Annotated in this window: 46 protein-coding genes; 22 read left to right on the top strand and 24 right to left on the bottom strand. The window is 67.1% G+C overall.

Going from position 1 to position 57,671, the window contains the following annotated elements:
• The first annotated feature begins 323 nt into the window (after positions 1-323).
• The 3 genes from FFS49_RS33800 (at position 324) to FFS49_RS33790 (ending at position 3,961) form a co-directional block, all read left to right on the top strand.
• Positions 324-1,625, top strand: a complete 1,302-nt coding sequence (locus FFS49_RS33800) for a hypothetical protein (protein ID WP_137910191.1) — start codon at positions 324-326, stop codon at positions 1,623-1,625.
• A gap of 160 nt (positions 1,626-1,785) precedes the next feature.
• Positions 1,786-2,898, top strand: coding sequence for a porin (locus tag FFS49_RS33795; protein ID WP_137910183.1), 1,113 nt, complete (start codon positions 1,786-1,788; stop codon positions 2,896-2,898).
• Positions 2,899-2,908: 10 nt separating this feature from the next.
• The gene (locus FFS49_RS33790; RefSeq protein WP_137910182.1) at positions 2,909-3,961 is read left to right on the top strand and encodes a nucleoside hydrolase; all 1,053 of its coding nucleotides are present in this window, start codon (positions 2,909-2,911) and stop codon (positions 3,959-3,961) included.
• Between the two features lie 6 nt (positions 3,962-3,967).
• Here the strand turns inward: FFS49_RS33790 and FFS49_RS33785 are convergent, their stop codons facing one another.
• Positions 3,968-4,879, bottom strand: coding sequence for a LysR family transcriptional regulator (locus FFS49_RS33785; protein ID WP_137910181.1), 912 nt, complete (start codon positions 4,877-4,879; stop codon positions 3,968-3,970).
• 94 nt (positions 4,880-4,973) lie between these two features.
• Here FFS49_RS33785 and FFS49_RS33780 point away from each other — a divergent pair, with 94 nt between their 5' ends.
• Positions 4,974-6,323: an NCS2 family permease gene (locus FFS49_RS33780; RefSeq protein WP_137910180.1), complete on the top strand. Its 1,350-nt coding sequence runs from the start codon at positions 4,974-4,976 to the stop codon at positions 6,321-6,323.
• Positions 6,324-6,369: 46 nt separating this feature from the next.
• Positions 6,370-7,470, top strand: a complete 1,101-nt coding sequence (gene add / locus FFS49_RS33775; RefSeq protein ID WP_039339674.1) for an adenosine deaminase — start codon at positions 6,370-6,372, stop codon at positions 7,468-7,470.
• 164 nt (positions 7,471-7,634) lie between these two features.
• Here add and FFS49_RS33770 read toward each other — a convergent pair whose 3' ends face one another.
• Both FFS49_RS33770 and FFS49_RS33765 read right to left on the bottom strand, forming a co-directional pair.
• Positions 7,635-9,866 carry a transglycosylase domain-containing protein gene (locus tag FFS49_RS33770; RefSeq protein WP_137910179.1) on the bottom strand — a complete coding sequence of 744 codons (2,232 nt, stop codon included), beginning with the start codon at positions 9,864-9,866 and terminating at the stop codon, positions 7,635-7,637.
• 193 nt (positions 9,867-10,059) lie between these two features.
• Positions 10,060-11,574: a PLP-dependent aminotransferase family protein gene (locus FFS49_RS33765; RefSeq protein ID WP_137910178.1), complete on the bottom strand. Its 1,515-nt coding sequence runs from the start codon at positions 11,572-11,574 to the stop codon at positions 10,060-10,062.
• A gap of 124 nt (positions 11,575-11,698) precedes the next feature.
• Between FFS49_RS33765 and FFS49_RS33760 the strand changes: the two genes are divergently transcribed.
• Positions 11,699-12,337 (top strand): FMN-binding negative transcriptional regulator, encoded by a 639-nt coding sequence (locus FFS49_RS33760; protein ID WP_039339668.1) that lies wholly within the window; start codon positions 11,699-11,701, stop codon positions 12,335-12,337.
• Between the two features lie 55 nt (positions 12,338-12,392).
• On the opposite strand, the gene FFS49_RS33755 is transcribed toward FFS49_RS33760, so the two are convergent.
• On the bottom strand, positions 12,393-12,974 hold the full coding sequence (locus FFS49_RS33755) for a thioredoxin family protein (protein ID WP_137910177.1): 582 nt from the start codon (positions 12,972-12,974) through the stop codon (positions 12,393-12,395).
• A 221-nt stretch (positions 12,975-13,195) separates the two neighbouring features.
• Here FFS49_RS33755 and FFS49_RS33745 point away from each other — a divergent pair, with 221 nt between their 5' ends.
• Together FFS49_RS33745 and FFS49_RS33740 are read left to right on the top strand one after the other, a co-directional pair.
• Complete coding sequence (locus FFS49_RS33745; protein WP_034190595.1) at positions 13,196-13,936, top strand: response regulator; 741 nt, start codon at positions 13,196-13,198, stop codon at positions 13,934-13,936.
• Complete coding sequence (locus FFS49_RS33740; protein ID WP_137910176.1) at positions 13,933-15,255, top strand: ATP-binding protein; 1,323 nt, start codon at positions 13,933-13,935, stop codon at positions 15,253-15,255. The genes FFS49_RS33745 and FFS49_RS33740 overlap by 4 nt, the downstream gene beginning before the upstream one ends.
• A 90-nt stretch (positions 15,256-15,345) precedes the next feature.
• On the opposite strand, the gene FFS49_RS33735 is transcribed toward FFS49_RS33740, so the two are convergent.
• From FFS49_RS33735 to FFS49_RS33720, 4 genes are all read right to left on the bottom strand, one after another.
• Positions 15,346-15,957 (bottom strand): alpha/beta fold hydrolase, encoded by a 612-nt coding sequence (locus FFS49_RS33735; RefSeq protein WP_137910175.1) that lies wholly within the window; start codon positions 15,955-15,957, stop codon positions 15,346-15,348.
• Between the two features lie 53 nt (positions 15,958-16,010).
• The gene (locus tag FFS49_RS33730; RefSeq protein WP_137910174.1) at positions 16,011-16,745 is read right to left on the bottom strand and encodes a metallophosphoesterase family protein; all 735 of its coding nucleotides are present in this window, start codon (positions 16,743-16,745) and stop codon (positions 16,011-16,013) included.
• Positions 16,746-16,869: 124 nt separating this feature from the next.
• The gene (locus FFS49_RS33725; RefSeq protein ID WP_039339765.1) at positions 16,870-17,406 is read right to left on the bottom strand and encodes a GNAT family protein; all 537 of its coding nucleotides are present in this window, start codon (positions 17,404-17,406) and stop codon (positions 16,870-16,872) included.
• A gap of 12 nt (positions 17,407-17,418) precedes the next feature.
• Entirely contained in the window at positions 17,419-18,051 is a 633-nt protein-coding gene (locus FFS49_RS33720) for a LysE family translocator (RefSeq protein WP_137910173.1), read from the bottom strand.
• 305 nt (positions 18,052-18,356) lie between these two features.
• Between FFS49_RS33720 and FFS49_RS33710 the strand changes: the two genes are divergently transcribed.
• From FFS49_RS33710 to FFS49_RS33700, 3 genes are all read left to right on the top strand, one after another.
• On the top strand, positions 18,357-19,550 hold the full coding sequence (locus FFS49_RS33710; RefSeq protein ID WP_137910172.1) for a porin: 1,194 nt from the start codon (positions 18,357-18,359) through the stop codon (positions 19,548-19,550).
• Between the two features lie 100 nt (positions 19,551-19,650).
• Positions 19,651-20,082 (top strand): GFA family protein, encoded by a 432-nt coding sequence (locus FFS49_RS33705; protein ID WP_039339652.1) that lies wholly within the window; start codon positions 19,651-19,653, stop codon positions 20,080-20,082.
• A gap of 463 nt (positions 20,083-20,545) precedes the next feature.
• Positions 20,546-22,468 carry an SMP-30/gluconolactonase/LRE family protein gene (locus tag FFS49_RS33700; protein ID WP_137910171.1) on the top strand — a complete coding sequence of 641 codons (1,923 nt, stop codon included), beginning with the start codon at positions 20,546-20,548 and terminating at the stop codon, positions 22,466-22,468.
• A gap of 263 nt (positions 22,469-22,731) precedes the next feature.
• Here FFS49_RS33700 and FFS49_RS33695 read toward each other — a convergent pair whose 3' ends face one another.
• Entirely contained in the window at positions 22,732-24,915 is a 2,184-nt protein-coding gene (locus tag FFS49_RS33695) for a TonB-dependent siderophore receptor (RefSeq protein WP_137910170.1), read from the bottom strand.
• Positions 24,916-25,312: 397 nt separating this feature from the next.
• Between FFS49_RS33695 and FFS49_RS33690 the strand changes: the two genes are divergently transcribed.
• Positions 25,313-25,759, top strand: coding sequence for a hypothetical protein (locus FFS49_RS33690; RefSeq protein ID WP_039339646.1), 447 nt, complete (start codon positions 25,313-25,315; stop codon positions 25,757-25,759).
• A 26-nt stretch (positions 25,760-25,785) separates the two neighbouring features.
• Here FFS49_RS33690 and FFS49_RS33685 read toward each other — a convergent pair whose 3' ends face one another.
• From FFS49_RS33685 to FFS49_RS33665, 5 genes are all read right to left on the bottom strand, one after another.
• Positions 25,786-26,880 carry a porin gene (locus FFS49_RS33685; protein ID WP_137910169.1) on the bottom strand — a complete coding sequence of 365 codons (1,095 nt, stop codon included), beginning with the start codon at positions 26,878-26,880 and terminating at the stop codon, positions 25,786-25,788.
• A gap of 102 nt (positions 26,881-26,982) precedes the next feature.
• Complete coding sequence (locus FFS49_RS33680) at positions 26,983-28,326, bottom strand: MFS transporter (RefSeq protein ID WP_137910168.1); 1,344 nt, start codon at positions 28,324-28,326, stop codon at positions 26,983-26,985.
• A 156-nt stretch (positions 28,327-28,482) separates the two neighbouring features.
• The gene (locus FFS49_RS33675) at positions 28,483-29,544 is read right to left on the bottom strand and encodes an aromatic ring-hydroxylating dioxygenase subunit alpha (RefSeq protein WP_137910167.1); all 1,062 of its coding nucleotides are present in this window, start codon (positions 29,542-29,544) and stop codon (positions 28,483-28,485) included.
• A gap of 49 nt (positions 29,545-29,593) precedes the next feature.
• On the bottom strand, positions 29,594-30,559 hold the full coding sequence (locus tag FFS49_RS33670) for a PDR/VanB family oxidoreductase (RefSeq protein ID WP_137910166.1): 966 nt from the start codon (positions 30,557-30,559) through the stop codon (positions 29,594-29,596).
• Positions 30,556-31,635: an aromatic ring-hydroxylating dioxygenase subunit alpha gene (locus FFS49_RS33665; RefSeq protein WP_137910190.1), complete on the bottom strand. Its 1,080-nt coding sequence runs from the start codon at positions 31,633-31,635 to the stop codon at positions 30,556-30,558. Before FFS49_RS33665 ends, FFS49_RS33670 begins: the two co-directional genes overlap by 4 nt.
• Positions 31,636-31,834: 199 nt before the next feature.
• Here FFS49_RS33665 and FFS49_RS33660 point away from each other — a divergent pair, with 199 nt between their 5' ends.
• The gene (locus FFS49_RS33660; protein WP_039339640.1) at positions 31,835-32,323 is read left to right on the top strand and encodes a MarR family winged helix-turn-helix transcriptional regulator; all 489 of its coding nucleotides are present in this window, start codon (positions 31,835-31,837) and stop codon (positions 32,321-32,323) included.
• Between the two features lie 54 nt (positions 32,324-32,377).
• On the opposite strand, the gene FFS49_RS33655 is transcribed toward FFS49_RS33660, so the two are convergent.
• The gene (locus FFS49_RS33655) at positions 32,378-33,124 is read right to left on the bottom strand and encodes a TetR/AcrR family transcriptional regulator (protein WP_039339639.1); all 747 of its coding nucleotides are present in this window, start codon (positions 33,122-33,124) and stop codon (positions 32,378-32,380) included.
• Between the two features lie 170 nt (positions 33,125-33,294).
• Here FFS49_RS33655 and FFS49_RS33650 point away from each other — a divergent pair, with 170 nt between their 5' ends.
• The 6 genes from FFS49_RS33650 (at position 33,295) to FFS49_RS33625 (ending at position 41,639) form a co-directional block, all read left to right on the top strand.
• On the top strand, positions 33,295-34,476 hold the full coding sequence (locus tag FFS49_RS33650; protein WP_039339638.1) for an isovaleryl-CoA dehydrogenase: 1,182 nt from the start codon (positions 33,295-33,297) through the stop codon (positions 34,474-34,476).
• Between the two features lie 31 nt (positions 34,477-34,507).
• The gene (locus tag FFS49_RS33645; RefSeq protein WP_137910165.1) at positions 34,508-36,115 is read left to right on the top strand and encodes a carboxyl transferase domain-containing protein; all 1,608 of its coding nucleotides are present in this window, start codon (positions 34,508-34,510) and stop codon (positions 36,113-36,115) included.
• A 19-nt stretch (positions 36,116-36,134) separates the two neighbouring features.
• On the top strand, positions 36,135-36,920 hold the full coding sequence (locus tag FFS49_RS33640) for an enoyl-CoA hydratase/isomerase family protein (protein WP_137910164.1): 786 nt from the start codon (positions 36,135-36,137) through the stop codon (positions 36,918-36,920).
• Between the two features lie 45 nt (positions 36,921-36,965).
• The gene (locus FFS49_RS33635) at positions 36,966-38,963 is read left to right on the top strand and encodes an acetyl/propionyl/methylcrotonyl-CoA carboxylase subunit alpha (protein ID WP_137910163.1); all 1,998 of its coding nucleotides are present in this window, start codon (positions 36,966-36,968) and stop codon (positions 38,961-38,963) included.
• A 315-nt stretch (positions 38,964-39,278) separates the two neighbouring features.
• Positions 39,279-39,482: a hypothetical protein gene (locus FFS49_RS33630; protein ID WP_039339629.1), complete on the top strand. Its 204-nt coding sequence runs from the start codon at positions 39,279-39,281 to the stop codon at positions 39,480-39,482.
• Between the two features lie 42 nt (positions 39,483-39,524).
• Complete coding sequence (locus tag FFS49_RS33625) at positions 39,525-41,639, top strand: phosphocholine-specific phospholipase C (RefSeq protein ID WP_137910162.1); 2,115 nt, start codon at positions 39,525-39,527, stop codon at positions 41,637-41,639.
• 761 nt (positions 41,640-42,400) lie between these two features.
• Here the strand turns inward: FFS49_RS33625 and FFS49_RS33620 are convergent.
• Entirely contained in the window at positions 42,401-43,735 is a 1,335-nt protein-coding gene (locus FFS49_RS33620) for a galactosyl transferase GMA12/MNN10 domain protein (RefSeq protein WP_137910161.1), read from the bottom strand.
• Entirely contained in the window at positions 43,732-44,517 is a 786-nt protein-coding gene (locus tag FFS49_RS33615) for a class I SAM-dependent methyltransferase (protein ID WP_171026875.1), read from the bottom strand. The genes FFS49_RS33620 and FFS49_RS33615 overlap by 4 nt, the downstream gene beginning before the upstream one ends.
• Before the next feature lie 184 nt (positions 44,518-44,701).
• On the opposite strand from FFS49_RS33615, the gene FFS49_RS33605 reads away from it, so the two are divergent.
• The 3 genes from FFS49_RS33605 to FFS49_RS33595 all read left to right on the top strand — a co-directional run bounded on the left by FFS49_RS33605 (position 44,702) and on the right by FFS49_RS33595 (position 47,944).
• Positions 44,702-45,844, top strand: coding sequence for a DUF2827 domain-containing protein (locus FFS49_RS33605; RefSeq protein ID WP_137910158.1), 1,143 nt, complete (start codon positions 44,702-44,704; stop codon positions 45,842-45,844).
• A gap of 787 nt (positions 45,845-46,631) precedes the next feature.
• A complete protein-coding gene (locus FFS49_RS33600) occupies positions 46,632-47,435 on the top strand; it encodes an EAL domain-containing protein (protein ID WP_137910189.1) in 804 nt (267 codons plus the stop codon).
• 92 nt (positions 47,436-47,527) lie between these two features.
• Positions 47,528-47,944 (top strand): hypothetical protein, encoded by a 417-nt coding sequence (locus FFS49_RS33595; RefSeq protein WP_071331983.1) that lies wholly within the window; start codon positions 47,528-47,530, stop codon positions 47,942-47,944.
• A 93-nt stretch (positions 47,945-48,037) separates the two neighbouring features.
• On the opposite strand, the gene FFS49_RS33590 is transcribed toward FFS49_RS33595, so the two are convergent.
• From FFS49_RS33590 to FFS49_RS33560, 7 genes are all read right to left on the bottom strand, one after another.
• Complete coding sequence (locus FFS49_RS33590) at positions 48,038-50,011, bottom strand: FkbM family methyltransferase (RefSeq protein ID WP_137910157.1); 1,974 nt, start codon at positions 50,009-50,011, stop codon at positions 48,038-48,040.
• A gap of 28 nt (positions 50,012-50,039) precedes the next feature.
• Complete coding sequence (locus FFS49_RS33585) at positions 50,040-51,176, bottom strand: DUF2827 family protein (RefSeq protein ID WP_039339615.1); 1,137 nt, start codon at positions 51,174-51,176, stop codon at positions 50,040-50,042.
• 34 nt (positions 51,177-51,210) lie between these two features.
• Entirely contained in the window at positions 51,211-51,678 is a 468-nt protein-coding gene (locus tag FFS49_RS33580; RefSeq protein WP_137910156.1) for a DUF4019 domain-containing protein, read from the bottom strand.
• Between the two features lie 25 nt (positions 51,679-51,703).
• Entirely contained in the window at positions 51,704-52,858 is a 1,155-nt protein-coding gene (locus FFS49_RS33575) for a DUF2827 domain-containing protein (protein WP_137910155.1), read from the bottom strand.
• 14 nt (positions 52,859-52,872) lie between these two features.
• Entirely contained in the window at positions 52,873-54,018 is a 1,146-nt protein-coding gene (locus tag FFS49_RS33570; protein ID WP_137910154.1) for a DUF2827 domain-containing protein, read from the bottom strand.
• A gap of 388 nt (positions 54,019-54,406) precedes the next feature.
• Positions 54,407-55,075, bottom strand: coding sequence for an OmpA family protein (locus tag FFS49_RS33565; RefSeq protein ID WP_071331988.1), 669 nt, complete (start codon positions 55,073-55,075; stop codon positions 54,407-54,409).
• A gap of 124 nt (positions 55,076-55,199) precedes the next feature.
• The coding region (locus FFS49_RS33560; protein ID WP_212746060.1) for a YadA-like family protein at positions 55,200-57,671 on the bottom strand (2,472 nt) is incomplete at its 5' end.

Here is a 57,671-nt window from a genome sequence, read left to right as displayed (position 1 = left end):
TGCGTACTGCGTGTGGCGAGTGATTTGGCATCCGAATCGATTTGTAGATCCAGTCGTGCCTTCACGAAGCACTCCGCTTCCTGTATCGATCGCTAACGCACAGCGAATCAGACTGCCACGTAACGAAAAAGCAAGCGGCAACGAGTTGAAACAAAGTTGAAACAAAGCGTGACGAAGCGCAAAACCGCGACGCTCGCCCCTGCCGATTCTTGCATGGACGCGTAGAATGAAGGGCCTGACGACTCATTAGCCGCCATCGGACCGACCGCGTTGCAACAGCGAACGGCTCCGACGCGAAGAGGCGTCGGCGCCGGGCGCACATGATGCGCCGGACGTGTCGATGGCTCGCGCGGAAGATGCGCCGCCCGCAACAGCAGCATGCGGCGGCCGGATCGGCCGATGGCTTCGAACGTATGATGCCTTTCAGCTTCACGCGGCGATTTGCGAAGCCGCGTTGCCTTGCCCGTGTCGCCGCTGCGTGTATTGGGATCGCTGCGGCACTGCCGATCTCCGTGCTTGTCGAGCGGCCTGCCTTTGCGGCCTCCGACGCATCGGCACCCATCGCTACGCCATCCTCATCAATCGAGACACCCGCATCGGCAGCTTCTCGAGTGCATCCCGCTTCGGCGGCGCATGCATCGTCGGGAGCGTCGGCGGCGAAGCCCGCGCCTGCCGCATCACACGCGCATCCCGCAGAGCCTGCCAGCCCGGCGTCGGGTGCTTCGGGCGCATCCACCGCATCCACCGCCGCACCTGCATCCGCCGCTTCCGCTACGCCTGCCAGCGAGGCCGAGCCACCTGCACCGACACCGCCGCGCCAGCATCCGCCCCTGTCGGCCGAAGAGGCAAAAGATGCGACGGCGCGCGCGATCGACATGCGCAAGCGCTTCACACAGGAAGTCACGCGGCGCCTGAACGTACCGGCAAGCGAGCAACGCGCGTACGGCGAGCGTCTCCAGAAAGCGCTCGACGAAGCTGACCTCGGCAACCTGGCCGGCGAATACATCGCGATGGTCGACCGCGCACCGAACGTCCAGGCGCTGTTCATCTACTTCCGCGCGACGCCGGCCAACGCGTGGATGATGATCGGCGCATCGCCGGTCGGCACCGGGCTGCCGGGCACGTACGACCATTTCCTGACGCCGCTCGGCGTGTTCCATCACTCGCCGGACAACATGGATTTCCGCGCGGAAGGCACGACGAACGAGAACGGCATTCGCGGCTATGGGCACCGCGACATGCGCATCTACGACTTCGGCTGGGTGGACGGCGAGCGCGGGTGGGGCAAGGGCGGCGTGTCGCCGATGCGGTTCCAGATGCATGCGACCGACCCCGATCGCCTCGAAGCGCTGCTGGGCATCCGGCACTCGAAAGGGTGCGTGCGCATTCCCGCCTCGCTGAACACGTTCTTCGACCGGCACGGCCTGCTCGACGACGACTACCAGGCGCGCGTCGAGGCCGGCAAGTCGCTGTGGGTGCTGCGCCGCGATCGCGACATCACGCCGATCGCGGGCCGCTACCTGGTCGTGATCGACAGCGCACGCAAGACGCGGCCGGCGTGGTCGCCGTTGCCGGGGCGCAAGGCGTGGTCGCAGCTGCCGAAGGGCGGCGACACGGCGGACTGAAGGCCGGTGCGGCGGGCACGGGAGCGATCATGATGAGAATAAATCCGTTTTATTGAACCATAATAAAAGCAAACTTTTATTATCCGATCCGGGTTCGTATAGTCGAGGCCAGTTTCGCGGAACCCTGCCGCGCCTGGACCACCACCGATCACACGACCCGATGAAAACTCTCTACAAGCTCGCCCCGCTCGCGATGCTCGGCGCCTTCGCGACGCATGCCTGTGCGCAAAGCAGCATCACGCTGTACGGTCTCATCTCGGCCGGTGTCGGGTTCGCGACCAACCAGGGCGGCAAGAACGCCTGGCAGGCGTTGTCCGGCACGAACCAGAACCCGCGCTGGGGGCTGAAGGGCAAGGAGGATCTCGGGCAGGGGCTGTCCGCGATCTTCCAGCTGGAGAACGGCTTCAACGTGATGACGGGCACGGCCGCGCAGAACGGCCGCGAGTTCGGTCGGATGGCCTACGTCGGCCTGGCCGACCGCACCTACGGCTCGCTGACGTTCGGCCGCCAGTACGACGCGATCCACGACTACATCGGGCCGGTGATCATCGCGAGCAACGGCGTGAACATCGGCGACAACGACAACGGCTACAACGACATCCGCGTGCAGAACTCGGTGAAGTACGTGAGCCCCGTCTACTACGGCCTGAAATTCACCGCACTGTACGGCTTCAGCAACGTGACCGGCTTCGCGAACAACAGCGCATACAGCTTCGGGCTCGGCTACGAGGAGGGCCCGCTGCGCTGGAGCGCGGTCTACGCGCAGTACAACCATCCGTACAGCGCGACGAACCAGGACGGCGCAATCGCGAACGACTATGCGTCGCCGCTGCTGATCTTCAGCAAGAGCGCGATGTCGCCCGCGGCCTACGCGAGCCGGCAGCGGATCGCGGGCACGGGCGGCTTCTACACGATCGGCCGCGCGCAGTTCGCGGCGATGTTTACCGACGTGCGCTACGATTACCTCGACAACACGCACCTGCACCTGCAGAACCTCGGCGTGAACGTCGTCTACACGATGACGCCGCAGCTCTTCCTCGGCGCCGCGTATGCGTTCACGAACGGCAAGTACGACGTGATCGACAAGCGGCCGAAATGGCACCAGGTGAACCTGCAGGCCGATTACTTCCTGTCGAAACGCACCGATGTCGCGCTGACGGTGATCGCGCAGCAGGCGGCCGGCGACGCCGACCATGCGCAGATCTTCGCGTACGCCCGGTCGACCGGCACGCGCCAGATGATGGCGACGGTCGGCGTCCGGCACGTTTTCTGAGCGCCCGACCATGACCCATCCGATCGCATCCCGCCGCACCTTCCTGAAACTGTCCGCCGCGCTGGCCGGCACCGCGCTGCTGCCCGAAACGGGCGCATTCGCGGCCGGCGGCGAGGCCGCGCGCCGCACGGTGATCATCGATACCGACCCGGGGCAGGACGACGCCATCGCGATCCTGTTCGCGCTGGGCGCGCAGGACCGGCTCGACGTGCGCGCGTTGACCGCCGTCGCGGGCAACGTGCCGCTCGACCTGACCGAACGCAATGCGCGGATCATCCGCGACTGGGCCGGCCGCACGAAGACGCTGCCCGTCTACGCAGGCTGCCCGCGTCCGCTCGTGCGCGATCTCGTGACGGCCGCGAACGTGCACGGCAAGACGGGGCTCGAAGGCGTCGAACTTCATGAGCCGCGGGCGCCGCTTGCCGCCGGTCACGCGGTGTCGTATCTCGTCGATGCGCTGAGCCGTGCAGCGCAGGGTAGCGTGACGCTGTGCGCGCTGGGCCCGCTGACGAACCTCGCGACCGCGTTGGTCGAAGCGCCTCAGATTCGCGGCGCGCTGCGCGAAATCGTGCTGATGGGCGGCGCGTTCTTCGAGCGCGGCAACATCACGCCGGCCGCCGAATTCAACATCTACGTCGACCCGCAGGCGGCCGAAGTCGTATTCGGCAGCGGCGTGCCGATCGTCGTGCTGCCGCGCGATGTCGCCGTGAAAGCGCCGATCACGCCGGCGCGCGTCGCGCCGTTCCGCGCACTCGGCAACCGCTGCGGCGCGATCGTCGCGGACATCATGGATGCCGAGCTCGCGTACAACAAGAAGCGGCGCGGTGTCGAAGACGCGCCGATGTACGACCCGACCGCGGTCGGCTATCTCGTCGATCCGACGCTGTTCGGCGGGCGCAAGGTGAACGTGATGGTCGAGACGACCGGGCAGTGGACGCTCGGCGAGACCGTCGTCGACTGGAGCGGACGCAGCGGCCGTACGGCGAACGCGACGTGGATCAACGAGGTCGACGCGGACCGCTTCTACGCAGCGCTCGTCGAGCGCATCGCGAAGCTGCCCTGAAGGTAATCAGATGTGCTTCGCAATCCACTCGCGGCACGTACGCACGTGCGGGCCGCGATCGTCGCCGGCGAGCGAGATCAGCGAGATCGCACGCGTGACGCGCGGCTTGTCGACGCGCAGCGCGACGAGTTCGGGATCGTGCAGATGCATCGTGTAGAGGCTCGGCAGCACGGCGGTGGCGAGGCCGTTGCGCGCAAGCGCGTAGAGCGGCTCGGTGTATTCCATCCGGTACGTGACGTTCAGGCGCAGCTTCTCGGCGCCGCCGGTGCGATGCAGCGATTCGCTGACGCTGCCGCGCACGAACACCGCGAGCTCGCGATCGACGAGCCTGGCCCACGTGACGCTCTTCGCGCGGGCGAGCGGATCGTCATGCCGCACGACGATCACGATCTCGTCCTCGAAGAGCTGCTGGTAGCGCAGCGTGCCGTCGTCGCTGTCCGGTTCGCGCACGCCGATGCCGAGATCCGCGACGCTGTCGCGCACGGCTTCGACGAGCGCGCTGTTCGGCAGGTCGGTGAGGGTGAAGCGCAGCGTCGGGTGCGCGTCGCGCAGTGCATTGAGCGCGGGCAGCAGGCGGCCCGCGACCGACGGGATGAACGCGATGCGCACGGTCTGGATGCGTTCGCCGATGAGCCGCGTCATGTCGTCGAAGGTGCCGCGCGCCTGGTTGAGCAGGCGTTCGGCGAGCGGCAGCACGGCTTCGCCCGCTGAGGTGAGCGTGAGCCGGTGCGCGGAGCGCGCGAACAGACGCCCGCCGAGCAGGAATTCGATCTGGCGGATCGACGCGGTGAGCGCGGGCTGCGTGAGCGAGAGCGCCTGCGCGGCCTGCGTGAAGCTGCGTGCGTGGGCGAGTACCACGAAGTGCTGGACCTGCCGCAGCGTGAGCGCGGGCAGCAGCGACGAGCGGTCGGACGACATCGGGCAATAACGGTCGGGATGCGGTACGCGGCAGTATAAGACCGCGCTGCGTGAATCGGCACAGGACAATATTCGGAATCACAGGAGAACCACCATGTCAGCGACTGACACGATGCCGGCGCGAGCGCCGGCCAGCTGGCTCGAACGCCGCTTCGCGCTCGCCGCGCGCGGCACGAGCGTGCGCACGGAGACGATCGCGGGCGTCACGTCGTTTCTCGCGGCCGCGTACCTGCTCGTCGTGATCCCGTCGCTGCTCGCGACGGGCGGGATGGAGCGCGGCGCGGCGACGACCGCGACGATCATCGTGTTCGTGCTGTTTACCACGCTGATGGGGCTCTACGCGAACCTGCCGTTCCTCGTCGGCCCCGGCATCGGCGGCTCGGTGATCATCGGCGTGACGCTCGCGACGACGGAACACGTCGGATGGCAGACGGGCCTCGGCATCGCCTGCGTATCGGGCGTGCTGTTCTTCCTGCTGACGATACTCGGCGCGCGCGGCGTCGTGGTGCGGCTGATTCCCGTGCAGATCAAGCTCGGGCTCGGCGCGTCGATCGGCCTGTTCGTCACGATGCTCGGGCTGCGCAACGCGGGGATGGTCGTCGCGAACGCGAAGACCAACGCGTTCGCGCTCGGCGACTTCTCGCGGCCGGGCGCGCTCGTCGCACTGATCGGCCTCGCGGTCGCGATCGTGCTGCAGGCGCGCAAGGTGCCCGGCGCGATCCTGATCGCGATCCTCGTCGCGGCCGCGGCCGGCGTGCCGCTCGGCGTCACGCACCTGCCCGCGTCGTTCGTGTCGCTGCCGCACAGCATCGCGCCGATCGCGTTCAAGCTCGACATCGGCAGCGCGTTGAGCCTCGCGGCCGCGCCGTACCTGTTCGCGTTCTTCGCGGCGGAATTCTTCTCGACGCTCGGCACCGCGCTCGCGGTCGGTGCGAAGGCGAACCTGCTCGACGAACAGGGCAACCTGCCGAACATCAACCGGCCGTTCCTCGTCGATTCGCTCGCGGCGACGCTTGGGCCCGTGTTCGGCATTCCCGCGCTGACCGCGCTGATCGAATCGGCGGCGGGTGTTGAGGCCGGCGGGCGCAGCGGGCTGTCGTCGCTGGCCGCGGCCGTGCTGTTCGCCGCGATGCTGCTGTTCGTGCCGGTCGCGCTCGCGATCCCGAAAGAGGCGACCGCGCCGGCGCTGATCCTGATCGGGCTGTCGATGTTCGCGACGATCCGCCACACGCACTTCGACGACTTCACCGATACGTTGCCCGTGATGTCGATGGTGCTGCTCACGCTGATGTCGAACAGTTTCGGCACCGGCATCGCGGGCGGCCTGCTGTGCTACGTGCTCGTCAAGCTGCTGGCGGGCCGCTGGCGCGACGTGTCGTGGGGGCTCGTCGTGCTCGCGCTTCCGCTCGGCTATTACTTCTGGACCGTCGTGAAGCCGCACTGAGAGACGGCATTCGCGACGCATCGGTACTACCAAGAAAGAGACTGCAATGAAGGGAACACCAGGCAACGTCCCGGCCGCGCGCACGGGCATCGAGATCACGCCGGCCCATCGGGCCTTCTTCCACGCGCTGCCGAAGATCGAGCTGCATTGCCACCTGCTCGGCGCGGTGCGGCACGACACGTTCGTCGCACTCGCGGAGCGCAGCGGTGCGCCGATCGAGCGCGCGGAAATCGACGCGTTCTATGCGCGCGGCGAGAAGCCGGTCGGCGTGCTGCATGTGCTGCGCGCGCTCGACCGGTATCTGCTCACGCAGCCCGACGACCTGCGGCGGATCGCCTACGAGTATCTGGAGGATGCCGCCGCGTACAACGTGCGGCATGCGGAATTCTTCTGGAATCCGACGGGTACGGTGCATGTGTCGGGTATAGCGTATGCGGATGCGCAGGCCGCGATCGTGACGGGTATTCGCGACGCCGCACGCGACTTCGGGATCGGCGCGCGCCTGATCCCGAGCATCGACCGCGAGCAGGATCCCGACGAAGCGGTGGCGATCGTCGAATGGATGAAGGCGAACCGCGCGGACGAAGTCGCGGGGCTCGGGATCGACTATCGCGAGAACGACCGGCCGCCGGAGCTGTTCTGGAAGGCTTACCGCAATGCACGCGCGGCGGGCTTTCGCACGACCGCGCACGCGGGCGAGTTCGGGATGCCGTGGCGCAACGTCGAGACGGCCGTCGATCTGTTGCAGGTCGATCGCGTCGATCATGGTTATACGATCGTCGACAACCCGGAGCTGTGCGCCCGCTATGCGGAGCGCGGGATCGTGTTCACCGTCGTGCCGACGAATTCGTACTACCTGCGCACGCTGCCGCCGGAGCAATGGGCGGAACGGCACCCGATGCGCAAGATGCCGGGCCTAGGGCTGAAGATCCATCCGAACACCGACGATCCGACGCTGCACAAGGTCAATCCGTCGGAGGCGTGGGAGCTGATGTTCAGCCATTTCGGCTTCACCGTGGCCGAGCTGAAGCAGTTCATGCTGAACGGGATCGACGGCGCGTGGGTGGACGACACGACGAAGGCTGCGTGGCGTGCGGCGTGGGCGCCGGAATTCGACGTGCTGGCAGCCACGCTCGCGGCGGGCTGAGCACGGTGGCGTTGTAAGCCGGCCGGTGCTTCAACCGTGTGATGCCCTGGCATGTCCGCCGTGTCGCGGTCGCGCAAAACTGGAGCACTGTCCCCCGGTTGCGGCATTGCGCGACGACGACGCGCCAGTCGAACGGACGGCCGTCGTACTCGCCGGCACTCCAGTCAGCGGAAGAACCTCAGCCAGTCGAACAGACCCGAATGCTGCGGCGTGCGCCGCCGCGGCGCCGGCGCGCTGCGCGGCCGGAAGTCGGGTGAGAACTGCGCGTGCGGATCGATCGCCCGCGCGCGCAGCGCCGCATCGTAGAACGTGCCGACGATCGGCAGCGCGCTGTGCGCGCCCGCGCCCCAGTAGTCGCTGCGCAGCGTCACGCTGCCGTCGTCGAAGCCGACCCACGCACCGGCCACGAGCTGCGGATGCATCAGGATGAACCAGCCGTCCGCGTTGTCCTGCGTCGTGCCCGTCTTGCCGGCGACGTCGACCCGAATTCCGTAGCGCGAACGAATGTCGGCGCCGGTGCCGCGATCGACGACGTCGCGCATCACGTCGACCAGCGTCTGCGCGGCGGGCTCAGGCAACGCACGTTCGGGCGGCGCGCTGCCGAAGACGGCGAGCACCTTGCCGTCGCGATCCTCGATGCGCGTGATCATCTGCGGCGCGACGTATACGCCGCGGTTCGCGATCGTGCCGTACGCGGACACCATCTCCTTCAGCGTGACGGGGCTCGTGCCGAGCGCCAGCGACGGCACCGCATCGAGCGGGCTCTCGCGCACGCCCATCGCGCGGGCGAGCTGCGCGACCTTCGCGGCGCCTTCGTGCTGCATCACCTGTGCGGTGATGCGGTTGCGCGACAGCGCGAGCGCATCGCGCAGCGTCATCGGCTCATCGGTCGGCGGCTCGGCATCGGTCGGGCGCCAGATCGCGCGCCCGTCGATCGGGATCGCCACGGGGCGGTCGACGAACGTATCGCCCGGCCGCATGCCGTCCGCGAACGCGGCGCCATAGACGAACGGCTTGAACGTCGAGCCGGGCTGGCGCCGCGCCTGCGACACGTGATCGAACGGCTCGCTGCCGAAATCGGGGCTGCCGACCCACGCGCGGATCGCGCCGTTGCGCGGATCGATCGCGACGAAGCCGGCCTGCACCTGCGTCTTGCGCTCGCACAGCGCGCGCATGAAATCCCGATTGGCGCCGAGCCGCTTCAGCGCCGCGACATCGGTCAGCCCCGTGTCGCGCGCCTGCCGATAGTCGGGCGTCTGGCGGATGAAGCCGCGGAACAGGTCGTTGCGCAGCCCGCAGCCGGACGGGCCGCGCCATGCGCCGTCGGCGATCGCCTGCAGCCGTTCGGTCTGCCGCGTCAGCGCCTGCGTCGCCATGTCCTGCAGCCGCGCGTCGAGCGTTGTGCGCACGACGAGGCCGTCCGAGTAGAGGTCGTAGTTGTTGCGATCGGCCCACGCGATCAGCCATTTGCGCAACTGCACCGCGAAGTGCGGGGCGAGGCCGGGCTGCCCGGACTGCGGCTCGAAGTCGACGCGCAGCGGCTGGCGCTGCAGTTTCGCGAGCTGCTGCGGCGTGAGCATGTGCATCTGCGCCATCCGGTCGAGCACGATGTTGCGCCGCTGCACCGCGCGCTCCGGGTTCAGCACCGGATTGTAGTAGCTGTTGCCCTTCAGCATCCCGACGAGCGTCGCGCTTTCGACGATGTCGAGCTGGTCGGCCGACTTGCCGAAGTAGGTGCGCGCGGCCATTTCGACGCCGTACGCGTTGTACAGGAACGGCACGGTGTTCAGGTAGGTCTCGAGAATCTCGTCCTTGCTGTACACCGACTCGATCTTGAACGCGGTGATCAGCTCCTTCACCTTGCGCGTGAGCGTCGGCGCGCGGCCGACCTCATCCGGATACAGGTTGCGCGCGAGCTGCTGCGTGATCGTCGAGCCGCCCTGGCGGTCGCCCGAGAATGTGTGCAGCCCGGCTGCGATCGTGCGGCGCAAGTCGATGCCGTGATGCGCGTAGAACCGGTGGTCCTCGGTCGCGATCAGCGCGTCGACCATGTGCGGCGAGATCTGCTTGAGCGGCACCCATTCGCGGTTGACGGGCCGGAATTCGGCGATCAGCTGGCCGTCGGCCGACAGCACGCGCGCGGGGCGGTCGATGCGCGCCTTGCGGATGTCGCCGATGCTCGGCGTGAACGGGACGAACGCGAGCAGCACCAGCAGGCCCAGCACCGGGATCGCGGCGAGCGTCAGCGCGACGCCGCGGCGCGTCGGATGACGCAGGCGATGCAGCGCGCCGGCGCCCAGCGCGCGGAAGCGCGCGCCGCAGGCGGCGGCGAACGGCACGACGCGGGCGCGGCAACGGAGCCACGCGTCTCGGAGAAGCGGCACGAAGCGATTCAAGGCGGCAGGAGCGCGGATGGAAGAGGCGCGATCCTAGCAAACGGCACCCATGCGACGCCGGCCAAAATGGCCGTTTGCTTGCAGGATTTACAGACGATTACGTTTGTTGCCCGCCGACAACCTTTTACGGCGCGGCCCGGCGCGATTCTCCCGACGAATCGTGGCCGGCCCGCCAGCGTTCGACGCCGTCCGGTCAGCGCGGCACGGCGTCGTCGGCAGCCATTGCGACCACATCCGCCAACCGCTGCGCGGCCGCTTCCATCTGCGCGCGGCCGAACCCGCCGAAGCCCAGCACGAGCCCCGGGCGGGCCGTGCCCGGCGCGAACATCGGCGACACGGCACGCACCGCGACGCCGGCTTGCGCGGCGCGCTCGACTACGTCGAGATCGTCAATCCCTTCCGCGAGCCACAGCACGACGTGCATCCCCTGGTCGCCCTGCTGCACCCACGCGCGCTCGCGCGGCAGCCGCGCACCGAGCGTGTCGATCAGCAGCGCGCGCTGTTCCGCATACACGCCGCGCATGCGGCGGATGTGGCGGTCGAGGTGGCCGTCCGCGATGAACGCGGCCAGCACGTGCTGGTCGGCAGTCGGCGCATGGCGATCCATCAGCACGCGGGCGCCGCAGAACGCGGGCACGAGATCGTCGGGCGCGATCACGTAGCCGAGCCGCAGCGACGGAAACAGGATCTTGCTGAACGTGCCGAGGTAGATCACGCGGTCGGGGTCGAGCCCCTGCAGCGACGGGAACGGATGGCCTTCGTAGCGCAGCTCGCTGTCGTAGTCGTCCTCGACCACCCACGCGCGCTGCCCACGCGCCCAGGCGAGCAGCGCATTGCGCCGCGCCATGCTGAGCGGCATGCCGAGCGGGTACTGGTGCGACGGCGTGACGAATGCGACCCGCGCATGCGGCGCGAGACGGATGCCGGCGTCGACGTCGAGGCCGTCGGCGTCGACCGGCACCCGCACCATCGCGTCGCGCTGCCCGGTGCTGTCGAGCAGTGCGGTGATGCCGCGATAGGCCGGATTCTCGACCCATGCCTGATCGCCCGCGCCGAGCAGCACGTGACTCGCGAGATGCAGCCCTTGCTGCGTGCCGCTCGTGATCACGACCTGGTCGGCATGGCAGCGCACCGAGCGCGAGCGGCGCACGTAGTCGGCGATCGCTTCGCGCAGCGGCAACGCGCCTTGCGGATCGGCATAGCCGGACGGTGCACCGGCGCCGCGTGCGCGCAGGCGGTTGCCGAGCCGGCGCCAGATGTCGTCGGGCGCGGTGTGGCCGATCGGCACCGAGATCGCGAACGGCATGGCCGGCAGCGGGCGGAATTCACCGGCGATCCTCGCGAAGGTGGCGGCCGGCTCGGGGAGGCCGGTATGCGCCGGCGGGGGGCGCCGCGCAGGCGGTTCGGGAGCGTCGACGGGCGGCGGCTCGGCGAGCGCGAGCGCATTTGCGACGCGCGTGCCCGCGCCGCCGCGCGATTCGAGAAAGCCTTCGGCGACGAGCTGCGCGTACGCATCGACGACGGTGCCGCGCGCCACCTGCAGCGACGTGGCAAGCAGCCGCGTGGACGGCAGCGCGTCGCCCGGATGGACGTCGCCGCGCCGCACGGCCTCGCGCAGCGCCTGCGCGAGCTGGCGGCTCAGGTCGCCGGCCGCGCGATCGAGCGCGCCGAGCGACGGGATATCGGCGTTCCGTGCTGTTCTTGCCATGATTCTGGTCTGCTGAATTTGTTCAAAACCGGCTCTACAGAATAAACCAGTTTGGCGCGACAATCGGCGCATGACGGGCCAGCGCCCGATCCATTCCCACCCCCTGCACGACCGTGGAGCCGACATGTACGTCCCCGCCGATTTCAACGAACCCAACCCCGACGCGCTGCGCGAGCTGATCGTGCAGCATCCGTTCGGCAGCCTGATCACGCACGGCACCAACGGGCTCGACGCGAACCACATCCCGTTCGAACTGCTGCCCGGCGACGGCGGCCTCGGCGAACTGCATGCGCACGTCTCGCGCGCGAATCCGGTCTGGCAGGACGTTGCGAACGGCGACGAGGTGCTCGTGATCTTCCGCGCGGGCGACGCGTATATCTCGCCGACCTGGTATCCGAGCAAGCATGTCGCGCACCGGCAGGTGCCGACGTGGAACTACGTGGTCGTGCATGCGCACGGCCGCATCACGGTGCGCGACGACGCGAAGTTCGTGCGCGGCGTGGTCGCCCGGCTGACGCGCACGCACGAGGCGTCGCAGCCGGTGCCTTGGAAGATGGGCGACGCGCCGGCGGATTATCTCGACGCGATGCTGCAGGCGATCGTCGGGCTGCAGATCGAGATCACGCGGCTCGTCGGCAAACGCAAGCTCGGGCAGAACAAGGACGTGGCCGATATCCGCGGCGCGGGCGACGCGCTGGTCGCGAACGGCAACCTCGCGATCGGGGAAGCGATGATCGCGGCGGCCGACGCGAAGCGCGGGTGAGCGCCCGTGACGGGCAGGCATGTGCGGGCAAGCGCCACGCCCGCGCACCGGCCCGTCACTGCGTGCGCGTCGTGCCCTTCGCGCCTTCACCGGCCTGCGCGAGCGCGGTGCGAATCGCGGCTTCGGTCTTGTCGTACCCGCCTTCGCCATAGCGCGTATAGACGACCTTCCCGTTCGCGTCGATCAGGTACAGCGCGGGCCAGTACTCGTTGCCGTAAGCGCGCCACGTATCGTAGCGGTTGTCCTGCGCGACCGGATAGCGGATATCGAAGCGCTTGATCGCATCGGCGACGTTCTTCGCGTCGCGCTCGAACGGATACTCGGGCGTATGCACGCCGACCACGACGAGCCCCTGGTCGCGATACTTCCGGTCCCACTCCTTCACGTACGGAATCGTATGAATGCAGTTGATGCACGAGTACGTCCAGAAATCGACGAGCACGACCTTGCCGCGCAACTGGCCGAGCGTCAGCGGCGGGCTGTTGTGCCAGCGGTCGATGCCCGTGAAATCGGGCGCGGCCGTGCCGGCCTGCGAAGCCGGCATGCCCGCGTCGTCGCGGGTGCCCGCGAAGGCGGCGAGCCCGGCTGTGGCGGCAAGGGCGATGACGAGGGCGGCGATCTTGAATCGGGGCAGCATGGCGTTCTCCTGAGCGGGAGGCCGGCGCTCGGTGGCGGCGGCCGGACGGGTTTCGACAGGCCCCATTAGGCGGCGCCGACGTATCTGCGATGTGTCCGGCGAGCCACGCGTGTGCAATGTTGTGTGTCGTCGCGGCGGCGCGATACATTGGGATACAAACGCCTGCCCGCCGTGCGGTATAAAAGCGGACATCACCTGCCCGAATACCTCGACACCGACTCATGGACAAGATCGACCACGTGCTGATCGTCGACGACGACCGCGCGATCCGCGAACTGATCGCGGATTACCTGGAGAAGAACGGCATGCGCGTCTCGCTGGCCGCGAATGGCCGCGAGATGCGCAACGTGCTGGACGACGGCGCGCCCGACCTGATCGTGCTCGACCTGATGATGCCCGGCGAGGACGGCCTCACGCTGTGCCGCGACCTGCGCGCCGGCAAGTTCCGCACGGTGCCCGTGCTGATGCTGACCGCACGCGGCGAGGAAACCGACCGCATCATCGGCCTCGAGATGGGCGCGGACGATTACCTGGCCAAGCCGTTCGCGGTGCGCGAACTGCTCGCGCGGATCCGCTCGGTGCTGCGCCGCGCGCGCATGCTGCCGCCCGGCATGCAGGTGACGGAAACCGCGGAGATGCTCGCGTTCGGCGAATGGCGGCTCGACACGACCGGGCGCCACCTGCTCGATGCGGAAGGCACGCTGGTCGCGTTGAGCGGCGCCGAATACCGGCTGCTGCGCGTATTCCTCGACAACCCGCAGCGCGTGCTGACGCGCGACCAGTTGCTCAATCTCACGCAGGGTCGGCAATCCGATCCGTTCGACCGGTCGATCGACCTGCTCGTGAGCCGGCTGCGTCAGCGCCTGCGCGACGGCGCGCGCGAGCCGCGCTACATCAAGACGCTGCGCAACGAGGGCTACGTGTTCTCGTCGGCCGTGACCGCCGTCGACGGTACGCCATGAGCGCGCGCATGCCGTGGCACTGGCCGCGCTCGCTGTTCGCGCGGCTCGCGCTGATCCTGTGCGTGGGCCTTGCGCTCGCGCAGACGCTGTCGTTCTGGCTCACCATGACCGAGCGCGACCAGGCGACCACCAACCTGATGATGGGCTACATCGAGCGCGAGGTCGCGAGCTCGGTCGCGCTGCTCGACCACCTGCCGCCCGCCGAGCGGGCCGCGTGGCTGCCGCGCCTCGCGCGGCGCAGCTATACGTTCATCCTCGGGCCCGGCGAGACCGGCACGCCGCCGGAAGCGCGGCTGTCGGCGCGCGTCGAGCGCTCGATCTCCGACGGCATCGGCGGCGACTACCCGCTGACCGCGAACGCGATTCCCGGCGACCGCGAACATCTGCAGGTGCATCTGCGCCTGACCGACGGTTCGCCGCTGACGATCGACATCCATCCGATGTCGACGGTGCCGCTGTCGGGCTGGCTGCCGGTCGTGCTCGCGCTGCAGCTCGCGGTGCTGGCCGCGTGCTGCTGGCTCGCGGTACGGCTCGCGACCCGGCCGCTCAAGCAGCTCGCGCAGGCCGCCGATGCGCTCGGCCCCGACCTGAAGGGCGAGCGGCTGAACGAGGGCGGGCCGTCGGAAGTCGCGCGCGCCGCCCGGGCGTTCAATGCGATGCAGGATCGCATCGCGCAGTACATGGCCGAGCGCATGCAGATCCTCGCGTCGATCTCGCACGACCTGCAGACGCCGATCACGCGGATGCGCTTGCGCGCCGACATGATGGAGGACGACGCGCAGGGCGCGAAGCTGCGCCAGGACCTGCTCGAGATGGAGCATCTGGTGAAGGAGGGCGTCGCGTATGCGCGGACGCTGCACGGCAACGAGGAAGCCGCGCGCCGTATCGATCTCGACGCGCTGCTCGACAGCATCGTGTGCGACTACACGGATGCGGGGCAGGACGTCGCGCTGCACAGCCGCGCGCCGCTCGCGCTCGTCACGCGGCCGAAGGCGCTGCGCCGCATCGTCGGCAACCTCGTCGACAACGCGCTGAAGTTCGCGGGCGCGGCCGAGATCGACGTGCACGCCGCGCCGGACGGCGGCGCGGTGATCGCCGTGCTCGACCGCGGGCCCGGCATTCCGGACGATCAGCTCGACGCGGTGTTCGAGCCGTTCCGGCGCGTGGAGACGTCGCGCAACCGCGAGACGGGCGGCACGGGGCTCGGCCTCGCGATCGCGCGGCAGCTCGCGCTGGCGATGGGCGGCACGCTCACGCTGACCAACCGGACGGACGGCGGCGGCCTCGAGGCGCGGCTGACGCTGAGGAATGCGGGGTGACGGGATACGGTGCGTAAGCGGCGCGGTTTCGGGTTCGTGATGAAACCGAAGCTGACGTTGAAGCCGAAACCGAAACCGAAGCGCTCGACGTCACCCGCGCTGCAGATGCGCATCAACGAGCGGCGCGAGCGTCGCCGCATGCACGGCCGCGAGATCGTGCCGGCCGCCCGGCACGACGTGCAACTGCGCGTCGGGCAACCGTTCGAGCAGGCGCCGGCCAGCCGCGACGGGGCTGATCGGATCGTCGTCGCCCCACAGCAGCAGCGTCGGCTGTGCGATGCGCCCGATCTCCTGCGACAGGTCGGCACGGAACGTCAGGAACCAGTCGGGAAGCTGCGGGTTGGCTTCCGCGAAACCGGTGCGCCAGTCCTGCGCGCCGAGCCCGGCCATGTCGAGTCCACCGGACGTGACCGTCAGCACGAGGTGCGTGATCAGTTCGGGTTTGTCGAGCGCCGCACGCATCGCGATCACGCCGCCCATCGATTGCGCGACGACGGCGGTCGGCCGGTCGATCGTTTCCAGAACATGACGCACCAGGCTGTCGAAATCGTCGACGGCCGGATCGCGCGGGGTGTCGCCAAAGCCCGGATAGCCGACGATCCGGCGCTCGGCCGGATGCTCGAGAAGGCCGGCGAGCGGTTGCCAGAAGGCGGTGCTGCCCGATGCGCCGGGCAGGAAGAGCAGTTGTGACGGAACAGGCATGACGGTGCGGTTTTCCGGTGAATGAAGTGAATCGGGGTGGCGCGGCGCGCGTGTCAGCACCGGCCGGTGCGCAGTGCGACGGTCCAGTCGTCGCGCCCGCGCGATGCCGCGGTGGCGGCCGCCGTGTGCCAGTCGTATTCGACCGCGTGGAATTCGACGTTCCAGCCGGCGGCCGTGCGCGACACCATCGCGTAGCGCGCATGCGGCGAGCCCGTCTCGATGCGGTGCGGATGCGGCAGGTCGTCGGTGTATGCCTGCAGCCCCACGCTGCCCGGGTTGACGATCAGCCGGCCGTCGTCGAGCTTGGCGGTGCGCGGGATGTGCGTGTGGCCGCACAGGATCAGCGATGCAGGTTCGTCGCCCGCGCGCCGCGCGATTTCATGGGGCGTGGCCGCGCGGCAGCCGTCGGGCGTGACCGTTTCGAGGAAATAGACGAGGTCGCTGTCGGGCGTGCCATGCACCATCAGCACGTCGTCGCCGAGCGTCATGCGTTCGGGCAGCGCGGCGATCCATGCCAGATGATCGGCGCGCAGCGTGTCGTGCGCCCAGCGATCCGACAGCCGCATCGATTCGCGATCGCCGGTGAGCAACTGCCGTTCGTGATTGCCCTTGATGGTCGGCAGGTCGAGCGCGATCAGGCGGTCGGCCGTTTCGGGCGGATGGAGCGCGCCCGACAGGATGTCGCCGAGATTGACGATCACGTCGGCGCCGCGGCGGCGGACGTCGTCGAGCACCGCGTCGAGCGCGGCGAGGTTGCCGTGGATGTCGGACAGCGCGGCGATTTTCATGGCGGAGCGTCGGGGAAGGGAACGGCGATTGTCGCCAATTCGGCGCAGGCCGTCCAATGGCGAGCGCACGCGAAGCGGTGAGCGGTTGTACGTCAAGCCGCGGGTCTGAAGCCGCGGGGCGCGGTCAGTCGGTCGCGAGGCGCGCGTACATCGCGAAATCGCCCGGCGTGCCGCGCACCATCTTGTATGCGCGCAACAGCCCTTCGTACCGGTAGCCGCACTTCTGCAGCACACGCGCGGAGCCTGCGTTGCCGGTCAGCACGACGGCCTGCATGCGCATGAAGCCGCCATCGGCGAATGCCCACGCGGTGACGGCCTCGCACAGCGCGCTCGCGATCCCGCGCCCCCAGTGCGACGGCGCGAGATCGTATGCGATCTCCGCCGAGCGGTTCACGGTCGATACGGTATGCAGGCCGATCGTCCCGGCGAGGGCGCCCGATGCGTCGTCGATCACGGCGAGACGCCGGATCGAATCGGGGTCCGTCGAATCGATGGCGTCGAACAGCGGAAGCAGATCGTCGGGCGAGCGCAGGTTCCAGCTCGTATGGCGGTAGACGTCGGGGTTCGTCAGATACGCGTACCACGCGCCGAGGTCGGCGCGTTCGATCTGGCGCAGCGACAGGCCGGGAAAGCCGGAGCGGGGCGGCGTAGCGACTCTCATCCGCATCCGCGCCTATGCCGCATGACGCCGATACAGCGCCAGCGACCCGGCGAGCGCGAGCAGCATCGCGCCGCACGTGCGCTCGAGCCACAGCGCCCCCGCGCGCTTCAGCAGCCGCACCGCGCGGGCGCCGAGCAGCGCGTAGCCGAACATCACGACCCCGTCGAGCAGTGCGAACGTGACCGCGAGCGCGACGTATTGCGGCGCGAGCGGCGCGGACGGATCGAGGAACTGCGGCAGGAAGGCGGAGAAGAACAGATAGCCTTTCGGGTTCGTCACCGCGGTGAGGAAACTCTTCGCGAAGATCGACGCGTTGCGCCCGGATGCGTGGCCATCGTGCGCGGCGGCGACGTCGAGCGCCCCCTTCGACATCAGCAGCCGGATGCCGACGTAAGCGAGATATGCGGCGCCGAGCCACTTCACCACCGAGAACCAGAACGCCGACGCCATCAGCAGCGCGCCGAGGCCGAGCGCGACCGCGACGATCAGCACGAAGTCGGACAGCATCGCGCCCGCGAAGCCGTAGGCCGCGCGGCGCACACCGTAGCGCGAGCCGTTGGTCAGCGCGAGCAGCACGGTCGGGCCGGGAGTCGCGATACCGACGAACGCGACGGCGGCGAAGATCAGCAGGGTCGTTTCATGCATGAAGGCACTCCCGATGGATGGCGCGCGTTCGATTATCGGTTGCGCCCACCCGGGCTGTACAGGTGCGGCGCGCTGCGCACCAGGCTGCCCGTCCGACTATCTCGATTTTGGCAAGAAACTGTTTTCATTATTCCGCTTTCGATGGAAACCGGTTCCATCTACCATGGCGGCCGCAGCGGGCATGCCCGCCGCGTCGTCGCGCGCGGACGCCGCCGGCCTCGCACCGCCGGCGGATCTCGCCGCCCGCGCGCTACTCGCAACTGACAGACAGAACAACGGGTTCAACGCCCGGAGACACGACAACCATGAACAAGCAACTGATCGCAGCCCCGCTGCTGCTCTCGCTCGCGGGCCTCGCCGCCGCGCAAAGCTCCGTCACGCTGTACGGCATCGTCGATGCGGGGGTGACCTACCGCAGCAACGAGCGGGTCGGCTCCGCGAGCGCGTACACCGGCCATTCGAGCGTCGGGCTCACGACCGGCAACCTGTCCGGCAGCCGCTGGGGGATCAAGGGTTCCGAGGATCTCGGCGGCGGGATGCGCGCGCTGTTCGTCCTCGAGAACGGCTTCGACATCGCGAACGGCACGTCGGGGCAGGGTGGCCGCCAGTTCGGCCGCCAGGCGTTCGTCGGCGTGGGCAGCGACCGCTACGGCACGGTCACGCTCGGCCGCCAGTACACGTCGCTCGACGATTTCGTGAGCCCGGTCGGCCCGTCGTCGTACATCGGCGGCTTCGGCGCGCACCCGGGCGACATCGACGACCTCGACCAGACCGCGCGGGTCGACAGCTCGATCAAGTACACGAGCGCCAGCTACTCGGGCTTCACGTTCGGCGCGCTGTACGGCTTCGGCAGCCAGCCGGGCAGCATGAAGCAGCGCAACACGTGGAGCGTCGGCGCGGCCTACGCGGCGGGACCGCTGCGCGTCGGCGTCGGCTACGAGCGCTCGGACAACAGCAAGACGGGCGCGACCGACCCGACGGCCGGCAAGTGGCAGAGCACCGACGACGGGCTGTTCAACTCGTCGATCAACGAAGGCTATGCGAGCGCTCAGTCGCAGCAGATCATCGCGACCGGCGCGACCTACGACTTCGGCCCGGCCGTCGTCGGCGTGAACTACAGCAACGTGCAGTACCGCAGCGGCGGCCAGTCGCTGTTCACGGGCCACGCGACGTTCAACGTCGCGGGCGTGTTCACGCGCTGGAACGTGCGCCCGCAGACGCAACTGTTCGCCGGCTACAGCTACACGCGCGGCAGCGACGTCGACGGCGTGGACGACCGCGCGCAGTATCACAACGTCACGCTCGGCGCCGTGTATGACCTGTCGAAGCGCACCAGCGTGTACCTGCTCGGCGCGTACCAGCATGCATCGGGCATGACGCTCGACGCGCTGGGCCGGCCGGTGGCCGCGACGGCGTCGGTATCGGACAAGGCAAACGGCCACTCGTCCGATTCGCGCTCGCAGGCCATCGTCAGCCTCGGCCTGCGTCAGAAGTTCTGACGCGCAGCGATCGTTGCGGCCGCAACGTTGCCCGCAGCCGATGCCGGCAACGTTGCACGCAGGCTCCTATACTGTCGCCTCCTTTCCTGGAGGAGACGACATGACCCGAACGCATTCCGCGAGTTGCCTGTGCGGAACCGTCACCGTGACGCTGCGCGGCGAGCCGGCGGCGCGCGCGAACTGCCATTGCGCGACCTGCCGCGATTTTTACGGCACGCCAGTGCTGTCGGCGACCGCGTGGCCGCCGGAGCAGGTTACCGTCGAAGGCGCAAGCGCGACGTTCCCGCATCCGTCGAAGTCGATGTCGCGCACGTACTGCGCGTCGTGCGGCGAGATCGTGTGCGGCACCAACCGGCTCGGCATGCGTGTCGTGCCGAACAGCCTGGCCGCGCGTGCGCACGGCGGGCAACTGCCCGACGACCTGCGGCCGACGATGCACCTGTTCTACCGGCACAGCGTGATCGACGTCGTCGATGCGCTGCCGAAATTCCTCGACGGGTGGGACGGCCCGACGCTCGACGAAGCGAACTGAACGATCGCGGCCGCGTGCCGGCACGGCCGGCGCGCGGTGTCCCCTGTCTTTTCCCTGTTCTTCCTTTCCGCTCGCCGCATGCCACATGCCGCTGCGCTGAATCGCGACGACGCGATCGCGCCGGATAATATTTTTTCTCTTTCATTTTAATTTCGATTTGTAATCATCGAGCCCATTTCCGGGGGAATGAAAAAGGTAATGCGGATATTTCAGAAAAAATGACGCATTTTCTTTGAGTGACCCGGAAGAAAATGCCGGGGAAAAAGCACCCAGACCGTGCGGCCGGCAAGCCGTCGCGGCGCGGTGAGCGGGTTTGACCATCGTTGACGGAAAAGCGCCGGACGGTAAAAAGAACGGCGTGAATAATTCGGGGGTGACGGCGAATGCGTTTTAGCCGGAATCACCAATATTTCATGCGCCGCGATTTACAGTGTCGACAATTGAACGTTCGGGAGCATTATTCATGTCAATGAAACAAATTCGGGCGGCGTTGCTGGGAATGTGCATGGCGATGCTGGCGCCCGCGAGTCACGCGCAGGTGACATATTCGACCGACTGGCTCGCGAACACGTACGGCACGCTGGCCCAGCACGTGGGCAATGCCGCGCGCTCGATGTGGGTCGCGCCCGAGGGTGTGATCTACACGTCGTCGCGCTGGGACGAGAACGCGGGCGGCGTTGCGCTCTATCAGAACGGTCAGCCGATGGGCACGATCGGCATCCACGACGAATTCCAGGGCGGCGCGATTACGGGCAACGCGACGTCGATCTTCGTCGCGCTCGGCTACAACCGCAACTTCGGCAGCGGCTCGGTGGGCCGCTACAACCGCAGCACGAACCAGCGCGACCTGCGTATCCCGGTCAGCACGTGGACGGGCCTCCCGAACCCGGACGTGATCACCGGCCTCGCGACGGCCGGCAACCTGCTGTATGCGAGCGATTTCTACGGCAACCGTGTGCGCGTCTATACGACCGACGGCGTCTGGCAGCGCGACATCGCCGTGACCGGTCCCGGCGCGCTGGCGCTCGATGCGGCGGGCAATCTGTGGGTCGCGCGCATGAGCGCGGGCGCGGTCGTGCAGTACAGCGCGACCGGCACGCTGCTGAACACGATCCAGATGGCGGCCGGCGCGCGGCCGTCGGCGCTGTATTTCGACGCGTCGACGGGGCAGTTGCTGGTGGGCGACCAGGGCCCGGACATGAACATCAAGCTCTACAGCCTCGCCGGGCTGCCGCAGCAGGTCGGCACGTTCGGCGTGCAGGGCGGCTATCTCGACACGACCTCGGGCATCAAGGGGCAGGTCGGCGACAAGCGCTTCACGCGCGTGGTCGGCATCGGCAAGGATTCGGGCGGTAACCTGTACGTGCTCAACAACGCGTGGGGCGGCGGCTGGGATCTCGGGCGCAACGGCAGCACGGATCTTCATTCGTACAGCCCGACGGGCGCGCTGCAATGGAAGCTGCAGGCGCTGAACTTCGAGGCGATCGCCGCGCCGGACCCGGCGACCGACGGCGCGTTCTTCTACAGCGGCAACAACGTCTATACGGGCTCGGCGGGCGGCACGTTCGTCGCGAACACGGTCGACCCGTTCACCTATCCGAAGGACCCGCGCCTCGACATGAACGACTACCAGCGCGGCCAGCACTTCGGCCAGCTCGTGATGGTGGGCGGCAACCGGATTCTCGTCGCGTCCGGCCAGAACCCCGGCAACTTCAATTTCTACTACTTCACGCCGGCGACCGGCTACATAGCGAACCCGGCCGGCTCGCTGCCGGGCAAGCCGTTCAACACGACGTTGCAGGTCACGACCGGTTTCGACATCGACGGCAACGGCGACGTGTGGGCCGGGCTGAACGGCTCCAACGCGATTACCCGCTACCCGATGACGGGCTTCGATGCGAACGGCAAGCCGTCATGGGGCAAGCCGGTGACGACGCCCGTGCCGAGCACCGTGGCGCCGACCACGCGGATCATCTACCAGGCGGACAGTGACACGATGATCCTCGCACAGGGCCTCGCGAACAACTGGGACTGGACCGCGATGAACGGGCACATCGAGGTCTATCACGGCTGGAAGAACGGCAACACGACCGCACCGAACCCGGTGATCAACCTGACCAGTGCGAACCCGAAGTCGATCGCGGCGGCCGGCCACTATCTGTTCGTCGGCTACGTGCACACCGTGCCGAACGTCGACGTGTTCGATCTCAACACGGGGGCGCTCGTGACGACGCTGACGAACTCGAACACGTCGGCGATGGACGTCGGCAACGACGTCGACTCGATGTACGGGATCCGCGCATACCTGCGCTCGACCGGCGAATACGTGATCACGAAGGACAACTACAACGGCACGAGCATGATCGTGTATCGCTGGCATCCGTGAACGTGCAGGCCGTGCGGTCGCGTACGGCACGCAGAACAAGAATGGCATTCCCCTTTGACGAGCATCAGTCCGACAATGCGGTCAAGTCTGGAGCGTGAGTCGCACTCGGAAACGAATGCAGGTCGCGGTCTTAGCGGATATCGCGGCAAATAGTGGAACGAGTGGGCCGCGACGAGAGCGTGCCTGTCGATGCAGGCATTGAACGTGGGCCGCCGCTTGCCGGCCGGCCCACGCACGCATCAGGCCATCGGAACGTCAGACCATCAGAACGACACCGTCGTCGTCAGCGTGACGAGCCGCGGCTCGCCGACCGCGATGATCAGGTTGTTGTTGCTCGACGGGTAGTAAGTCTTGTCGAGCAGGTTCTTCACGTTGAGCTGGAAGCGCGTCGGGAACTTGCCGATCGTCGTTTCGTAGGCCGCGAACGCATCGACGGTCACGTAGCCGGGGAGCGTGAAGCTGTTCGCGGTGTCGCCGGAGCGTGTGCCGACCAGACGTGCGCCGCCGCCGAAGCGCCAGTGGCCGGGCAGGTTCGCGATCGCCGTGTCGTATACCGCGAAGAGGCTGCCCGTATGGCGCGCAACGTTGGTTAGCGGCGTGTTGCTGTCGCGATCGGTCGCATTCGTGTACGCATAGCTGCCGATCACGCTCAGGTGGCGCGTGATCTGCCCGGCGACGTCGAGCTCGATCCCGCGCGAGCGCGCGGTGCCGATCGTCGACGTGAGGTCGGCGACCGTGACCGCGACGTTGCGCTTGTCGATCTGGTAGACCGCGAGCGTGCCGGTGATCGCCGGCTTCAGGCTGAACTTCAGCCCGGCCTCGAGCACGCGGCCGTATTCCGGTGCGAGCGGCGCCGCGACGTTCGTGGCGACGTTCGGCTTGAACGAGCGGCTCACGTTCGCATAGGCGGTCAGCGCCGGCGTGAGCGCATACGCGAGCCCGAACTGCGGCAGCCACACGGTGCCGCGCGAACGATCGGCGAATACGAACGGCCGCCCCATCCCCGATTCCTGCTGCCAGTTTTCCCAGCGCAGCCCGCCCACCGCGGTGAGGCGATCGGTGAGCTTCACCGAGTCCTGCACGACCATCGAATACGCATGCACCACCGAGCGCGAATCGCTTTGCTTCGGGATGGGTATGCCGCCCGGTGCGAGCAGGTCGTACACGGGGTCGTACAGGTTGAAGCCCTTGGTCGCCTTGCCACGGATCGTGTCGCCGCGGAAGCTGCGCTGCCGCTCGTATTCGCCGCCGATGTAGATCGCGTGATTCATCCCGGCGAGCGTCACGTTGCCGAGCAGGCCGAGGGTCGCGATCTGGTCGGAATCGTTGCGCCCGAGGTTCGCGTCGGACGAGCGCGTCAGTGCGCCGGTCGTGCTGTTGAACGCGTTGGCGCGAGTGATGGTTTGATCGTAGCGATCGCGGCCCCAGCCGTAGGTCGCACGCACGCGCCACGCATCGGAGAAGCGGTGCTCGATGCGCGCACGCAGCGTTTCCTGGATGCCGCTGCTTTGAGACCACGCCTCCTCGTAGCGGCGATAGCGCAGCGCATCGTCGAGCTGGCCGTTCACGAGCACGGTGCCGCGATCGAACGGCGTCGTGTAGTCGACGTACTGGTAGCTGACGTCGATCGACGTGTTCGCGTCGTGCCACGACAGCGCGGGCGCGATCAGCGCGTCGCGCTGGCGGCCGAAGCTGCGCCAGTAGCGGCTCGTGTCGTATTGCCCGGTCAGCCGGAACGCGAGCGTGCCGCCGGCGACCCGGCCCGGCTTGCCCAGCGGGCCGGTGAGATCGAACGTCGCGCTGCTGCCGCCGTGGCTCGTGCGGGAGGCGGAGATCGAGCCACCGAACGTGTCTTCCGGCTTGCGCGTGACGAGGTTGATCACGCCGCCGGGATCCTGCATCCCGTAGAGCAGCGAAGCCGGGCCTTTCAGCACTTCGACGCGGTCGATCGTTGCCAGATAGCTGTGCAGCACCGGCGTGCGCACGCCGTCGACGAGCACGGAGCCGTCGTTGTTCGACCCGAAGCCGCGCTTGATGAACGCGTCGCGCGTGCCGCCGAGCGTGTTCGTTTGCGTGACGCCGCTGATGTTGCCGAGCACGTCGTCGAGCGAGCGCGCCTGCTGGTCCTGCATCACGCTGCTGCTGACCACCGCGACCGATTGCGGAATCTCCTTGATCGAACGGTTGTCGCCGCCTGCGATGCTCGTGGTGCGCGGCTGATAGCCGACCGTCGGATCGGCGGTTGCCGATGCGCTGACGCTGATGGCCGGGAGTTCGCGCGCGGCCGGCGGCGCGGGCGTGGTGGCGGAGGCGGCGGGCTCGGCGTCGGCGGGTTCGGCGGCGGACGCATGCGTGCCGCTCGCGACGCACAGGGTGATCAGGGCAGGCAGGCTCTTGCGCCACGGGCGCAGGGTCCGGGCGCGGCGGGGTGGTCGGCGGGATGGCATGAATCGGTGCGAGACGGAGTGCTAAGGATCGGGTGCGGGCCACAGCGTTTTGCCACGACCGGGAGGCGAATAATATATGGAATGAGAATCATTTGCAATTGTAATGAAATGAGCGGCGGCATGTGGGCCCCGGTTGCCGGGCCGTTGGCCGTCTGTTACCGTAGCGACCAAAATCAGAAGCAGTGAAATTCAATGAGAGAGCCGGGGGCCGCACCATGTCATTTCCCTGTCACGTCGCGTTCAGCGCGACGCTGCGCACCGCGCACGACCACGCGGGTGAAGAAGTGATCGCAGCCGTGTTCCGCCATTCGAACGATTAAAGCCACGGAAGCGAATTTATCGGGCGTTGCGCCGGGCTTCAGTCACTTCAACCACCACGCTAGACGGGAGACCACCCATGAAGAAGATTTCCGCGCCGTTCGCGGCGGCCGCGCTTGCGGCGTGCACGATGCTGGCGGGCGTTCACCAGACCGCCTTCGCCGCATCGGACAACGACCCCGCGATCGACGCGCGTTACGGCGCCGTGATCGAGGCCTATACGCAGGACATGGCCGCCGCGAAAACGAAGTACGACGGCAAGCGCCTCGTGTTCGTCGGCGCCGTGATCCGGATGGGCAGCGATCCGGGCGGCACCTATTTCGGCGCGCTGACGAAGGACGGCGAGCAGTTCGACACGCATTTCGACGTGGCGGACCAGGATGCGCTGAAGCCGAAATTCCCCGGCGGCGAGATCAAGCCATTCGTCACGTCGGCAGCGTTCCGCTTCAGCTGCGTGAACGAAGGCTATATCGATGCGCCGGTGCTGCCGGGGTTGAAGCTCTCGCACTGCCGGCTCGCCAACTGACCCCGCGCCGGCGCCGGGGCCGGCGTTCAGAACTTCTGCTGGATGCCGGCCATCACGCCGAGCTGGTTCATCCCGGTCCCGACCGTCCCGCCGGCGGCGACCGCGTTCGCCGCCAGCGTGCTGTTGAACATGTAGCCCACCGACGTGTAGACGGTCGTCCGCTTCGACAGGAAATAGTTCGCGCGGCCGACGAGCAGCGTGGCATTCGTGCCGCCTTCGCCGTTTTCGCGGCGTTGCAGGTAGCGTACGCCCTGAAGGTCGAGCGCGAAGTAGGGCGTCGCATAGTACGTGCCGCCGGCGAACACGATATCGGCCTGCAGGTGTTCGGCCGCGGCGAGATTGCGGCGGATCCACCCTGCGCCGAGTTTCGCGGGGCCGATCTTCACGTAGCCGGCGACGATGTCGCGCGTGTCGGTGTACGCCGGATTGTTCAGCGGGGCGAGCGCGCCGCCGCCGCCGCGCATCACGTCGTGCGACGCGGCGATCCCGAAGTTGCTCGCGTCGTACGCGAGCATCGCCGTGTATTGGCGGCAGGCGACGATGTCGCCGGGCACCTGTCCGGCGCAGCCCGTCGCTGACGGCCCTGCCGGCCCGGCCGCGTCGCGGCCGAAGCTGTAGGTGGCGCCGAGCGTCACGCCGTGGAACGTGCCCTTGTAGCCGATCGCATTGTCGCTGCGCGCGTTCGGCAGATAGGAATCGAAATCCGCCATCGAGTGAATCGACGGGCCGATCACGTCGGCATTGGTCAGCACGATCATCGACATGTTCATCTGGCGGCCGAGGGTCAGCGCGCCGAACGGACTGTTCACGCCGACGTTCGCCTGCCGCCCGAACAGGCGCCCGCCGTAGTTCAATGCGCCGGTGCCGGGCTGGAAGCCGTTTTCGAGGACGAAGAAGGCCTGATAGCCGCCGCCGAGATCCTCCGTGCCTCTCAATCCCCATCGTGACGGCACCTCGCCGGTCAGCGTCGGCATGCCCGCGAACGATCCGCCGTGTGCTGCGTTGTTGTAGTAGGACACGCCGGTATCGATGATCCCGTACAGCGTGACGCTGCTTTGCGCGCAGGCCGGCCCGGCCAGCGCCATTGCCGTCGCGAGCGCGACGCCCAGTTTCGTTTTCATGGCTGTCTCCAAACAGTATGTAGATGTACTTATCGATTTTTATGGTGACCCGGACGAGTCCGGGATGCCGACGGGTATCGGCAAGACTGCGGGCGTTGCGTGTTACGACATCGCCGGGTCGCGTTGCCGGTGCGGTGTCGCGGCACGCGAGCCCGCTACGGCGACGGCGATTGCCGCGCCGGCCATCGGCACGAGGAACGCGAGATAGAGATGGGGCACGGACCAGCCGTCGTCCAGCAGCGCCCCGACCGTCATCGGCGACAGAATCGCGCCGAGGCGGCCGATGCCGACCGCGAGGCCGATGCCGGTCGTGCGGATTTCGGCGGGGTATGGCGTCGGCGACAGCGCATACATGCCGGCCACGCACGCATTGATCACCGCGCCGAGGAACACCGCGACGGTCATCCCGATGCCGAGCGAGCCGGTGTTCGCGCCGAACACGACCATCAGCGCGCCGCCGAGCAACAGGGTCGCGCCCAGCAGGTTGCGCAAGCCGAAACGCGTCGACAGCAGGCTGAAGAGCGAGGCGCCCGCAATGCCGCCGAGGTTGAGCAGGACGCCGCCGGTGACGCCCTGCGACGCCGACAGCCCGGTCTGGACCAGCAGCTTCGGCGTCCAGCTCACGACGAAGTAGAAACTGCCCATCACGAGGAAGAACGCGATCCACAATGCGATCGTGCGGCGCGCGAGCGGTGCGCGCAGCACGGCTGTCCAGTTCGACGCGGGGCTCGCCGTGTCGATGGCGGAGGTCGCGCTCGGCAGTGCGTCGATCGGTGCGCGCTTCATCCTCGCGAGGATGCGGTTGATTTTTTGCAGCGCGTCGTCGGGGCGCCTCGCCAGCAGGAAATCGAGCGATTCCGGCAGCAGCGCGAGCACCATCGGGATCGCCAGCAAGGTCAGGATGCCGCCGAACGCGAACACGCTGCGCCATCCCCAGGTCGACAGCAGGTAGCCGGCGATGACGCCGCCGGCAGTGGCGCCGATCGCGTAGCCGGTCGACTGCATGCCGATCGCGGCGCTGCGCCATTTGTTCGATGCGTACTCGCCGCTGATGACGGTCAGGCTCGCCAGCATGCCGCCGATGCCGAGCCCCGTGTACGCACGCGCGACGGCGAGTTGCAGCGTGCTGTGCGTGGCCGAGCAGGCGAGCATCCCGGTCGAGATCACGGCGAGGCAGAGCAGGATGATGCGGCGGCGGCCGACGCGGTCGGCCAGCGGCGCGATCAGCACCGAGCCGATGCCCATGCCGGCGAGACCGGCACTCAGCAGCAGGCCGATTTCCTTGCCGCTCAGTTTCCATTCGGCCGCCAGGTGCGGCGCAGCGAACGCGACGGCCAGCACGTCGAAGCCATCGAGCATGTTCAGCACGACGCAGGCCGTGACCGCCATCATCTGGAACGCGCTCATCGGGGATTCGTCGATCGTATTGCGGATATTTGCGCTCACGTCAAAGATCCTTCATAAAGTAGTATGACTAATCAAATGGAATGACATCGAAGCCGGCTGAAACGGATGGGATGAAAGCGAATGCGCGGGCTGACGGGCATTCCCGGAGTCTTCCCGCTGCGGCCGGCAGGCACCGCTGGTGCGCCGGCAGGATGCTTACGCGGGTTCGGGTTGCCGCAGCAGCCGCTCGATCACGCGTCGCGCACGATTGGGGCCCGCGTCGACGTGAATGTCGAGCTGGCGACGGTCCGGAAAGCGCAGCTGATTCCGGTATTGCGCTTCGATCACGGCCTTGTCCTCGTCGAACGTCGCCGCGGATTGCTCGATGACCGTTTGCGCGACCCGCTCGACGTCGTGTTGCGGATTGGTTGCGACAGTCCAGAAGTAGTGCGTCGTCGTTTCCGTCTCGGGCGTGATGCCGTGGAAGCCGCGCATGTGGAAGCCACCGCGCGCCGGATCGTGCAGGTCGCCGGTGCCGGCGTCGATCGCGCCGGTCCAGATCCGGATGTGCGACACGTGGAACTCGATTTCCTGCCAGCGATCGACGTGGGCCGCGAACGGCCATGCGGCGGTGTAGGTCGGCGGCGGGACGGAATCCGGCATCCGGCGAACCAGCGTCACCGTGTCGCCGTCGCTGCTGACGCGGGTTTCCGCGCCCATGTGCAGCGGCGCGTTGCCGCCGATCGTCTTCAGATGGACATAACCGAGGTGGCTCAGGTCCATCAGGTTGTCGTGAATCAGTTGATACGGCGCGTCGTAATGGTAATGGCCGCCGCCGAATCGGTATTGCGGATCCGTATGGAACGCGTACCGCGGCGGCGCGCAGGTCGGTCGAGCGTGCGCGTCGGCGCCGATCCAGATCCACACGATCGCGTCCTGCTCCTGCACCGGATACGACGACACGCATGCCGTGGCCGGAATCCGGTCCTGCCCGGGAATCTCCACGCATGCGCCGCCGCGGTCGAACAGCAGGCCGTGATAGCCGCAGCGCAGGCCGCGCGCTTCGAGCGAGCCGCACGACAGCGGCAGCGACTTGTGGCAGCAGCGATCCTCCAGCGCACCGACTTCCCCGGACGGCAACCGGAACAGGACGACCGGATGGCCGAGCAGCGTGCGGGCGATGGGTTTGTCCGTCAGTTCGGTCGACAGCGCGGCGACCCACCATCGGCCGACCGGGAATTTAGCAGTATTGATTGATGGCCCGGCATGTTGCTCCATTGATCGTCTCCAGTATTGTGGTCGGCCGCCTCGTGTCGGGCGTATCCGTCTACAGATCGAGTACCAGCAGGTCGGTTCGTGCTCGCGAGCAGCAGGGCATGAACTGGTCGCCGGCGGCTTTTTCCTCGTCGGTCAGGTACGCATCGCGGTGATCGGGCTCGCCTTGCAGCACGCGTGTCAAGCACGTGCCGCAGACGCCTTGCTCGCACGACGTCAGCACGTCGACGCCGTTTGCCGCCAGCGCCGCGATGACCGTGCATTCGGCCGGCACGTCGATCACCTGGCCGCTGCTCGCGATCCGCACCTGGAACGCGCGATCCGCGCCGGACGCCGCAACCGCGCCGCCGAAGAACTCGTAGTGCAGTCGCGCTTCCGCCCAGTCGCGCTCGCGCGCGGCGTTCAGCACCGCATCCATGAAGCCGCGCGGCCCGCATACATACAGGTGCGTGCCTTCGGGCGCCGCGGCGAGCACGGCGGCCAGGTCGAAGCGTTGCTCGGGCGCGCCGTCGTCGACGTGGAAGCGGGCACGATCACGAAACCCGGCCGCGTTGATCCGCTCGACGAATGCCATGCGGTCGGTCGAGCGCGCGCAGTAATGCATGTCGAACGCGACGCCGGACGAGTGCAACCGTTCCGCCATGCTGAGGATCGGCGTGACGCCGATCCCGCCTGCGAGCAACAGGTGGTGCGGCGCGTCGGGCGCGAGCGGAAACTGATTGCGCGGCAGGCCGATCCGCACGGTATCGCCTTGCCGGACTGCGTCGTGAATCGCGCGCGACCCGCCGCGACCTTCCGCATCGCGCAGCACCGCGATCTGGTAGCGATCGCCGTGCTCCGGGTGGTTGCACAGCGAATACTGGCGCACGAGCCCGCCCGGCAGATGCACGTCGATATGCGCGCCGGCGTCGAAGCGCGGCAGCGGCGAGCCGTCATCGCTGACGAATTCGAAGCCGCAGATGTCGCGCGCTTCCTGCCACTTGCGGGCCACCCGGACCGTCAGCGTCGCGGTGCTCATGACGCCTCCTTGATCTGCGCGACCGGAATCACGGGGCGCTGCGGGCTCGACGCGTTCTCGTCGGCGAGCAGCCGCTCGATCACCTTGCGCGACAGCACGCCGCCCGCGTCGATGTTGAGCTTGAGCAGCTTGCGGTCCGGCCACTGCTCGAGGTTGCGCTGCTGGCGCTCGAGCATCTCGAGATCCTCGGCGAAGATCTTGCCCTGGCCTTCGCGGATCTCGGCGGTCAGCGCGTGATCGTCGGGCCGGAAGTTGCGCGCCATCCCCCAGAAGTACCAGATCGAGGTGTCCGTCTCGGGCGTGATGAAATCGACGACGATCGACGATGCCTTCAGGTCGGCCGGCGCGTCGTAGCCGCCGTGGCCCGCATGCGCGACACCGACTTCGATCATCACGTGGCTCGGCGGCGTGAAGCGGCAGATCTGCCAGCGATCGACCGGCACGTCGTCGGCGAGCCCGTTGCCGCGCAGCGCCATCCGCCAGAACGGCGGCGGCATCACGTTCTCCATGAAGCGGCTCGTGACGACTTCGTCGCCGTGGCTCGTCGTCTTCGGCGGCGCTTCGTCGATTTCCTTCTGGCCGATGCTCGTCGCATGCACGTAGGTCTCGTGCGTGAGATCCATCAGGTTGTCGATCATCAGCCGGTAGTCGCAGCGGATGTGATACAGGCCGCCGCCGTGGGCCCAGGCCGGGTCTTCCGCCCACGCGAGCGCGGGCAGTCTGGCGGGATCGGCTGCCGCCGCATCGCCCGGCCAGACCCAGATGAATCCGTACCGCTCGATCGCCGGGAAGCTGCGAATCGGCGGGAAGCCGCCGACACGCTGGCCCGGCATGCCGGCCGCCTTGCCGTTGCAGCCCATTTCCAGCCCGTGATAGCCGCACACGAGTACGCCGTCGCGCACGAATCCGAGCGACAGCGGTGCACCGCGATGCGGGCAGAAATCCTCCAGCGCGGCGACCTGGCCATCCGCCGCGCGGTAAAACACCATCGACTCGTTGCAGATCTTGCGGCCCAGCGGCTTGCCGTCGATTTCATCGGGCGTGCATGCCACGTACCAAGCGTTCTTGAGAAACACGTTCGTCGTCTCCTTCAGGTCGATGCCGCCGGTACGCGGCATCTCTTCATTCCGTGTACTGAATGAGATTCAGTGTACTCATCGAGATTGGCTGGAGCAAGGCGGGCGGTATACTGGTTTTCCCGGGAAATGGCGCGAGGCAGCGCCATGCCGTCGGCGCGTGCAACCGGCATGCGCCGCTTATGTCATCGACTCATTCATGGAAAAAACGAATCCCGCCGACCTGCCGGTTTTCCCGCTCGATCTGTACGACGAACCCGGGCACCTGATCCGGCGCGCACACCAGATCGCGGTTGCGATGTTCTACGAGAAGCTGGGCCGGGACGTGACGCCGGTGCAGTACGCGGTCCTGCGGATGCTGTACGAGTGCCCAGGGCTCGATCAGGTGACGCTCGCGCAGCGGGTCGCGCTCGACACGTCGACGACCGCGGATCTCGCGGTCCGGCTCGAAGCGAAAGGGCTGATCGTGCGCGAAGTGCTGCCGCGGCGGCAGCGCCGCCTGCTGCTGACGCCGGCGGGCGTCGAACTGCTCACGCACCTGATTCCGTCGGTGAAGGAACTGCGTGCCGGCCTGTTCGACGGAATGGGAGAGGACGATTCGCAGGAACTGATGCGCCTGTTGCGCAAGTTCGTCCATTTGAACAACGAGCAGAGCCGCGCGCCGCTGCGCGTCGGCGACGAGTCGTAACGCCCTCGAACCCCGCAGCGGCGGGGAAGCGGCGGGCGCGCTGCCCGCCCCGCGTCACCCGCGCGTGCTTTCGCCTTCCAGCCGCCGCACGGCTTCCGCCACTTCGTTCCTGAAGCGCACGAGCGCCGCCTGTTCCGGCGCCGGCGGCTGCACGGCGGCCCACAGCATATCGACGAGCTGCGTGGCCGTCGTTTCCGTGTCGAGCTTGCGGTGCCCGAGGATGGCATCCCACAGCACGTGCTCGACCGGCCCGAACACCATCGAGCGCAGCAGGCTCAGCGGCAGGTCGGTGCGCACCTGCCCGGCCGCCTGGCCGCGCGCGAGCACGTCCATCAGCGGCGCGGTGTAGCGGCGCTGCAGCGCGGTGAGCTCGTCGCTCAGCGCGTGCTGCTTCGCGCGGCCTTCCGACAGCACCAGCGCGCACAGGCCCGTGCCGTTCACCAGCATCAGCCGCAGGTGGGTGCGCACGATGAACGCGAACTGCTGCTGTACCGATGCGTCCTGCGGCATCCCTGCCTCGAACGCGGCGATGTTTTCGTCGTACCAATCCGCGATGACGCGCGCACACAGCTCCCGCTTGCCGCGGAAGTAGCTGAATACCGTCGCCTCCGACACGCCCACGCGCTGCGCGATCTCGGCGGCCGTCGCATGCTCGTAACCTTTTTCGGCGAACACTTCCCGGCCGGCGCGCAGGATGTCCTGCACGCGTTGCTGGGATTTGCGCCCGGCGGGTGCGCGCGAGGTATCGGCGCGGTCGGCTTTGACGGTGGCGGTCATGGTATCGGCGGTAGCGGCTGTCATCTCGGGATGATATCTGAGTGTCACTCAAAAAACTATTGACGTCGAACCCGACGAGGCGCGAAACTGTGCAAAATTTCCGCGGTATTAGTCAATGAATCGAGGTGTTCATTCGATTTGAGCGAAACTCAGAAATCGGTGAATGCCACACACTTTCTGGAGACGGAGGAGACATGATCAACCTGCCCGGTGTGCAATTCATGCTCGGTGAAGACATCGAGATGCTGCGCGACGCCGTCGCGACGTTCGCGGCGAAGGAAATCACGCCGCGCGCGGCCGAGGTCGACCGCACCGACCAGTTTCCGATGGATCTGTGGAAGAAGTTCGGCGATCTCGGCGTGCTCGGCATGACGGTGGCCGAGGAATACGGCGGCGCAAACATGGGCTACACCGCGCACATGGTCGCGATGGAAGAGATCTCGCGCGCATCGGCATCGATCGGCCTGTCGTACGGCGCGCACTCGAACCTGTGCGTGAACCAGATCCACCGCAACGGCACGGAAGCGCAAAAGCAGAAATACCTGCCGAAGCTCGTGTCGGGCGAACACATCGGCGCGCTCGCGATGAGCGAGCCGAACGCCGGCTCCGACGTCGTCAGCATGAAGCTGCGCGCCGACAAGCGCGGCGATCGCTACGTGCTGAACGGCACGAAGATGTGGATCACCAACGGCCCCGATTGCGACACGCTCGTCGTCTATGCGAAGACGGACGTCGAAGCCAACTCGCGCGGCATCACCGCGTTCATCGTCGAGAAGGGGATGAAGGGCTTCTCGGTCGCGCAGAAGCTCGACAAGCTCGGCATGCGCGGCTCGCACACGGGCGAGCTGGTGTTCCAGGACGTCGAAGTGCCGGAGGAGAACATCCTCGGCCAGCTCAACGGCGGCGTGAAGGTGCTGATGAGCGGCCTCGACTACGAGCGCGCAGTGCTGTCGGGCGGCCCGACGGGCATCATGGCCGCGTGCCTCGACGCGGTGGTGCCGTATATCCACGACCGCAAGCAGTTCGGCCAGGCGATCGGCGAATTCCAGCTGATCCAGGGCAAGGTCGCCGACATGTACACCACGTTCCAGGCCTGCCGCGCATACCTGTACGCGGTCGGCCGCCATCTCGACTCGGCCGGCAGCGACCACATTCGCCAGGTGCGCAAGGACTGCGCGGGCGTGATCCTCTACACGGCCGAGAAGGCGACGTGGATGGCCGGCGAGGCGATCCAGATCCTCGGCGGCAACGGCTACATCAACGAATACCCGGTCGGCCGCCTGTGGCGCGATGCGAAGCTGTACGAGATCGGCGCCGGCACGAGCGAGATCCGCCGGATGCTGATCGGCCGCGAGCTGTTCGCGGAAACGATGTAACGCCCCACGTCACGCGAACGGAGCCCCGTCGATGCCGATCATCGAATCGAAACTGAACCCGCGCTCGGAAGACTTCCGCGCGAATGCCGCCGCGCTCGAGGCGGTCGTCGCGGACCTGCGCGCGAAGATCGAACAGCTCGCGCAAGGCGGCGGGCAGGCCGCGCGCGACAAGCACCTGTCGCGCGGCAAGCTGCTGCCGCGCGACCGCATCGCGCAACTGCTCGATCCGGGCGCGCCGTTCCTCGAGTTCTCGCAGCTCGCGGCGAACGGCATGTACAACGACGACGCGCCGGGCGCGGGCGTCATCACCGGGATCGGCCGGATCGCCGGCCGCGAATGCGTGATCGTGTGCAACGACGCGACGGTCAAGGGCGGCACCTACTACCCGGTCACCGTGAAGAAGCACGTGCGCGCACAGGAGATCGCCGCGGAAAACCGGCTGCCGTGCGTGTACCTCGTCGATTCGGGCGGCGCGAACCTGCCGAACCAGGACGACGTGTTTCCCGATCGCGACCACTTCGGCCGCATCTTCTTCAACCAGGCGACGATGTCGGCGGCGGGGATCGCGCAGATCGCCGTCGTGATGGGTTCGTGCACGGCCGGCGGCGCATACGTGCCGGCGATGAGCGACGAGTCGATCATCGTGAAGGAGCAGGGCACGATCTTCCTCGGCGGGCCGCCGCTCGTGAAGGCCGCGACCGGCGAGGAAGTGAGCGCCGAGGATCTCGGCGGCGGCGACGTGCATACGCGCCTGTCGGGCGTGGCCGACCATCTCGCGCAGAACGACGCGCATGCGCTGTCGATCGCGCGCAACATCGTCAGCCACCTCGCACCGAAGATCGCGCCGCCGGTGGCGCTGCGCGAGCCGAAGCCGCCGCGCTACGACGCAAAGAGCCTGTACGGCGTGATTCCGGTCGATACGCGCAAGCCGTTCGACGTGCGCGAGGTGATCGCGCGCATCGTCGACGATTCCGAGTTCGACGACTTCAAGGCGCGCTACGGCACGACGCTCGTCACGGGCTTCGCGCACATCTGGGGCCACCCGGTCGGGATCGTCGCGAACAACGGCATCCTGTTCTCCGAATCGGCGGTGAAGGGCGCGCATTTCATCGAGCTGTGCTGCCAGCGCAAGATCCCGCTCGTGTTCCTGCAGAACATCACGGGTTTCATGGTCGGGCGCAAGTACGAGAACGAAGGCATCGCGCGGCACGGCGCGAAGATGGTGACGGCCGTGTCGAACGCGAAGGTGCCGAAGTTCACGGTGATCATCGGCGGCTCGTTCGGCGCCGGCAACTACGGGATGTGCGGCCGCGCATTCGGCCCGCGCTTCCTGTGGATGTGGCCGAATGCGCGCATTTCGGTGATGGGCGGCGAGCAGGCCGCGTCGGTGCTCGCGACGGTGCGCCGCGACGGCATCGAGGCGAAGGGCGGTTCGTGGTCGGCCGAGGAAGAGGACGCATTCAAGCAGCCGATCCGCGATCAGTACGAGCGCCAGGGCCATCCGTATTACGCGAGCGCGCGGCTGTGGGACGACGGCGTGATCGACCCCGCGCAGACGCGCGACGTGCTGGGCCTCGGCCTCGCCGCGTCGATGAACGCGCCGATTGAAGACACACGCTTCGGCGTGTTCCGCATGTAACGGCCGGGAGGGCTGAACGATGCGATACGAAACGATCAAGGTAAGCGAAGCCGGCCGCGTGGCGACCGTCACGCTCGCGCGTCCCGACGTGCGCAACGCGTTCAACGAGACGACGATCGCCGAGCTGACCACCGCGTTCGAATGGCTCGACGCGCACGAAGGCGTGCGCGCGATCGTGCTCGCCGCGGAAGGCGCGGCGTTCTGCGCGGGCGCGGACCTGAACTGGATGAAGAAGATGGCCGGTTACTCGGACGACGAGAACCGTGCCGATGCGCGCAAGCTCGCGCGGATGCTCGAGGCGATCCATCGCTGCGGCAAGCCGGTGATCGCTCGCGTGCATGGCGATGCGTATGCGGGCGGCGTGGGCCTGGTGGCGGCGGCCGACATCGCGATCGCCGCCGACGGCGTGAAGTTCTGCCTGTCGGAAGCGCGGCTCGGGTTGATCCCCGCGACGATCGCGCCGTACGTGGTGCGCGCGATGGGCGAGCGCGCGGCGCGCCGCTACTTCACGACGGCCGAGGTGTTCGACAGCGCGCGTGCGGCGTCGCTCGGCTTCATTCACGACGCGGTGCCGGCCGAGGCGCTCGACGACACGGTCGCGAGGCTGGCCGAGACGCTCGTCGCGAACGGCCCCGACGCGGTGAAGGCGTGCAAGCGGCTCGTCGCCGACGTGGCCGGCCGCCCGCTCGACGCGGCGCTGATCGAGCAGACCGCCGACTGGATCGCGCGCACCCGCGCCGGCGCGGAAGCGCGCGAAGGGATCGCGTCCTTCCTCGAAAAGCGCACGCCGTCGTGGCGTGAATGATCGCGCAGCGCGCGTGCCCCCCTCTTTCCGGACGACACCGAAGCCATGTTCGACAAGATTCTGATCGCCAACCGCGGCGAAATCGCGTGCCGCGTCGCCGCGACGTGCAAACGTCTCGGGATCGCGAGCGTCGCCGTCTATTCCGACGCGGACGCGAACGCGAAGCACGTGGCCGCGTGCGACGAGGCCGTGCACATCGGCGGCTCGGCCGCCGCGGACAGCTACCTGCGCATCGAGCGCATCATCGAAGCCGCGCGCGCCACCGGCGCGCAGGCAATCCACCCCGGCTACGGCTTTCTGTCGGAAAACGAAGATTTTGCGCATGCGTGCGAAGCGGCCGGCATCGTCTTCATCGGGCCGCCGGTCGACGCGATCGCGGCGATGGGTTCGAAGGCCGCCGCGAAGGCGCTGATGCACGCGGCGGCCGTGCCGCTCGTACCCGGCTATCACGGCGACGACCAGGACGCGGCCAACCTGCATCGCGAAGCCGACGCGATCGGCTATCCGGTGCTGCTGAAGGCCAGCGCAGGCGGCGGCGGCAAGGGGATGCGCGTGGTCGAGCGCTCCGACGATTTCCCGGCGGCGCTCGCGTCGTGCCAGCGCGAAGCCGCGAGCAGTTTCGGCAACGATCGCGTGCTGATCGAGAAATACCTGACGCGCCCGCGCCACGTCGAGGTGCAGGTGTTCGGCGACACGCACGGCAATACCGTGTACCTGTTCGACCGCGACTGCTCGGTGCAGCGCCGTCACCAGAAGGTGCTCGAGGAAGCGCCGGCGCCCGGTTTGCACGACGACGTGCGCCAGGCGATGGGTGAGGCGGCCGTCGCGGCCGCGCGTGCGGTGAATTACGTCGGCGCGGGCACCGTCGAATTCATCATGACGGGCGAAGCGTTCTACTTCATGGAAATGAACACGCGCCTGCAGGTCGAGCATCCGGTCACCGAGATGGTCACGGGGCTCGATCTCGTCGAATGGCAACTGCGCGTCGCGTCCGGCGAGCCGCTGCCGCTGAAGCAGGACGAACTGCACGTGCGGGGCCATGCGCTCGAGGCACGCCTCTATGCGGAGAACCCGGCGCGCGGCTTCCTGCCGTCGACGGGCACGCTGAAGCACCTGCGGCTGCCGGCCGGCGTCGAGTTCGCGATCGGTGCCTCGGTGCGCGTCGACAGCGGCGTGCGCGAAGGAGACGCGATCACGCCGTTCTACGATCCGATGATCGCGAAGCTGATCGTCCATGGCGCGGACCGTGCGGAAGCGCTGAGCCTGATGCTGCGCGCATTGCGTGCCTGTGAAGTGGTCGGCCTGCATACGAACGCCGCGTTCCTGCAGCGGATCGTTGCGTGCGCACCGTTCGCGACGGCCGATCTCGACACGGGCCTGATCGAGCGCAACCACGACACGCTGTTCGCGCCGCAGGAGCCGCCGCGCGCGATGCTTGCGCTCGCGTGTGCGGCGCTGCTTGCACGCGAACGCGGCGCGACCGCGCAGGGTTCGTCGCCGTGGGGCGCGCTGCCGGACTGGCGGCTGAACGGCGGCTATCGCCGTACGCTCGAATGGCACGCGGCCGAACGCGAAGCGGACGTGACGGTCACGTACGAGGACGACGGCGCGGTTGCGCGCCTCGCGATCGGCGACGCCGCCGCGCAACCGTTCGTGTGGACGCGGGGCGCCACGCCGCTCGATTTCGACGTGACGCTCGGCGGCGTGCGCAGCAGCGGCCGCGTGTATGCGGACGGCGACCACTTCCACGTGTTCACGCAGGGCGCGGCCGAGACGTTCGAATGGCGCAACGTGCTCGCGCATGCGGGTGACGCGGAGCAGGGTGGTGGCCGCCTGACCGCGCCGATGCCCGGCAAGGTGATCGCCGTGCTGGTCGAGCCCGGCCAGAAGGTCGAAGCGGGTACGCCGCTGATCGTGATGGAAGCGATGAAGATGGAGCACACGATCGGCGCGCCGAGCGCGGGCGTGGTCGCGGAAGTGCTGTACGGCGTCGGCGACCAGGTTTCGGATGGCGCGCAATTGCTGATGATGGCGGAAGGCTGAGCGCCGCCTGTTTCACCGTATGCGGGCCGGCTGCTGCGGTTGCCGGCCCGTCAAGGAAGCTTCGCGATTCGTTTCACAACCGGGATGGCGACGGACCTGCTTCGATCGCTACGGCAAAACGAAGTAATGCGAATCTTTCGATTGCATTACGCTCCACACTCTCTTCCGCCCCGACACGTGCCGCTATTTGCGTGCATGCCGCTCGCCTCTTGACGCGACACTGTCGTGTAACACGTCGAAATTAGCATCTCGCCGTCGATATGACCGGTGCGCACCCGCGCCTGTGTCACGTCGTCACCTCCACGGAGAGACGTTATGCGAAACTCGGCCCTACGGCCCTTCGCGGTCGCTGGTCTGATCGCGCTGACCGCACTCCTCGGCGCCTGCAACGACGACGTGACGGCACCCGCCGCACCCGTCGCACAGCAGAAGGCCGCTTGCGGCGGCGGCGTGGTCGCCACCGCGCAGATGCACTGCCCGCCCGGATTCACCGCACCTGCTTCCTCGCCCGCTTCCTGATCCCGGCCGTTTCCACCAGAAATCCAATCAAGAGCAACCAGCATGGCCATCCATTCGCGACGCGACTTTCTGAAGTTCTCCGCCGGCCTCGCCGGTGCGACCGCCGCCACCGCACTGCTGCCCGAATCGATCCGCAAGGCGCTGGCGATCGAGCCGAATTCCGTCACGGGCACGATCCAGGATGTCCAGCACATCGTCGTGTTCATGCAGGAAAACCGCTCGTTCGACCACTACCTCGGTCACCTGAGCGGCGTGCGCGGCTACAACGACCGCTTCCCTGTCACGCTGCCGAACGGCAAGCCGGTATGGTTCCAGCCGCGTCAGGAGGACAAGACGAGCGTGATCGCGCCGTTCCGCTACGACACGACCGACCCGGGCGTCAACGCGCAATGTATCGGCGGCCTGCCGCACACGTGGGCGACGACGCACGGCGCGATCGACAACGGCCGCGCGGATCAATGGGCGGTGCAGAAGTCGAACATGACGATGGGTTACCACGTCCGCGACGACATTCCGTTCCACTATGCACTCGCCGATGCGTTTACGGTGTGCGACAACTACTTCTGCTCGATTCCGGGCAATACGCACCCGAACCGCATGTACCTGATGACGGGCATGGTCGACCCGCTCGGCACGGGCGGCGGCCCGCTGCTCGACAACACCGACTACATCGACAACCAGTTCGACAAGATCAAGTTGCCGCCCTTCAGCTGGACGACCTACCCGGAGCGCCTGGAGAAAGCAGGTATCTCGTGGCAGATCTATCAGCAGGGCACCGGGTTCGACAACTTCACCGGCAACTACGGCACGAACATGCTCGCGTGCTTCGACAACTTCGTGAATGCGCCGGCCGGTTCGTCGCTGCAGACGCGCGGGATGAGCACGCGCCCGATCACGCAGCTGAAGGCCGACGTGCAGGCGAACGCGCTGCCGCAGGTGTCGTGGCTTCTGCCGCCGGCCGCGTATTCGGAGCATCCGAAGTTCACGCCGCTGTACGGCGCGTACTACCTGTCGACGATCCTCGATGCGCTGACGTCGAATCCGGACGTCTGGAGCAAGACGGTCCTGCTCGTCATGTACGACGAGAACGACGGCTTCTTCGATCACGTCGTGCCGCCGTCGGCGCCGACGCTGCCGGGCTCCGGCATGAGTACGGTGGACGTGTCGCTCGAGCGGCACAACGTCGTGACCTCGACGCAGACCGGCACGTACACGGCCGACAACCTGCCGTACGGCCTCGGCCCGCGCGTGCCGATGTTCGTGGTCTCGCCGTGGTCGAAGGGCGGCTTCGTCTGCTCGCAGGTCTTCGATCACACGTCGGTGCTGCAATTCATCGAGAAGCGCTTCGGCGTGATGGAAACGAACATCTCGCCGTGGCGCCGCGCGATCTGCGGCGACCTGACGTCGGCGCTCGACTTCTCGAAATCGGATGCCACGCTGCCGACCCTGCCGAGCACGCAAGCGTATGTCGCGCAGGCGGACCTGCAGTGCTCGCGCGCGTCGTCGCAGACCGCGCCGGCCAGCACCGCGCAGCAGGTCGTGACCGCGCAGGAACCCGGCACGCGGCCGGCGCGCGCGTTGCCGTACGAACTGCATGTGACCGGCCAGCTCCAGGCGCAGGGCTACGCGCTGACGTTCGCGAATACCGGCACCCAGGGCGCGCACTTCTGGGTCTATACGGGGGACGCGACCGCGATGCCGCGCCGCTATACAGTCGAAGCGGGCAAGCAGCTGACCGATACGTGGGCGCTCGACGCGAACGGCAACTACCTGGTGAGCGTGTGGGGGCCGAACGGTTATTTCCGGCGTTTCGCGGGGTCGGCCGCGGCCGATGCCGGCGCGAAGCCTGAAATCACGCCGTGCTACGACACGGCCAACGGCGACGTGTACGTGACGATCGCCAACGCGGGCACCGGCGCGCTCACGGTCACGGCCACCGACGTCGCGTACGGTGGCGCACCGCGCACGCTGATGGTGCCGGCAGGGCAGCGCGTCGAGGCGCGCTGGGATCTGTCGTGCAGCAGCCACTGGTACGACCTGCAGTTCGCGGTGGCGGGGAATGCCGGATGGACGCGCCGCATCGCGGGGCACGTCGAAACCGGCAAGCCCAGCCTCACCGATCCGGCCGCCGTCGCGCCGACGATTACGGCGATCTGACGTTGGCACCAGGGCGCGCAGAGTGTGCGCCCGGTGCAATCGCTTCGCATTACAAATTAAAAATCAATGAGAATGTGAATCCCTGTATTCAGGGTATGCCGGGGCGGATATGTGCAAAGCCGGTAAAGCGATTGGGAATCGATGATTGATAATATTGCGTCGTATCAGGAGTTGATGGTGGATTTCGTTTGACCTATGCTTTGTTTGCCCGAGGAGACGTCGGGATACTGTATTTCCGGATAATTTTTTATAAAGGGTTGAGATGAAATCCCTCGCTTCCGTCCTTTTTGGAATGTCCTTGCTCGGTACCTGTGTCGGTGCAAATGCCCAATCCACGGGGTCGACGATCGTGCTTCAATGTTCGTCCTCGCAGGGGGGGACCTGTACCGCGACGGGTAATACGGTGCCGCAGAGCAGTGCGGTCAGAACATTCGGCTTCGTCTGGCGCGGCGAGAACATCATCATGACGCCGATCGATGGAAAGAGCGTCACCGTTCAATGCCTGTCGGGGCAGCGCGGCAGATTGACGGCCACCAGCACCTCGGGGTCCGGGCCGGCAGGCGAGGCATCCGCGACGGTTACGATCGACTGCAGTTCGAATTCCACGTCCAGTGTTTCGTGAAATGAAGTCGAACAGGCGCCGTGCGGCGCCTTTTTTCTGATGCGCTTTATTGTTTGTTTATCGCGCGGTCAAGGCTTGAGTCTCCTTGTTCCGTTCGTATTCGTCGTGTACCGATAATGAACTGCATCCGCGCGTTGAATCAACCGATCGGATCCTGCAGCACGCCGTCGTCGTGCACCATCATCAGCGCACGCATTGCGGACCACATTCCGTAGTAGTGCACGATGTAGCTGTCCGCGCGGCGAAACAGCCAGGGCGTGTTGAAGCTGACGAGATCGGCCACGCCTTCGCCGTGCAATTGCCCGTCGCGCTCCATCGCGCGAATGAAATGCAGCTGGTCGCCGTCGCTCGCATAGACGCTCGACCGGTCGTGCAGCGCCGTGATCGTCGTCATCATGTCGCGCAGCATCGCGTCGTTGCGCCCGGTGCGCCGGAATGCCATCACGCCCGAGTTGAACGCCCACTGGCCGAGGTCGTGCGCGAGCAGCCAGTCGCGCCCTTCGAGCAGCGGCGCCAGCGCTTTCTGCTGGTCCGCGATCAGCACGTCGGCATCGAGCCACACGACCCATTCGTGATGCTGCAGGTACGCATGCAGCAGCCACGGCTTGAACCAGTTGCCGGTCGCGTTCAGGCCGATCTCGGCCGGAATGTCGCGATGTACGTAGAGCGTGTAGCCGTGCGTGTCGCAGTAGCGCCGGAAATTTCGTTCGGCGACGCGCGCATAGCTGCCGATGTTCGGCGTGTAGAGCGTCATCAACGCGATCGGGCTGCCCGGATTGTAGGTGCTGCGCTCGGCGGCTTCGTCCGGTGTATGGGCGGCGGCGTGATCGAACGAGAACATCGGCCGGCCGGCGGCACGGCATCGATTGATGTATGCCACGAGCGTGTCGCGGAAACGGGGCGTCGTGCCTTTCCGTTCGGGATCGTGCGGCGTGTCGTCGATGCTGATCGCGAACGTCGGTTCGCGGCTCCACATCGGATCGAGGTCGGGGCTGGTCGGCATGACCGGATACAGCCCGTCGATCGGGGTCATGTAGTGATGCGTGTCGAGCGCCGCGAACAGCGCGGCCTCCGAGGTCAGCCGCGGTTCGCTGCCGAGCTTGCAGCGCTGCACCAGCTGCATCACGATCGCCCGTATGGCCGACGTATTGCGCCAGATCTGCACGTCGACCTGCGGCAATGGGGGCGCGAACGCGTCGACGAACAGCATGTCTCGGCCGCACATCAGGCGGTCGAGCGCGACGGGCTCGATGATCGCCGCATCTTCGCTGAGCAGCAGCACGAGTTCGTCGGGCTGCGCGCCGCGCAGCACATGGAGCAGTGATTCGTAGCGATGGAGCGGCCGCAACGGCAGCGCCTGCGGCATCGCGGAGGCGTCGACGATTTCGTGGCGATAGCCGTGCGCCTGCGCGTATTGCCGGTGATTCTCGAGGCTCGCGGGTGCGGCCTGGCCGAAGTGGCTGATGACGATCATTGCGCGCCCTGAAGGTCCGGCAGCGGTCGCCGCAGTCGCTTACGAACGCTGTCCATGCTCCAGAGTCCGAGACAGCGATCGGACATCGGCACCGTGCCGATGTCGGGCCCGTAGATGATGGATTCGTTGCTGCCCTCGACCAGCAGCGTCAGCGGCGGATCGAGATCGAACGGCGCCATCTCGAGGTTGATGGGCGTCCACTGGCCGGTCGCGATGTTCGCGTTGCGCGGATAGCTGCGGTAGATGAAGGTCGTGGTCAGCAGATAGCGCGCTTTCGTTGCGGAGAAGCGCTCGAAGGCGCGGAACACGTCCGCATGGGAAAAATGAAACAGGCAGTCGCGGCACAGGATCAGGTCGGCGTCCGGCAACGGATCCCGGAGCAGGTCCAGATGCACGAAACGACGGCTCGGCGAAGTCCACGTCGCCTGGTTGGCCGTCACGAGGGTCTGCACGATATCCGCGCCGATGTAGTCGATGCCGTCGAGGTCGACATGGCGCATCCAGTTGAAATCGCCGCACGGCGCGTCGAGCATGGAGCGCACCCCGTAGCGGCCCAGCAGCCCGGGCAGCTCGCGAATGATCTGCGCGGTGTTTTTCAGCTCCGAACCCCACCCGGACACGCTTTCCTGCGAGTGCCAGCCTTTTTCGTCGTGGATCTTCTGGAAGACTTGCGCGGCATTGTGTTCCATTTCGTCAGCCCTTCTTTTGATCGCGGCTCGGCAAGCCCGTCTGTCGCCCGTTCGAATGCCCGAACAATCCGGCCAACTGGCGTCGGGTGGCACGAGTATCGCACAGCGATCCGGCGGAATTGCGCGGCCGCTCCGCGCGCTGACCATCCCTGACAGTATGGGGTGGGCGCTCCGCTAGAATGCCGGCTTGCCGCCGGCGCGCCGCTTGACGCGGGCGGCGCATCGCGCGCTACACTGCGTCCATTCCCTCCCCATCCAACCTTCCATCCTGCCGACGATGACGTCTCCTGTCCTGAACGGCCTGCGCATCGGTATCACGATCGGACTGCGCGCCCCCGACGAAAGCCTGTGGATCAACGGCATCAAGCAGAACGCGTTGTTTCTCGCGAAGCTGCTGATGGCGTCGCCGCACGGCTACCGCGTGACGCTGGTCAACACCACCGACGTGCCGCTCACCGATGCGCTGCCGTGGGATCGCAACGTATTCGACACGCGCACGTTCGACGACATGAAGGATTCGCTCGACGTGGTGATCGAGCTCGGCGGGCAGGTCAACGGCGAGCAGACGGCGTATTTGAAGGCGCGCGGCGCGAAGCTCGTCAGCTACTGCTGCGGCGTCGAGTACATCAACGTGATGGAGTCGATGCTGTTCGGCCGCCGGCTGTGGGATTCGCTGTTCATCAACCGCGGCTACGACGAGGTGTGGGCGATTCCGCAGATCGCGCCTTCGTCGCTGCCGTTCCTGCAGTCGCTGCGCCGCTGCCCGGGGCGCGTCGTGCCGTTCGTATGGGATCCGATGTTCCTGAGTGCGCGCGCCGCGCCGCTGCCCGAGCACGGTGAATACCGGCCGCGCAGCGAACCCGGCAAGCGGCTGACGGTGATGGAGCCGAACCACGACGTGGTGAAGTTCTGCGTGTATCCGATGCTGATCATCGACGAAGCGTATCGGCGAGACCCCGACGCGATCTGCTTCACGCACGTGACGAATGCCCTCCATCTCGCACACGACAGCCCCGAGTTCGTGATGCTGATGAACTACCTCGACATCGTGCGCGCGGGCAAGGCGAGCTTCGTCGGGCGCTTCGATACGCCGCTGTTCCTGGCCGACCTGACCGATATCGTCGTGTCGCACCAATGGTCGAACCCGCTCAACTATTTCTATTTCGACGTGTGCTGGCAGGGCTATCCGCTCGTGCACAACGCGAGCCTCGCGCCCGATCTCGGCTACTACTATCCGGACAACGACGTGCAGCAAGGCGCCGATGCGCTGCTGCGCGCGCTGCATACGCACGACGACGACTGGGAAGCGTACACGCGGCGCCAGCGCGAGATCCTCCGCCGCTATACGTCGGCCAATCCGGCACTCATCGCCGAATACGATGCGCTGCTCGCGAACCTGGTCGGCGCATCGGCCGCATGAGGCCTGATCGTTCGGGCGACGCACACCGTCGCGCCGAATCCCGGCATCGGGATTGTCCCGCCCTAATGTCTGACGAAATGGTGCCGTTAAAAAAGAAACCGCCGAACCCGATCGGTTCGACGGTTTTGAAGGCACGAATTTGACGGCTCCGAGGGAAGTCCGTCGGAAATCATTTTAAAGGTTAACAAGTATTTAAGATTGTTAAAAATGGTTCAATTGATAATCGTCATATGAATTAACTTGATATTATCGATTCGAGGCGGCTTGATTCCGTTTATAAATTTAATAATTAGTTTGAAACGGGAAAATTGAATGCTGCAGTGATCGAATGGCGCACGGCGGCCGATTTTCAGCGAAAGGAAAATCGGGCGAAAGGCCTCCGCAACAGGCCTCCGAGACGAGCTTGGCCACGGAAGCGGGCAGTACTTCGCGGGCCGGTATTGGTCTGATCAATTGAGAATTTCCCGATTTCGTGGCCCGTAAATTGCCGGAGAATTGATTCGGGAAAGATTGTTTAGAAGAAGATAATAAACAGCATCTGCGTCGGGTTCCGCAATTTGCGCTAGTGTGACCTGTCGCACAGTCGGTATCGCGCATACATGGTGTATTTCAGGTAACCGAATATCGTTGAAAATATCGAATTTGACGGCGCGCCGAAGCGAAAAGTACGCTCCCGGAAAAGATCGACATAACAGGATGGGCCGGGTAGGCGGCGGAGCACGTCATGCTCCGCATGTTTCTTGAGGTCGAGCCGCAATCGGCGGCTCGCCATTTGCCGGAGCGCCGGATGAATGCGGTCGAAGCTCGCCTGGAGGCGAATCGGGAAGTGAATCGGGACGAAATCGATCTCGTGTTCGGCGCCCCCGACGATCATCCCGACCTTGCGTCGGTACGCAGTTTCGTGGAAAGCCGGCTCGGATTCGCGCAGGAGCCCGTGTGCCGGGCCGATCTGTCGGGTGGTGTGCTGTACCAGGAGTGCCTGGCGCGATTGCGGTGGGGCGAGCGCGATGCGCTGCCGCCGGTCGCGTTCCTGCCGCGCCTCGAGGCGCTCGGGCTGATGCGGTGGTTCGACCGGCTCGTGGTCGGCCGGACGATCGACGCGCTGCGTGCCGATCCGGCTGCCGTCTACGGCTGCAACGTGGCGGCCGCGAGCGCGGTGGTCGACGACGCGTGGCTGGCCATCTTCAAGCGGCTCGAACGGGAGCCGTCGGTCGCGGCGCGCCTGGTGGTCGAGATCACGGAGACGGGGCCGCTGAACCCTGTCGCGGGGCGATCGTTCGTGAACCGCTTCCAGCGGGCCGGGTGCCGCATCGCGATCGACGATTTCGGTGTCGGCTTCAGTGCTTTGAACAATCTGGTAGTCGGCAATCCCGACATCGTGAAGCTCGACCGGTCGATCCTGTCGATGATCAAGCGCAACGCGATCGGGCGTTACCAGTTTCGCCGGCTGATCGCGTTCGCGCATGAAGGTGCGCGACACGTCGTCGTCGAAGGCGTGGAGAGCGAGGTCGACCGGCAGATCATCGTGGATGCCGGCGTCGCCTGGGCGCAGGGCATCCGTTTTTCGTGGCGGTCGCCGGCCGCTGCGTGACGGCGCGGGAACAGGCGAGGTGGCGTGCCGGATGCACGCCGATGTCGGGCGTGATCGGCGCGTGGCCGGGACGAATCGCAAAGGGGTTGAGCATGGCAGGCACGAAGGCCGGAGGCGGAACGGGCACGCAGGCGACCGGTGCGCGCGACCTCGTCGCGATCACCGAGCTGGCCGACATGCTGTGGCAACTGGGCGCCGAATCGACCGATGTGCCGATCGACGTCGCGCCGTACCTCGACGGCCTGAAAGCCATTGCGCGCCGGATTCAGCGAATGACGCCGCTCGACGCCGGCGGCCGCGAGCTGGCGGCGCGGCACTATTACGCGGCCGTCATCGCAGGCGCGTGCGGCGACGATTCGGCCATTGCGCGTGGCGTATCCGACAGCCTCGTCAAGCAGTCCGGCGGCGCCAGCCGGCCGGTGGCGCGTTGCTTCGCGGTGCTCGCGCGGATGGGGCGGCGGCACGGCCGTACGTTCGCCGCGCAGAGCGGCGATCGGGTACTGGTCTAGCGCCTGTTCACGCCCGTCACGGGCCACAGCGCGAGACGCGCGGCGCGCGTCGACATCATCCGCACGCCGCGGCTCCGATCCGCATCCCGTCGATCAATCCTTCCCGAATCCGCCGAGCACGAACGCCATCGCGCGGTCGACCGCGTCGTCCCATTGCCCGACGCGTGCGGCGCGCACGATCCGGATGCCCGGATAGAGCGCGGTGCGCGAGCCGGTTTCCCAGCGCGCGTCGGCTTTCGGGCTGAGCAGCAGCACGGCCGGCACGCCGAGCGCGCCGGCGAGGTGGATGTGCGCGGTGCAGGTGGTCACCACGGCATCCAGCGCCAGCATCAGCCCCGCCAGGTCGCTGAAATCGCCGATCGCCTGGTGCGGGAACGTCACCGGCAGGTCCGATTGCTCGGATTGCGCGGACAGGTCGCGGTTGATGCAGTACGCGGCGTGGCCATGCATCCGCGTGAGCGGCGCGAGGTCGCGCAGGCTGGCCGCGCGATGGAAGCGCGCGTCGCTTTCGTCGCGACCGCGCCAGTTGAGCCCGATGCGGCGCGTGCCGGCGGGATGGCCGTCGCGCTCCACGCGCTCGCGCCACGCGGCCGCGCGCTCGGGCGGGCACGACAGGTACGCGGCTGCCGATCCTTTGGGCGCCGGTGCGTAGCCGAACTGCGCGGCGAGCACCAGGAACGAACACCAGTAGTCGTGCGCGATCTGCGACGTGTCGACCCACGCGCCGTGCGCACCGATGAATTCGAGGTGCGGGAACGTGTGACGCAGCAGGCCGGTCAGCGCGTCCGGCACGACGACGGTCACCCTCGTGCAGCCGAGCGTGTCGAGTGCGCCCAGGTAGCGCGCGTACTGGAGCTGGTCGCCGACGCCGCCGTAGCTAAGCACCAGCAGCCGCTTGCCTTGCAGCGGCTGGCCCTGGTAGAGCCGCTCCGTCGGCAGCCCGAACTGCGCGGCCGTCAGCACGTTTTCGCTGGCGATGGTGGCACGGGCGGCCTCGTCGCGCCGGCCCGCGCGCAGCAGCAGCGCCGAACGTGCCAGCTCGATGCGGCCGCGCGCCGCGTCGGGGAGCGCGGCCGGATCGCCGAAGCGTTCGAGCGCCGCCAGCCCGGCATCGGGCGCACCGGCGAAGCCGTAGCACGACGCGAGTTGCAGCGCGATCGCATCGTCGTCGAGCCCGCGGCCGAGCGCGCGCTGCCAGCGGGCAATGGCATGCCCCCACTCGCAGCGCGACTCGTGGTCGAGCGCGCGGTTCCAGTTCGTTTCGGGCGCGTCGGTGTCGGCGGCGGTCGCTGCCGGGTGGTGCGTGTCGTCGTCGGCCGTCGCTTCGATCGTGACCTGCTCGATCGCGATGGCCAGCCGCTGCGGATCCCAGCGCGGGTTCGGCACGCAAAGCAGGTTCAGCTGGTCGACCCGGTAGAACGTGTAGTCGAGGCCGGCAAAGGTGGCGATGATCGGCGCCTCGCCGACTTTCCAGTATTCGACCCAGCACCAGGGCAGGTGCGTCTCGATCAGCCGGCGCGCGCCGCGCAGCGCGTCGATCTCCATCCCTTCGACGTCGAGCTTCAGGAAATCCAGTCGTGGCAGGCCAAGCGAATCGAGCGTGACGACCGGCGTCGGCGTGCCGCCTTCCGTGCGCGCGTCGACGAGCGAGACCTGGCCGAAGTCGGCGTCCTGCCCGTAATCGACGTCGGGCACTTTCATCGTGCCGTTGACGCCCCCGACACCCATGTTCAGCAGATGGAGATTGTCGAGCTGGTTGAGCGCGACGGTGCCGCCGAGCGCATGGAACAGCGTGCGCTGCGGCTCGAACGCATACATGCGGCCGCCGCGCGCGCGCAGCCGGTGCGCGATCGGCACGCACACGAGCCCTGCATTCGCGCCGCCGTCCACAGCGATCGCATCGTCCGGCAACTGGTCGATCACCTGCAGGATCGCGTCGATCTCGTGCTGGATGTGCGGCCGTCCGGTCTTGATCAGCGCCTCGGCTTGATATGCGCAGTGCCGGTTGATGACGAACGGACCGTGAATCGAATCGATCACGACGAAATTGCGGACGGTCTGATTCATGGACGGTAAGTAGCGGGGACGAATGAGGTCAGCCGAGCGCGCGGCCGTCGAACAGCTGCCGGATCTGCGCGGAATACGCGTGGACGTTGTGCTCGGCGAGCGTGTCGACGTGATGCAGGCAGCGGCGGGCCGCGGCCGCGTAGTCGTCGAGCCGCCCGTCATGCGTCTGCGCGGCGGTCGCGATCGCACGCGCCGCATCGAAGATCTCGAAGTCCGGGTAGTAGTAGCCGACGTCGCGCAGGAACGGCGAGTTGTGCACGAGCGGGTAGTTGCCGTACAGCGCGTCGTACAGCAGGTAGTTGAGGCCGTTTTCCCAGTGATGGGACACGACGATGTCGGTGTGATGCGCGGCCCACGCGACGAACGGTGCGCGCACGTCGGCGGTTGCCTTGCCGTCGCGCACCATCTCGAGCCCGAGCGCGAGATGCTTGAAGGCGACGTTTTCCTTCTTGTCGAACGTGTTGGTCATGAACACGTGCTCGACGAGCTCCGGATGCTCGACATAGCACGCGTTCGCGGCGAGCATCGGCACGATCGAGCTCTTCACGACGTTCAGGTTCGGTTCGAAGAACGCGATGCGCTTCGCGGTGCCGTGGTTGCGGTAGCCGAAGCGCGCCTTCAGTTCAGGATCGGCGTCGAGGCTGCGCTCGATGAAATACGGCGACCAGATGTGCGGCAGCTCGATCACCGGCGCGCGATAGACGGCCTGGAAATATGCCGCGCACGTGTGCATGTGCTGCGGGTTGGTCCAGATCTCGTCGAACTGCACGCGGTTCGGGTTCGGCCGCCACTGATTCTTCTCGAAGTTGATCGTCTCGACCGCGATCACGTAGTCGTTGCCGAAGCGGTACGACACGCACTTGCCGCCGCGCCGGCGCACGGCATCCGTGTGGGTCTGATCGACGAACGCATTCATTTCGATCAGCAGGTCGGTCTGGTGGACGACGGCCGACAGCGGCCGCAGCGCGTCGCCGAACGCGTCCATCATCAGCGCTTGCGGATAGTCGGTGATGCCGTCGTCGTGCGCGAGCCAGACCTCGCCGATCAGCGGCGACTGCTTCAGCAGCATGTACAGGAACACGCAGTGCTGATTCGCGCCGTTGTACCAGATCGACTGCGTCGCGTCGCGTTGCACGTTCATCGTTATCGCGACATTGAGTTTCATCGGATCGGCTCCGTTGGGGGGCGCTGCCCGCGGGTTATTGCGCGAAATTCTGCGACTGGCGCGGCACGTAGCCAGTCAGGTGCCAGCGACCGTCGTCTTCGAGGCGGAAGCTCAGCTTCTCGTAGACCGTCGCGCCGCTCGTCAGCGTGGTCGTGTAGTCGACGTTCGCGTAAAGCCCGTCGGGTGTCGTCGCCGCATTCGTGTAACGGATGCGCGTGACCTGCGCCCACCCGCGACGGCTGACCGTGCCTACCGACTGACGTGCATGCTGCATGTCGGCCGCGAACTGGTCCTGCTTGATGCGCGCCTTCACGAACGGGGCCGCGTCGGTCCACACCTCGCCGTACTGGCCGGCATCGAGCTGCTTGAACACCGCTTCCGAGTCGCGGAGCAGCGCGTCGGCCGATTCGCCGGCGGATTGCGCGTGCGCGCCGATCGCGATCGAAGCGACGGCGCAACCGATCAGCCATTTGGCGCGAGTGAGGGGCGTGCGTGCATTCATGTCGGAGTCCGGAAAGGGCGGCGCGTCACGCGTCGCGATAGAGGGTGGCGATCGCGTCCGTATAGGCGGCGACGTTCTCGGGGTTGTAGATGCTGACGGCGCTGAGCACGTGCCTCGACTGCTCGCGGTACGCCTCGAGGTTGGCATCATGTTCGGCAAACGCCTTCAGCAGCGCGCGGCCGCCGGCCTGGCAGTCGAAGTCCGGATAGAAATACCCGGCCTTGCCGAGGAACGGCGAGTTGTGGATCAGCGGATAGTCGCCGTACAGCAGCTCGTAGTACAGGTAGTTCTGCGCGTTTTCCCACGTGTGCGACACCACCGCATCGCCGTACGCGGCCATGAACTCGTACACCGCATAGCGGCTTTCGAACGTCGTGATCCCGTGGTTCACGATGTCGAGGCTCTTCGCGAAGTGGACGAACGTCGCATGTTCCTTCAGGTGCAGCGTGTTGCACACACGCACGAACTCGAGGAAATCAGGCTTCGCGCGATACGCTTCCTCCGTCACCAGCATCGGAATGACGCTCGTCTTCACCATGCAGATGTTCGGCTCGAACATCGTCACGCGCCAGCGCGGTTTGCCGGGCTCATAGCCGAACGACAGCCCGGCGCCGAGTGTCGCGCGCGCCTTGTCGAACAGCATCGGGTGCCAGATGTGCGGGACGATCGTGACGGGCGCGCGCAGGCCCGTCTGGTAATAGTGCAGGCACGTGCGCTCGAATTCGGGGATCGTCCACACGGCGTCGTACGGCGCGCCCGAGAACAGGAAACCCGACGGCTTGTCGAACATCGCGCGTTCGATGTCGATCACGTAGTCGTTGCCGACCCGCATCGTGACGACCTTGCCGCCGCGCTCGCGGAACGCGCGCAGGTAGTCGGCGCCGAACTGCGCGCTCATTTCGATCAGCACGTCGCAGCGCTGCAGCGCTTCGTCCATCGACAGCAGCGGCACGTCCCATTCGCCGAGCATCATCTGCGGATCGGCGACCTGTTCGCCGCCGTTCACCATCACGGCTTCCGCGACAAGCGGCGACTGGCGCAGCAGCAGGATCAGCAGCAGGCAGTTCTGGAAAATGCCGTTTTCCCACAGCGACTGGCCGGCGCCGCGCACGAACAGCGATACGCCGACGACGAGACGCTTGCCCTCGCCGGGCGCTTGACGGGCATTGGAGTCCGACATGCGTATGCTCCGGTTCAGGCGACCAGACGCGAGACGAACGCGTCGAGGTTCGCGGGGTTGTCGATCGAGACCGACTGCAGCAGCCGGCCGGCCTTCGCGCGGTAGTCGTCGAGGCGTTCGTCGTGATGCAGCCAGGCCTCGAGCAGCGCACGGCCGCCTGCCGCGGAATCGAAGTCCGGGTAGTAATAGCCGGCGTCGCCGATCAGCGTCGAGTTGTGGATCAGCGGGTAGCCGCCGTACAGCACGTCGTAATACAGGTAGTTCTGCCCGTTTTCCCAGTGGTGCGATACGACCGCGTCCGCATGGCGCGCCATGAAGCCCGGCAGGTCGAGGCGCGGCTCGAAGGTCGCCTTGTGCTGGCGCACGAGGTCGAGGCTGTTCGCGAAGTGCACGAAGGTCGGATGCTCCTTCATGTGCAACGAGTTCACGACGAACATGTGCTGGACCGCGTCCGGCCGCGCGCGGTAGAACTCGTCGCACGCGAGCATCGGGTAGTGGCAGGACTTGGCGACCGAGATGTTCGGTTCGAGCGTCGCCAGGTGCCACGGGCGGCGGCCCGGCCGATAGCCGAACGTCGCGCCTTCCGCGGCGAGCGCGGCGACGCGGCGATCGAGGAAGTACGGCGACCAGATGTGCGGCATCAGGTGGACCGGCGCGCGCAGGATGGTCTGCAGCATCGGCGCGGCCGTCTTGTCGTATTGCGGCAGCAGCCACACTTCGTCGAACGGCGCGCCGTTGAAGATGTGCCCGGATGGTTTGCCGAAGATCGGCGTTTCGCACAGGCCGGCATACACGTGCCCGCAGAAGAGCGCGGCGATTTTCTTGCCGAGCGCCTTCATGTGCCTGAGCCATTCCACCGGCAACTGCGCGCCCATTTCGATCACGACGTCGAGTTCGTGCGTGACGTCGGAGGGCTTCACGAGCGGGATGTCGAGGCCGTCGAGTTCGAGGCCGGCCGGCAGCGCGTTGGCGTCGCCGCCGTTCAGGAAGTAGACGGGGCCGACGCGATCCGAGCGCTTGAGCATCATCGCGAGGAACGCGATGTTCTGGTGTATGCCGTTTTCCCAGATCGCCTGGCCGTCGCGCGCAAACAGCGAGATGCCGACCGCCGGCCGTTGCTTGCGGGTGCCGCCCGAGGCGGCCTCATTGATGTCCGTCACCGGTTGGTTTCCTCTGCGGCGTCGTGCGTCCGGGTATCGCGTCGAGCGTCTGGCCCGGAAGCGGCGCGCCGTGGATCGTCATGGTTGCATGTGCGCCGGTGCGCCACGGCGGGCGAATCGGGCGACCTGGTTCGCGAGGGCGGCAGCCGGTATCCGGCGTGTCGTCGGGCACGCCTGGCACGGCGTGCGATTCGGGCAGGCTGCCCCGGCGACTGTCTGCGGCGATTGTGGCACGGAAACCACCGGTTTTGGCGGGACGTGACGAACTTTGACATAGCCGCCGGCCGACGGAAACGGGCGCCGGCGAAGCGGCGCCCGGGGTGGTCCGGCGGAGGTCGGGTGCGGGGCCGGCGGCCGGACCGGGGCGCCGCGCGCGGCGGCGGCCCGCTCAGTGCTGCAGGCGGATTTCGACGCGGCGGTTGCTGGCGCGGCCTTCCGGCGTCGCGTTGGACGCGACCGGATCGGCCTTGCCGCGACCCGTGACCGTCAGCGAGTCGGTCCTCAGGCCGTGCGCCTTCAGGTACGCCGCGACGGATTCGGCGCGGCGCTTCGACAGCGCGAGGTTGTAGTCGTCGCTGCCCACCGAGTCCGTGAAGCCGGTGACGCTCACCTGCGAGTACGTGTGGTCGGCGCGCTCGCTCAGCAACCGGTCGAGCGATTCGCGCGCGGTCGGGGCGAGCGTTGCGTGGTCGGTCGCGAACAGCGCGTCGCCCGACAGGTTCACCTGTTCGACGACGGCAGCCGTCGGCGCGGCGGCCGGGGCCGAAGCCGCCTCGGCCGGTGCGGCGCCGCACTGGAACACGAGCGTCGCGGGATCGGATTTGTCGCGCAGTGCGCGGGCCGAGTCGACGGCGCGCACGGGCTCTTCGCCGCAAATCTTGCGGGCGGCCTTCATGCAGGTCTCCGGGCCCGACAGCAGGCCGTGGCAGTCCACCTGGAAGGTACGCACGCCGTCGCGCGGCTGCAGTTCGGAGGCGCTGAAGGTCGGGCCGGATGCGGTGGAGCACGCGGCGAGGGCCGTTGCGGAGAGTGCGAGCGCAAGAGCGAGTTTGTTCACGGTTACATCCTCAATGCTTGGGTTGACTGAAGCCCGCCGCGGGTGGCGCGGCGGGCTCGTCCGGCCGTCGGGGCCGCTGCGGGCCGTCCGGCTGGCGTGCCGGGCGGCCTGGCGGCGCGACGCGTTACTTCCACTGGTACAGCATGCCGGCGCCGATCACCTTCTGACCGCCGCTGAAGCCGCCGTTGATCGACGCCTTCAGGTTCTCCGTGATGCGAGCCTGCATGTTGACCGCCATCGCCTTCTGGCCGAGGAAGGTCGACGTACCCACGCCCATCCCGAAGTTGGCATCGCGATCGAGCTGCGGGATCGATGCCATCGCGCCGACGGCCGCGATACCCTGCTTCGCCATCTGGTCGGTCTGCTGCAGTTGCGAACCCAGCGAGTTGATCTGCGCCTGCTGGCCCGACAGTGCCGTCGACAGCGTCGTCTGCACCTGCGTCAGCTGGTTCACGTTCACCGCGTCGGTGCCTTGCGTACCCGGCGCGACGTTCGTGATCTGGCGCTGCTGCGTGTCGCTACCGACCGACACCACGTTCGAGCGGCCGCCGTCCGTCGAATTCGCGCCGATCGCCACCGAGTTCGAGCCGGCGGTGACGGTCGGGACGTCGGTGCCCTTGCCGTTCATGTCGGCCGCGATGCCGGTGTTGTTGGCGGCGCGCGTCGTGTTGTTGTTGATCGTCGTCGACAGCGAGTTCAACGTATTGTTGATGTTCGTCACGCCGGTCGACAGCGAGGCCACGTTGCTGTTCGTCGTGCTCAGGCCGGTGGACAGCGAACCGATGCCCGTCGAGGTCGACGTCGACAGCGAGTTGACGTTGCTGTTCGTCGTGCTCAGGCCCGTCGACAGCGAGTTGATCGCGGTCGAGGTCGACGTGGACAGCGAGGCCACGTTGCTGTTCGTCGCGCTCAGGCCGGTGGACAGCGAGTTGATGCCCGTGGACAGCGACGCGACGTTCGACGCGGTCGACGTCGACAGCGTGTTGATCGCGTTGTTCGTCGCGTTGAGCTGGCTGCCGTTGATCGCGTCCGTGCTGCTGGCCGAGATCCGGCCTGCCGCGACGTTCGTGATCTGGCGTTCCTGGCCCGGTGCGCCGACGCTCACCACGCCGACCGGCGAGCCGCCTGCGAACGGGTACGTGACGCCGCCGATCGTGGCGCTCGACGTCGGGTTCGCGGTGCTCGTGACCGAGTTCGCGCCGAGTGCGATCGAGTTGGCGACGTTGGCCTGTGCGTTCGTGCCGAAGGCCAGTGCGTCGGCCGCGGTTGCCTGCGCTGCCGAGCCGTACGCTTGCGCGCCGGTGGCGCTTGCCGTGGCCTGGTTGCCGAGCGCGATCGTGTTGTCCGCGGTGGCCTGGTTCGAGCTGCCGAGTGCAAGTGCGCTCGCGCCGTTGGCCGTGTTCGCGTTGCCGAGCGCCACTGCGCCGTTGCCGGTCGCCGTGTCGTTCGCGCCCATCGCCACCGCGCCGGTACCCGTTGCGATGCTCGGGTCGCCGATCGCGACCGCGCCGTCGCCGGTTGCCGTGTTGCCGGAGCCGATCGACACGGCCTTGCCGCCCGTTGCCGATGCGTTCTGGCCGATGGCGACCGCGCCTGCCGACTGCGCGTTCGAACCGTCGCCGACTGCCACGCTGCTGTTGCCTGCCGCGCTGGCGTTCACGCCGGCTGCCAGGGCGTTGGTGCCCGTTGCGCCCGTGTTGTCGTAGTTGGCTTGCTGCACGCCGTTGTCGTTGACGCTGTAGTAGTGCGTCTTCGCGGCATTGATCGCGGTCGAGGTCGAGGTCGACAGCGACGACACCGAGCTGTTCGTGCTGCTCAGGCCGGTGGACAGCGAGCCGATGCCGGTCGACGTCGACGTGGACAGCGACAGGATCGTGCTGTTCGTGCTGCTCAGGCCGGTGGACAGCGAGTTGATGCCGGTCGAGGTCGACGTGGACAGCGAGGTGATCGAGCTGTTGGCCGAAGAGAGGCCGGTCGAGGTCGAGGTCGACAGCGAGGAGATCGAGCTGTTGGCCGACGACAGGCCCGTCGAAGTCGAGGTCGACAGCGAAGTCACCGAACTGTTCGTCGAGCTGAGGCCCGTGGACAGCGAACCAATCGAGCTGTTGGCCGAAGAGAGGCCGGTCGAGGTCGAAGTCGACAGCGACGTCACCGAACTATTCGTCGTGCTCAGGCCCGTGGACAGCGAACCGATCGAGCTGGTTGCCGACGAGAGGCCGGTCGACGTGGAAGTCGACAACGACGTCACCGAACTATCCGTCGAGCTCAGGCCCGTGGACAGCGAACCGATCGAGCTGTTGGCAGACGAGAGGCCGGTCGAGGTCGAGGTCGACAGCGACGTCACCGAACTATCCGTCGAGCTGAGGCCCGTGGACAGCGAACCGATCGAGCTGTTGGCAGACGACAAGCCGGTCGACGTGGAAGTCGACAGCGAGGTGATCGAGCTGTTGGCCGACGACAGGCCCGTCGAGGTCGACGTCGAGAGCGAGGTGATCGAGCTGTTGGCCGACGACAGGCCCGTCGAGGTCGACGTCGAGAGCGAGGTGATCGAGCTGTTGGCCGACGACAGGCCCGTCGAGGTCGACGTCGAGAGCGA

Origin of the sequence: Burkholderia sp. 4NA327C6, from assembly GCF_005502655.1 — a bacterium.
In the GTDB taxonomy this organism is placed as follows: Bacteria; Pseudomonadota; Gammaproteobacteria; order Burkholderiales; family Burkholderiaceae; genus Burkholderia; species Burkholderia contaminans.
The sequence above is the reverse complement of the archived record's forward strand: the minus strand, read 5'-3'. Positions and strand labels throughout refer to the sequence as shown.

What these genes read in the sequence shown, in the direction of transcription:
- FFS49_RS33660 (WP_039339640.1), top strand. Translation starts at nt 31,835, where the DNA reads ATGGAAAAAACGAATCCCGCCGACCTGCCGGTTTTCCCGCTCGATCTG.
- FFS49_RS33710 (WP_137910172.1), top strand. Translation starts at nt 18,357, where the DNA reads ATGAACAAGCAACTGATCGCAGCCCCGCTGCTGCTCTCGCTCGCGGGC.
- FFS49_RS33720 (WP_137910173.1), bottom strand. Translation starts at nt 18,051, where the DNA reads ATGCATGAAACGACCCTGCTGATCTTCGCCGCCGTCGCGTTCGTCGGT.
- FFS49_RS33685 (WP_137910169.1), bottom strand. Translation starts at nt 26,880, where the DNA reads ATGAAAACGAAACTGGGCGTCGCGCTCGCGACGGCAATGGCGCTGGCC.
- FFS49_RS33580 (WP_137910156.1), bottom strand. Translation starts at nt 51,678, where the DNA reads ATGAATGCACGCACGCCCCTCACTCGCGCCAAATGGCTGATCGGTTGC.
- FFS49_RS33790 (WP_137910182.1), top strand. Translation starts at nt 2,909, where the DNA reads ATGACCCATCCGATCGCATCCCGCCGCACCTTCCTGAAACTGTCCGCC.
- FFS49_RS33670 (WP_137910166.1), bottom strand. Translation starts at nt 30,559, where the DNA reads ATGAGCACCGCGACGCTGACGGTCCGGGTGGCCCGCAAGTGGCAGGAA.
- FFS49_RS33625 (WP_137910162.1), top strand. Translation starts at nt 39,525, where the DNA reads ATGGCCATCCATTCGCGACGCGACTTTCTGAAGTTCTCCGCCGGCCTC.
- FFS49_RS33620 (WP_137910161.1), bottom strand. Translation starts at nt 43,735, where the DNA reads ATGATCGTCATCAGCCACTTCGGCCAGGCCGCACCCGCGAGCCTCGAG.
- FFS49_RS33730 (WP_137910174.1), bottom strand. Translation starts at nt 16,745, where the DNA reads ATGAAAATCGCCGCGCTGTCCGACATCCACGGCAACCTCGCCGCGCTC.
- FFS49_RS33585 (WP_039339615.1), bottom strand. Translation starts at nt 51,176, where the DNA reads ATGAAACTCAATGTCGCGATAACGATGAACGTGCAACGCGACGCGACG.
- FFS49_RS33765 (WP_137910178.1), bottom strand. Translation starts at nt 11,574, where the DNA reads ATGGCAAGAACAGCACGGAACGCCGATATCCCGTCGCTCGGCGCGCTC.
- FFS49_RS33590 (WP_137910157.1), bottom strand. Translation starts at nt 50,011, where the DNA reads ATGAATCAGACCGTCCGCAATTTCGTCGTGATCGATTCGATTCACGGT.
- FFS49_RS33735 (WP_137910175.1), bottom strand. Translation starts at nt 15,957, where the DNA reads ATGCCTGTTCCGTCACAACTGCTCTTCCTGCCCGGCGCATCGGGCAGC.
- FFS49_RS33725 (WP_039339765.1), bottom strand. Translation starts at nt 17,406, where the DNA reads ATGAGAGTCGCTACGCCGCCCCGCTCCGGCTTTCCCGGCCTGTCGCTG.
- add (WP_039339674.1), top strand. Translation starts at nt 6,370, where the DNA reads ATGAAGGGAACACCAGGCAACGTCCCGGCCGCGCGCACGGGCATCGAG.
- FFS49_RS33690 (WP_039339646.1), top strand. Translation starts at nt 25,313, where the DNA reads ATGAAGAAGATTTCCGCGCCGTTCGCGGCGGCCGCGCTTGCGGCGTGC.
- FFS49_RS33700 (WP_137910171.1), top strand. Translation starts at nt 20,546, where the DNA reads ATGTCAATGAAACAAATTCGGGCGGCGTTGCTGGGAATGTGCATGGCG.
- FFS49_RS33755 (WP_137910177.1), bottom strand. Translation starts at nt 12,974, where the DNA reads ATGCTGCCCCGATTCAAGATCGCCGCCCTCGTCATCGCCCTTGCCGCC.
- FFS49_RS33705 (WP_039339652.1), top strand. Translation starts at nt 19,651, where the DNA reads ATGACCCGAACGCATTCCGCGAGTTGCCTGTGCGGAACCGTCACCGTG.
- FFS49_RS33740 (WP_137910176.1), top strand. Translation starts at nt 13,933, where the DNA reads ATGAGCGCGCGCATGCCGTGGCACTGGCCGCGCTCGCTGTTCGCGCGG.
- FFS49_RS33655 (WP_039339639.1), bottom strand. Translation starts at nt 33,124, where the DNA reads ATGACAGCCGCTACCGCCGATACCATGACCGCCACCGTCAAAGCCGAC.
- FFS49_RS33675 (WP_137910167.1), bottom strand. Translation starts at nt 29,544, where the DNA reads ATGGAGCAACATGCCGGGCCATCAATCAATACTGCTAAATTCCCGGTC.
- FFS49_RS33645 (WP_137910165.1), top strand. Translation starts at nt 34,508, where the DNA reads ATGCCGATCATCGAATCGAAACTGAACCCGCGCTCGGAAGACTTCCGC.
- FFS49_RS33745 (WP_034190595.1), top strand. Translation starts at nt 13,196, where the DNA reads ATGGACAAGATCGACCACGTGCTGATCGTCGACGACGACCGCGCGATC.
- FFS49_RS33780 (WP_137910180.1), top strand. Translation starts at nt 4,974, where the DNA reads ATGTCAGCGACTGACACGATGCCGGCGCGAGCGCCGGCCAGCTGGCTC.
- FFS49_RS33575 (WP_137910155.1), bottom strand. Translation starts at nt 52,858, where the DNA reads ATGTCGGACTCCAATGCCCGTCAAGCGCCCGGCGAGGGCAAGCGTCTC.
- FFS49_RS33800 (WP_137910191.1), top strand. Translation starts at nt 324, where the DNA reads ATGCGCCGGACGTGTCGATGGCTCGCGCGGAAGATGCGCCGCCCGCAA.
- FFS49_RS33640 (WP_137910164.1), top strand. Translation starts at nt 36,135, where the DNA reads ATGCGATACGAAACGATCAAGGTAAGCGAAGCCGGCCGCGTGGCGACC.
- FFS49_RS33605 (WP_137910158.1), top strand. Translation starts at nt 44,702, where the DNA reads ATGACGTCTCCTGTCCTGAACGGCCTGCGCATCGGTATCACGATCGGA.
- FFS49_RS33650 (WP_039339638.1), top strand. Translation starts at nt 33,295, where the DNA reads ATGATCAACCTGCCCGGTGTGCAATTCATGCTCGGTGAAGACATCGAG.
- FFS49_RS33695 (WP_137910170.1), bottom strand. Translation starts at nt 24,915, where the DNA reads ATGCCATCCCGCCGACCACCCCGCCGCGCCCGGACCCTGCGCCCGTGG.
- FFS49_RS33795 (WP_137910183.1), top strand. Translation starts at nt 1,786, where the DNA reads ATGAAAACTCTCTACAAGCTCGCCCCGCTCGCGATGCTCGGCGCCTTC.
- FFS49_RS33760 (WP_039339668.1), top strand. Translation starts at nt 11,699, where the DNA reads ATGTACGTCCCCGCCGATTTCAACGAACCCAACCCCGACGCGCTGCGC.
- FFS49_RS33600 (WP_137910189.1), top strand. Translation starts at nt 46,632, where the DNA reads ATGAATGCGGTCGAAGCTCGCCTGGAGGCGAATCGGGAAGTGAATCGG.
- FFS49_RS33630 (WP_039339629.1), top strand. Translation starts at nt 39,279, where the DNA reads ATGCGAAACTCGGCCCTACGGCCCTTCGCGGTCGCTGGTCTGATCGCG.
- FFS49_RS33595 (WP_071331983.1), top strand. Translation starts at nt 47,528, where the DNA reads ATGGCAGGCACGAAGGCCGGAGGCGGAACGGGCACGCAGGCGACCGGT.
- FFS49_RS33635 (WP_137910163.1), top strand. Translation starts at nt 36,966, where the DNA reads ATGTTCGACAAGATTCTGATCGCCAACCGCGGCGAAATCGCGTGCCGC.
- FFS49_RS33785 (WP_137910181.1), bottom strand. Translation starts at nt 4,879, where the DNA reads ATGTCGTCCGACCGCTCGTCGCTGCTGCCCGCGCTCACGCTGCGGCAG.